Source organism: Streptomyces sp. NPDC030143 (assembly GCF_055573695.1).
In genome coordinates this window covers 1-55,888 of the sequence record NZ_JBVIAY010000017.1, presented here as the reverse complement: position 1 = coordinate 55,888, position 55,888 = coordinate 1, and the positions used below count along the sequence as shown (strand labels likewise).

Sequence of the window (55,888 nt, the reverse complement as noted above, 5' to 3'; positions counted from 1 at the left end):
CCGAGGCCGCCAGCTCCCGCAAGGACGCCTCTATCGTCGCCAGGTGCGCTTCGTGGGAGGGGTATTCGGCGCTCAGCGACGGGTAGGCGGCCACCAGTTCCGCCAGTTCTTCCGCCGGCCAGTGCAGGATCGCGACCGGGAACGGGCGGGACAGGGCCTCCCGGTACGTGCCCAGTTCGGCCCGCAGGCGGGAGATCTCCGCCTCCAGTTCCAGCGGGTTGTCCGAGCCCAGCAACCAGACCCGCTTGGGGTCGTGGAGTTCGTCGAGGGAGACCGGTGAGGAGTGCAGTGCGTCCGCGAGGGCGTCCCACTCGTCGTGCGCCGCGCCCAGCATCCTGCGCACCCGGTGCCGGCCGAACAGCAGCGGATGCGTGGAGTACGGCGGCTCCGCCACGTCCGTCAGCAGCAGCCGCACACCCTCCGTGAAGGTCTCCTGCGCCGCCTCCAGCTCGTCGTGGGACTCCAGGGCCTCCGCGACGATCACCCAGGGGGCCGGGTCGCGGGGGGCGGTGGCCCGGATGCCCTCGATGATCGCTCGGGCCTCCGCCTCGTGGCCGTACTCCCACAGGTTCGAGGCCTTGAGGGCCCGGACCAGGTGGGGGTTCTCCAGGCCGTCCGCGGAGGAGAGCAGGCGGTCGTAGAGGGTGGACGCGGCGGGGCGGTCGCCGGCCAGTTCCAGGTGGGCCGCGGCCTGGAGCAGCAGGGCCTCGGCGTCCTCGGGATACAGGCCGGCGGTCCGCTCCAGGCGTGCCGCTTCGGCGGTGTGGTCGACGTTCTCGGCAGGCGTGTCGGGGCGCATGCACGACACCGTACTGCCCGCCGGTGGCGAACGTGAGGGCTACACCGTCACCCCGTCCACCTGCAACGTCTGCACCGCCCCCGCCGCGAACGGCACGCTCACCGTCTTTCCGCTCAGGAAGCGGTCCGAGCGGGCGGTGTAGAGGTCGCCGGAGCCGTTCGTCACCGTGTTCCAGCGGGGGACCAGACCGCCCGAGCCGCCGGTCACCGTGGAGAAGCGGGACAGGTCGAACGTCAGCGTCTGGGCCGACGAGGACGTGTTCGCGGCCACGATCACCAGACGCCTCGCCGCGCGGTCCAGCGCCGCCACCGCGTAGCTCACGCCCGTGTCGAGGATCGTCATGCCGGGCCGGATGTGCCGGCTGAACTGGGCCATCACGTAGTACTTCGTGGTGACCGCGCCCGGCTGGAGGGTGTTCGCGTCGTAGGCGATCGTCGCCCAGCTCGCCGTCGGGTCCATGACCTGCCAGTACACCCAGGCCGTCGGGTGCAGCCAGCGGAAGTCGTAGAGCAGGTTGCTCGCCATGGACAGTCCGGTGCCGTCCTTGTCACCGGTCTCCGAGTTCCACAGCTTCTTGCCGGACGTCGTCACCACGTCCGTGTAGAGCAGGTCCCGGCGGCCGCCCGAGCCCTGGTAGCCGTGCACGTTGACCTGGTTCACCAGGGCCTTCGTCGAGGAGCCGAACGCCGCCCACGTCGAGCGGGCCGTGTCGTAGTTCGTCTCGTCGGAGGCCGCGATGCGGACGCCCGTCAGGCCCCGCTTGTCCAGCTCGCTCCTCATGTAGGGCAGGACGGCCGCCTGGACCGTCGCGTCCATGTGGCAGCCCTCCTGGGTGCCGGTCGCCGTCCACCAGGACGAGGAGGGCTCGTTGAACGGGTCGACCGTCGCGAAGTTCACACCCCAGTTGTTCTTCGCGTACAGGGCCACGGCGGCCAGGTGGGAGGCGTGCTGGCGGTAGTTCCAGGACTGGAGGTTGTTGCCGCCGTTCGCGGCGCCCGAGGGGTTGTGGTTCAGGCACATCCACCACATGGGGGAGTTGGCGAACAGTTCGGTCACCGCGCCCCGCTGCACCGCCTTCACCAGCATCGCGCGCTGGTTGGCGTCCGCGGACCAGTTCCAGGCCGAGGAGGCGGGGTCCTCGTTGTTCCAGTCCTGCCAGAAGCCCTCGATCTGCTTGAAGCGGGGAATGTTCGGCGAGGCGACCATCGTCTGGCCGCCCACGCTGTTCCAGCTGCACGCGCCGAGGTTGTAGCGGGCGATGTTCAGGCCGAGGCCGGGGAGCGTACGGCCGCCGTAGGACACCGACTTCGTCGTGAAGAAGATGTCGGCGAAGTCGTCCCGGGCGCCGAAGACGTTCGCCCACCAGGCGAGGGAGGTGCCCCAGCCCTCCCATGTGCCGTACGTCGTCGACGGGTTGACGGCGATCGTCGAGTCGGCGTGGGCCGTGCCGGAGGCCAGGCCGGTCCCGAGGAGCGCGCCGCCGGTGGCTGCCAGCAGTGTTCTGCGTCGGATCAAGAGAATCCCTCGCTTCGGTCGACTCGCCGGTCGTCCCAACCGGCTCGTGGCGACAGAGGCAGGGGCGGGGCCGCCGCTCGTCCGCGCCTCGCCATCCGCTGTCGGCTGGAAGCATCGGGGGCGGCGCACGGTGTTGTCGAGAGTTCTGACAGCCCTTTCTCAAACCTGTGGAGGAAGTGTTCGAGCGTCCGGACGCTGGAGACCTCGCGGCGCCGCCCGTATGGTGCGGGCGGTCGCAGGGAGGAGGGGTCCGCGTGCGGGTTCCCGTGGTGCACCACGGCGTCCGGCGGCGACGCGCCCGGCTCCGGCGAGCGCTGTGGTCCGGTGCCGAAGTCCTCGTCACCGCCGGGGTGTTGGTCCTGCTCCTCGTCGTCCACCAGCTGTGGTGGACGAACCGGGAGGCGCGGGCGGACGCCGAGCGGAGGGTGGAGGCGCTGGAACGGGAGTGGAGCCGGGGCGATCCGGACGGCGGTGGACCGGACGACTCCGCGGCACGCCCCGGCACCGAGAGGGGGCCGGGGGCCGGCCCCGAGGCGGGGACCGCATCCGGGGGCGCCCCGCCCCCCGGTACGGTCACCACCCCGCGCCCCGCCGTCCCCGCCCCCTCCCAGGCCTACGCCGTCCTCGTCGTCCCCCGCCTCCACCTCCGCGTTCCCGTCGCCGAGGGCACGAGCAAGCGGGACGTCCTCGACAAGGGCTACGCCGGTCACTACGCCGGCACGCAACAGCCCGGACAGCAGGGCAACTTCGCCCTCGCCGGGCACCGCAACACCCACGGCGAGCCCTTCCGCCACCTCGACCGCCTGCGCCCGAGGGACACGGTCGAGGTGCGGACGGCCGAGGCGACCTACACCTACGCCGTCGACGTCGTCCTGCCGCAGACCTCCCCCCGCGACACGGACGTCCTGCTGCCCGTGCCGCGCTCGGCGGTCCACCCCGCCCGCGGCTACGCCACCCCCGGCCGATACCTCACCCTCACCACCTGCACACCGCAGTACACCTCCCGGTACCGTCTGGTGGTGTGGGCGCGGCTGATCTCCACACAGCTCCGTCCCCACCGGGCCTGACCGTCCGGTATAACCGACGTAGAACGACAACAGAGCACAGACGGTCGAGAAGAGACGATCGAGCACAGGCGATCGAGCAGAGACGGTCGAGAAGAGACGCTCGGGCAGTTGCGAGCGGGCCGAGACGATGGGGCAGGGCGGCTGTTCGGCCGTGACGGACGTGCGAACGACGAGGGAGGTGTCGCCCGGTGATCCGTGACTGGTACGCCTCGCTGCGCCCCGCCGCCGTTCTCCTCCTCTTCCTCCTCGACGTCGCGCTCTTCGACGCCGGCGGGCTGTCCGCCACCGTCGCCCTGGCCGCGACCACCGCGGCCGGTGCCGCGCTCGCCGTGTGCGGCCTGGTCGCCGCGCGCTGCGCCCCCGCCGTGCCGCCCACCCGGGTGCGCACGGCCATCCGCGACCGGGACCGCCGTACGGCCTTCCTGCCGCAGCGCGATCCTGACGCCTCCGGGCGGCCCCGGCCGAGGGCGCCCGGGCGGGCCCTCCCGACGGCCGTCGCGTAGGGCACAGCTCGGCACCCAACCAAAGCCGTGACCCCGCGCGGGTCGTCATGCCGCCATGCCGTCATCGGCATTCCCGTCCCGGCACGACGAGACCCCCGGAGGGCTCCTCACCCATGTCCGTTCTCCTGTCCGCGTTCGTCCAGCTCGTCGAGCGGTTCGCCGACCTGCTCGCACCCGTCTTCCAGGCCTCGGCGGCCGCCGCCGCGATCGTCCTGTTCACCGCGCTCGTACGACTGCTCGTCCACCCCCTGTCCCGGGCCGCCGCGCGCGGGCAGAAGGCCCGGGCCGCGCTCCAGCCGAGGATCGCCGAGCTGCGCAGGAAGCACGCCCGCAACCCGGAGCAGCTCCAGCGGGCGGTGCTGGAACTGCACGCGCAGGAGAAGGTGTCGCCGCTGTCCGGCTGCCTGCCGAGCCTGCTCCAGGCGCCCGCGTTCCTCCTCCTCTACTACGTCTTCTCGCACACCACGGTCGGCGGCGAGACGAACGACCTGCTCACGCACCGGCTCCTCGACGCCCCGCTCGGCGACCGGTGGGCCGACGCCCTCGCCACCGGCGGCGTGTTCGGCGGGGCGGGGCTCGTCTACCTCGCGCTGTTCGCGCTCGTCGCGGCGGTCGCCACCTTCAGCTACCGCCTCTCGAAGAGGATGATGGCCACGAACGCGGCGCTGACCGCCGCCCCGGCCGGCGGCGAGGAGGTGCCCGGGATGGCCGCCGTGACCAGGGTCATGCCGTTCCTGTCCTTCTTCACCCTCGTCACCGTGGCCGTCGTGCCCCTGGCCGCCGCGCTGTACGTCGTCACCAGCACCGCGTGGAGCGCCGTCGAGCGGGCGGCGCTGTACCGGCCGTAGCGCGGAAGCCGCCGGGGCGGCCCGCGCGCGGCGGGCCGACGGGCGACACGGGCCCGCCGAAGCGCCGACGGTGACGGTCCAGTACGTGAACCGGGTATTGCGGAGTGGACGTCCAGCTCGGAGGATCGACCGGTCCTCCGATGGCTGCACCCGTCGGCGGGCGCCCCGCGATCGAGGGAGATTCTGACCATGAAGCTGCTGCGTGTCGGTACGGCGGGCGCGGAGCGCCCCGCGCTGCTCGATGCCGACGGAACGCTGCGTGACCTGTCGGGCGTCGTGGACGACATCGACGGCGCGCTGCTCGCCGACGACGCGGCGCTCGGCCGGGTCCGGGCCGCCGCGGACTCCGGCGGGCTGCCCGTGCTGGACCCGGCCGGGCTGCGCGTCGGGCCGCCGCTCGCCCGGATCGGCAAGATCGTGTGCATCGGCCTGAACTACCACGACCACGCCCGCGAGACCGGGGCCGAGCCGCCCGCCGAGCCCGTCATCTTCTTCAAGGCGGCGGACACGGTCATCGGACCCCACGACACCGTTCTGGTGCCGCGCGGCTCCACCAAGACCGACTGGGAGGTGGAGCTGGCGGTCGTGATCGGCCGTACGGCCCGTTACCTGGAGTCGGCCGAGGAGGGGCTCGCCCACGTCGCCGGGTACGCCGTCGCGCACGACGTGTCCGAGCGCGAGTTCCAGATCGAACGCGGCGGGACCTGGGACAAGGGCAAGAACTGCGAGACGTTCAACCCGCTGGGCCCGTGGCTGGTGACGGCGGACGAGGTCGGCGACCCGCAGGCGCTGTCCCTGAAGCTCTGGGTGAACGGGGACCTCAAGCAGGACGGGACGACCGCCGAGCAGATCTTCCCGGTGGGGGAGGTCGTGCGGTACGTCAGCCGGTTCATGACCCTGTACCCCGGTGACGTCATCAACACCGGCACCCCGGCGGGGGTGGCGCTGGGCGCGCCCGAGCCCAAGCCGTTCCTGCGGGCCGGGGACGTGGTGGAGCTGGAGATCTCCGGACTGGGCAGGCAGCGGCAGGAGTTCAAGGACGCCTAGCCGTACTGATCACGAGGCTGGTGGACACTCGCATCACCGACGACGGCGCGGGACCGACGACGGCGCGGGACCGACGGCGGCGCGGGTCCGACGAAGGCGCGGGCCGGCCGTACGCGGTCCCCGCGTCGGGCCGGCCGTACGCGGTCCCCGCGTCGGGCCGGCCGTACGCGGTCCCCGCGCCCCGCGCCCCTCGGACTGACCCCACAACGGCCCGCCCCCGGGGAGTCCCCGGGGGTACGCGCCGCGGCGGAGCCCCCGGAGGCCCGCGCCTGGGGAGTCACCTAGAGGTCCTTCTCCAGGAACCGTTCCAGTGCCTCCACGACGAAACGGTGGTCCTCCAGCTGGGGCAGGCCCGACACCGTCACCGCGCCGATCACGCCGACGCCCTCCACGTTGATCGGGAAGGAGCCGCCGTGGGCCGCGTACACGTCCGGATCCAGACGCGAGGACTCCTCGAACGTCGTGCCCTTCGCCCGGTGGCGTGAGCCCACCAGGTAGGAGGAGGCGCCGTAACGCTCCACCACCCGGCGCTTGCGGGCGATCCAGGCGTCGTTGTCGGGGGCGGAGCCGGGCAGCGCCGCGTGGAAGAGCTGCTGGCCCGCGCGGTGGATGTCGACGGCGACCGGGGCCTGGCGCTCGCGGGCCATCTCCACCAGGAGCGAGCCGAGGGCCCAGGCGTCGTCATGGGTGAACCGGCGGAAGACCAGCCGCCGTTCCTGTGCCTGGAGTTCCTCCAGGGTCGGGGTGATCTCCGGGGTGAACTTCGGGGTGATCTCGTGGGTCACAGCGTCACCGCCACTCCGTCTCGTGCCGAACGGCGGGCCGCCTCCAGGACGTCGAGCGCGGCGGCCGCCTCCAGGGCGGTCACCGGGGACGGGCCGCCGTCGATCAGTGCCTTGGCCACCGCAGCGTAATAGGCGGGGTAGTCGCCGGGGAGGGTCCGCACCGGGCGTCCGCCGCCGGTCAGCGGGGATTCGCCGGCACCGAGGCGGCCACACAGCTCCTCAGGCTCCTCGCCCCAGCCGGGGCCGGGCCGCGCCCCCTCGCGCAGCGCGGCCTCCTGCGGGTCCAGGCCGTACTTCACGTAGCCCGCGCGCGAGCCCAGCACCCGGAAGCGCGGGCCGAGCTGCGCGGTCGTCGCGGAGGCGTACAGGTGGGAGCGGACGCCGCCGGCGTGCGTGACGGCGATGAAGGTGTCGTCGTCGGTCCGCGCGCCGGGCCGGCGGACGTCGGCCTCGGCGTACACCGAGACGGCCGGGCCGAAGAGGACCAGCGCCTGGTCGACCAGGTGGCTGCCGAGGTCGTACAGCAGACCTCCGATCTCCGCGGGGTCGCCGGACTCCCGCCAGCCGCCCTTGAGCTGCGGCCGCCACCGCTCGAACCGCGACTCGAAGCGCCATACGTCACCCAGTTCGCCCTGCTCCAGCAGCGCCCGCAGGGTCAGGAAGTCGTTGTCCCAGCGGCGGTTCTGGAAGACGGACAGGAGCAGCCCGCGCTCGTCGGCGAGGGCGGCCAGCCCCCGCGCCTCGGCGGCGGTCCCGGCGACCGGCTTGTCGACCACGACGGGCAGGCCCGCCTTCAGCGCCGCCTCGGCGAGCGGGACGTGGGTCCGGTTCGGGGAGGCGATCACGACCAGGTCGAGGTCGTCGGCCCGGGCGAGGAGTTCGTCGGCGGTGGCGCTGACGCGTACGTCGGGGAACTCGGCGCGGGCCTGCTCCTGCCGCTCGGCGTTCGAGGTGACCACCGCGGTCAGGGCGAGGCCCTCGGTGGCGGCGATCAGCGGGGCGTGGAAGACGGAGCCCGCGAGGCCGTAGCCGATCAGGCCCACACGGCGGGGAGTACCAGTCGTACCAGTCATACACCCTACTTTCGCAACGCTGTTGCCAAAGTGCAAGCGCGGGGGAGAATGGGCGGGTGAACAGGACGAACGACGGCGCGGGCGGCACGGGCGTGGACGGCACGGGCGGAGACGGCCGGCCGGCCGCGCACCGCAGGGGCGTCGCCGACAGGCCCGGCGGGAACCTCGCCGTGCGCGGACGCACCTCGGGCGCGAACCTCCTCGCCGTCCGCAGTCACAACACCGCGCTCGTGCTGGACCTGCTGCGCGCGGCCGGCCCGGACGGCATCAGCCGGCTGGAGCTCGCCGAGCGGACCGGCCTCACCCCGCAGGCGGTCAGCAAGATCACCGGGCGGCTGCGGGCGGAGGGCCTCGCGGCGGAGGCGGGCCACCGCGCCTCCACGGGTGGCAAGCCCCGCACGGTCCTGCGGCTGGTCCCCGAGGCGGGGCACGCCGTCGGCGTCCATCTCGACCGCGACGAGCTGCGGGTGGTCCTGGCCGACCTGGACGGCAGTGTGGTGGGGGAGCGGCGCGTGCCGCTGGACCTGGGCGCGGGCGCCGAGGCGGTCGTGGGGGCGGTGGTCAGGGAGGCCGAGGAGGTCGTGGGCGCGACCCTCACGGACGGCGCGGCCACCCTCCTCGGGGTCGGCGTGGCCCTCCCCGGCCCCCTCGACCACGCGCACGGCGTCCTGCACCGCGTCACCGGCTTCCCCGAGTGGGACGGCTTCCCGTTGCGGGACGCGCTGGCGGGGCGGCTCGGGGTGCCGGTCGTCGTCGACAAGGACACCAACGCCGCCGCCCTCGGGCTCGCGGTCGGCGGCGAGCGCGGCTCCTTCGCCTACCTCCACCTCGGTACGGGGCTCGGCGCGGGCCTGGTGATCGGTGGGAGCGTGCACCGGGGGGCGCGTACGGGCGCGGGCGAGTTCGGCCACCAGGTCATCCAGCTGGACGGGCCGCCCTGCACCTGCGGGAACCGGGGGTGCGTCGAGGCGCTGTGCCTCGCGGCCATCGACCGGGGGGACGCGGCCGAGGCGGCCCGGGTCCTGGGCGCGGCCGCCGCCAACCTCGCGGGCCTGCTCGACATCGACCTCCTCCTGCTCGGCGGCCGCACGATCACCTCCGCGCCGGATCCCTTCCTCCACGGCGTGGCCACCGTCCTCGCCGCCCGCGCCCAGGCCCCGGACACCCCCGTGCCGGTGCGCCTGGCCCCCGGGGGCGCCCGGGGGGTGGCCGAGGGCGCGGCCCAACTGCTCCTGGCGCCGGTGTTCGGCCGGGCGGACGGGTGACGGGCGGACCGACGAGTAGACGAGTACGGACGCACGGACGCACGGACGCACGGACGCACGGACGGGCGCACGGATGCACGGATGCACGGACGCGGGGTGCGTCCCCCGCCCGGCGCAGGCGGCCCGGCCCACCGGCACCGGCCGCACCCCGGACCGGCCCCGGCGGCGCACACCCCCTGCCCTCCTGCTCCGATCGAGCGCACTCCGCACGGTCGTGCGGAGTGGCTGCCCGGGGGTGCCGGTTCCCTCCGGCAGGCTCACCTGTCCATGCGACTGTGCACGCCCGTATCCCTGTGTCTCGCCGTGGCCGCCGTGGTCCTGCCCGTGTCCCCGGCCGCGGTCGCGGCCGTGCGGGCACAGTCCGGGCCGACCTGCGTAGGGCGGAACGCCGACGAGTTCCCCCTCACCACGCGTCTGCACGGAGGGCCGAGCGCCTACCGGGCCGGTGGCGGGTTCGGCACCTGGTACCTCGACCTCACCAACACCACCCGCGGCCCCTGCGCCGGGGTCCACCCGGTCGTCGTCCTCGTCGACGCCGCGCGGGCGCTGAAGCCGTCGCAGCCCCGGCTGGAGTTCCATGCCGACGGCCGCCCGCACGCCGTCCGTTTCGAGAAGACCGACGCGGACGAACTCGTCGGTGTGCTCGCCGCCGAGTCCGCCCCGCCGGGTGACACCCCCGGGTCCGCCCCGCCCGGCGGCTCCACCGCCCCCTTCCGCGGCTTCACCGTCGCCCCGGGAGGGACCCTCACCGTCCGGCTCCGTCTCGCGTTCACCTCGGACGCCGTGGCCAACGAGGTCACCGCCAACGCCGCCGTCGTCCAGCGGCACGGGGACGACGGCGAGTGGGTGGGACAGTCGAACGACTACCGGTTCACCGTCGAGCCGACCAGCCACCGCACCGCCGCTCCCCGGCCGGAGCCGGGGACCGCGAGCGGGACCGCGTCCGACCGCGACGCCGGTTCCGGAACCGACCCGGGTTCCGACCCGTCCGTCTCCGTCTCCGCTCCCGCCCCCGGTCTGCCGTCCTTCGCCGAGGAGGCCGAGGAGCTCGCCCGCACCGGTCTGTCGTCTCCCACCGGGATCCTCATCGCCACCGGCTGCCTCGTCACCGCGGGCGCGGTGATGCTGTTCGCCCGTCGACGCCGCTGAAGGGGTCCCTGCGCTGTGAGCTCCGGACAAAAAGGGAGGGCGAGCCGGGCTCCCCTCTCGTTCGGAGCTCTGAAGCGGTGACGCGGGCGGTCCGCGCGCTGCCGGCGCGAACGCGGACGCGGTCCGGAGGGAGGCCGCCGACGCGGTCCGCGGTCCCGGGGCGATCCGGCCGTTCCCCATGATCGGGCCTGTGATTAGGCTGGGGCGCGCGCTGCACGCAGTACGCAGCACACAGGACGCAGCACCGCCTCGCGCGTACCGCAGGAACGGCAGGAGACCCCGCACATGGCAGACCGCAAGCCCATCGAGTCGTGGCTCACCGACATGGACGGTGTCCTCATCCACGAGGGCGTTCCGATCCCCGGCGCCGATTCCTTCCTGAAGAAGCTGCGTGAGTCCGGCAAGCCGTTCCTCGTGCTGACCAACAACTCGATCTACACCCCGCGCGACCTGCACGCCCGGCTGCGCCGCATGGGCCTGGACGTGCCGATCGAGAACATCTGGACCTCCGCGCTGGCGACCGCCAAGTTCCTGGACGACCAGCGGCCGAGCGGTTCGGCGTACGTCATCGGCGAGGCCGGGCTGACCACCGCGCTGCACGACATCGGGTACATCCTCACCGACCACGAGCCCGACTACGTCGTCCTGGGCGAGACGCGCACCTACTCCTTCGAGGCCATGACCAAGGCGGTCCGGCTGATCAACGACGGCGCCCGGTTCATCTGCACCAACCCGGACGAGACCGGCCCCTCCACCGAGGGCCCGCTGCCCGCGACCGGCGCGGTCGCCGCCCTGATCACCAAGGCGACGGGCAAGAATCCGTACTTCGCGGGCAAGCCGAACCCGCTGATGATGCGCACCGGGCTGAACGCGATCGGCGCCCACTCCGAGACCAGCGCGATGATCGGCGACCGCATGGACACCGACGTCCTCGCCGGCATGGAGGCCGGGATGCAGACGTTCCTGGTGCTCACGGGCCTGACCCGGCCGCAGGACGTGGACGGCTTCCCGTACCGCCCGTCGAAGGTCGTCGACTCGATCGCCGACCTCGTCGACCGCATCTGACCCCTGCCGGACAACCCCGGAACCCTGGACCGCCCGTACCTTCGACCGCCCGGCCGACCTTCGGGACCGCCCGGCCCGGAACCGCTCGGACGCCCGGAGCCGCTCGGCCCCGGACCGTCCGGGCCTCCGGGACCCGGCAGACCCCAGCGACCGGCGGGACCCGGACGCCCCCGGAAACCCCCGCGGCCCGCATCCGTCCCGACCTGCCCCGGCTCCGGCACCCGCATCGCCGCCCACCGACCATGACCCCCGCCCCGCCAGCGACCGTGACCCGTTCGGCCTAGCGGCCCCGCCCTGGGGGTGCGGTGGGACGTCCACGGGGGGAGCCTCCAGATAGCTGGAGGTTCACCATGAGTTCATTGAAGGCAACGCTCTGTGCGGCTGCCGCCGTCACCGCCACGGCCCTGATCCCGACGGCCCACGCGGCGCCCGGGGCCGCCGGCGGCCCCGCCGCCGAGGTCTCGCTGACCCCGACGACGCCGTCCGCGGGCGCCGAGGTCGCGCTGCGGGTCAGCGGCTGTGCCGGGGCGTCGGCCACCGCGGCCTCGGAGGCGTTCGTCTCCGACGCCCGGCTGGCCGGCGCGGACGGCACCCTCACCGGCGAGACCCGCATCCGCTCCTCGCTCGGCGCGGGCGCCTACGCCGTGACGATCGTCTGCGCCGACCTGCGCGTGAAAGGCACCGTCCGGGTGGTCGCCGCCCCGGCGCGCCCGGTCGCGCCCGCCTCCCCGGTCGCCCCCGTCCTGGCGGGCGGCGGCGGCTCGGCCCCGCTCGCCTCCGTCGAAGCCTCCGGCGTGGACGGCCCCGGTACCGCCCACGCGATCACCGGCCTCGTCCTGGCGGGCGCCGCCGCCGTCGCCGTGGCGATCCGGAGCATCCGCCGGAGCCGTGGAACGGACTGACCGTGTCCGCACACGAACGCTCCGCCGGGCGCCTCCTGACCGTCGTGGCCTGGGCGCTGCTGCTGCTCGGGCTGTGGCTGTGGGGACGCGAGGTGACGGACGTACGGCCCGGGACGCCGTCGACGGCGGGTGACGTGGCCGCGTTCGGGGGCCTGGACGGCGTCGCGCTGCCGCCCGCCGCGAAGCCGCTCGGCGCGGCGCTGCCGCAGCGCGTCGACATCCCCGAGCTGGGTGTCCAGGCGCCCGTGGTGGCCCGCGGTCTGGACGCCCGGGGCGCGATCGACCCGCCGCCCTACGACCAGGCGGGCGTCGTCGGATGGTACGCGGCCGGCGTGCGGCCCGGCGCCGTCGGCACCGCGCTGATGGTCGGGCACGTCGACACCGAGACCCGCCCCGCCGTCTTCTACAAGCTGAGCACCCTCGTGGCCGGCAGGACCGTCCGGGTCGTCCGCGACGACGGGAAGATCGCCGAGTTCACCGTCGACGACATCGACGTCGTCCCGCGTGACCGCTTCGACGCCCAGCGTGTGTACGGCACCCGCGAGCCGGGCCGCGCCGAGCTGCGGCTGATCACCTGCGGCGGCACCTTCGACCGGGCGAGCCGCAGCTACACGGCGAACGTGATCGTTTCGGCCTACCTGACCGGAACGGCGGCCTGACCCCCGCCCGGCATCAGCCCGGACAGCAGAAAGCCCCCCGCTCGCGCGAGGGGCTTTCCGGTCTGTGCGCCGCCAGGGACTCGAACCCCGGACCCGCTGATTAAGAGTCAGCTGCTCTAACCAACTGAGCTAGCGGCGCCTGCTGACGTCGACAACTCTACATGACGCCCGGGAGTGCTCCGCACCACCGGCGTCCGGCCCCCCGGTCCCGTCCCGCGCCCCCTCGGAGGACCCGCGTACATCATTCGGACCGTCAGCATGCGCGGACCCGGAGCGGTTGGGAAAGACTGGCGAACGTGCGCAATCGCGGACATTTTCATCTGGAGTGTGAGGGGAATCGCATGAAGGCTCCGGTTTTCGAGGAATTCGATCCCGCGAGCGACTGCGACTGCCCCGGATGCGTCCACCAGCAGCGGACCGGCGCGCGTTCCCGGTTCGGTGGGCTCGGTGGGCTCGGTGGGCTCGGTGGGTTCGGCGGCCGCCCGGCCGCCCGGCGTGCCGTCGTCGTCGCCGCGGCGGCCTCGGCGGCGCTCGGCGCCGGGCAGGCCGTACCCGCTCTCGCCGCCCCGCAGGCCCCCGGCCGGCCGGGTGTCCCCGCGGGCGACGAGCCCGGCACGCCCCAGGGCGGCAAGGCGCCGCTGCACGGTCCGGGCGGGCGGCCCGCGCACCCCGCGGAGAGCGCGGTGAAGGCGCCGCCGACCACCCGGTCGGAGATCATGCGGCGGGCCGGGATCTGGGTCGCGGCGCAGGTCCCGTACAGCATGAGCGCCTTCTGGGCCGACGGGTACCGGCAGGACTGCTCGGGCTACGTCTCGATGGCCTGGGGTCTGCCGGGCAACGAGTGGACGGGAAGCCTCGGGCAGGTCGCCACCAGGATCTCCAAGGAGGACCTGCTGCCCGGCGACATGCTGCTCTTCCACAACCCGGCCGACCCGGAGGACGGCTCGCACGTCGTCCTGTTCGGCGGCTGGACGGACTACACGCACACCGCCTACGTCGCCTACGAGCAGACCCGCCCGGTCACCCGCCGCCAGGTCACCCCCTACGCCTACTGGAGGGATTCCTACCGGTACGTCCCCTACCGCTACGACGGTGTGATCGACGAGACGGACGAGACGGACGGGGCGGACGGGGCGGACGAGCAGCCGAGGGTGTCGGACGGCTGGGACGGCGCCGATTCCGGCGCCACTTCCGGAAACGGCTCGGGGAACGGCTTTGGAAGCGGCTTCGACAACGGTTCCGGCCGGGGTTCCTGGGGCAGTCCGGGTGCCGGGGCTCCCGGTTCCGGCGGTGTGCCCCTCTACCCCGGGCGGGCCTACTTCGGGCCCGGCGCGCACAACCCGTACGTCACCCTGCTCGGGCGGCTCCTCGTCCAGCGCGGGGCCGGGCGGTACTACGCCTCGGGGCCCGGTCCGCGCTGGTCGGAGGCCGACCGGCGGGCCACCCAGGCGTTCCAGCTGGCCCAGGGCTGGCGCGGCCCGGCCGCCGACGGACTGCCGGGGCCGCTGACCTGGTCGCTGCTGGCGCGCGGCAAGGGCAGGAACGTCACGGCGGGGACGGCCGGTCCGCCCGCGGCCACTCCGGCCGGACCCAGGCCGCCCGCACCGGCCCCGGCCTGGCCCGCCCCCGCGCCGGGGGTCCCCGCCTACCCCGGCCGCGACGCGTTCCGGCCCGGGGCGAGCAGCGCCGACGTGACCCGGCTGGGGATGCAACTGGTCAGGAAGGGGTTCGGCAGGTACTACACGCACGGTCCCGGGCCGCTGTGGGGCGAGGCGGACCGGCGCGCCGTCGAGGCCTTCCAACGCGCCCAGGGCTGGCGCGGCGGCGCGGCCGACGGCTACCCGGGGCCGGAGACCTGGCGGCGGCTGTTCTCCTAGGCCCGCCCTCTCCCCGGTTCACTTCACTGTCATGGCGTATCTGGCGCGGAGGCTGGAGGCACGCATGAGCACGAACACGACCACTTCACCCACGCCCGACTCGGAGGGGCCCTTCCGGCCCGCCCGGCTGATCCAGAACGAGGCGACCACCGAGATCCCCGTCCACCTGCTGTTCCGCGACGAACCCGAGCCGCGGCCCGTGCCGCTCGCGCCCGCCGTGGTCGGCAGCCGTACGGGGACGGGGGAGCAGCCGCGGTTCCGGCGGCCCGCGCCGGCGAAGCCACGGCCCCTCGCGCAGGTCGATCCCGAGCTGGTGGAGCGTCCCGCCCGGGTGCTGCCCGGTGCGGCGGGGGTGGCCGCGGGTGCCTGCGGCGCGGCCGGCTGTCTGGCCGCCTCGTGGTGGGCCGGGGTGCTGCCGCCGCTCGTGGTCCAGGCGCTGGGGTTGCCCGCGTACGCCGGTGCCGGGCTCGGTCCGGCGCAGTGGGCGGCGTACGCGGGGGCGGGCGCGCTCGCACTGTTCGGGTTCGGCGGGCTGGCGCGGGGCCGGACCGGGCGGGCGTGGGTGCTCGACCTGTTCGGCCGCTACCGGGGCACGGTCCGGCGCACCGGCCTGCTGTGGGTGAATCCGCTGTTGCTGCGCCGGCGGGTCGACGTGCGGCTGCGGCACTGGCGCAGCGAGGCGATGCCGGCGGCCGACGGCAACGGGGTCGCGCTGCGGGTGGTGGCGCAGGTGGTGTGGCGGGTGCGGGACAGCGCGCGGGCCACGCTCGGGGTCGAGGACCACGAGGCGTATCTGCGCGAGTGCGTCGAGGCGGCCCTCGCGCGGATCCCGGTGGAGACGCCGGGCTCGGTGCGGGGCGGGGTGGAGGCGACGGGGGAGGCGCTGACCCGGCGGGTCGCGCGCGACGCGGGGGTGATCGGCCTGGAGGTGTACTCGGTGCTGCCGGTGCGGGTGGAGTACGCGCCCGAGGTGGCCGCCGCGATGCACCGCCGGCGTATCGCCGCGCTCGACGCCCAGCACCGGGCGTCCGTGCTGACGTCGGTGGTGGACTCGGTGGAGGACACGGTCACCCGGCTGACCATGCGCGGACTGGTGGAGCTGGACGACTACGAGCGCAAGGCGCTGGTGAAGGACCTGACGGTGGCGTTCTGCGCGGGCCGGGGCGAGCAGACGCCCTGACGGCCCCTCGAACACGGCCCGCGATCGGTATGGACATGTCCAACGGACGCCCATAATCTCGAACTTGGTCTAGACCTGCACGCACAGCTCACCGAACTCCCCACGTTCACCAGGAGCGGCAGCATGCGCACGAAGGCCAAGACGCAGAACAAGACGACGTGGTACGCCACCGCGCTCGGACTCACCACGGCGGGAGCCCTGGTGCTCTCCTCCGGCGGTGCGAGCGGCCACGGCTACACCGACCTTCCCGCCAGCCGGCAGAAGCTCTGCCAGAACGGCACGGTGACGGGCTGCGGCGACATCCAGTGGGAGCCGCAGAGCGTCGAGGGCGCCAAGGGCTTCCCGGCGGCCGGACCCGCCGACGGACGGATCTGTTCCGCCGGACACAGCCGGTTCGGCGCGCTCGACGCGCCCACCAGGCCGGGCGGCGGCGCCTGGCCCACGACCAGGGTGACGGGCGGCCAGAGCTACACGTTCCGCTGGCAGTTCACGGCCATGCACGCCACCACCGACTTCCGGTACTACCTCACCCGCCCGGGATGGAACCAGAACCACGCCCTGGCCCGCTCCGACCTCGACCTCACCCCGTTCTTCGCCGTCCCCTACAACGGCCAGCGCCCCCCGTCCACCCTCTCCCACACCGGCCGCCTCCCCACCGGCCTGAGCGGCCACCACGTCGTCCTCGCGGTCTGGACGGTCGCGGACACGGGCAACGCGTTCTACGCCTGCTCCGACGTCACGTTCTGAGCTCCGGACGCACCGGAGACTCAGAGCTTCCCTTGAGGCGGACGCACCGGCCGGCCGGGTACGTACCCTCCGTACCGGCCGACCGGGCCGGCGCTCGCGTTCGGGGGAACCACATGGACGTCCTCTTTCTCGTCGTGCCGTCGGTCGTGATCGCCGGCCTGCTCCTCGCCGCGTCCACGGTGATCCGCCGCTCCCGGCGGATCACCCGGGCCTGGGACGGCGGTCTCACCGCCGAGGCGCGCTGTCTGCGGGCGTACACGACGACCAGCGGGGGCGGCGGCAGGGTGCGTACCACCCTGCGCCACGTCTACGCGTTCACCACCCGCGAGGGCCGCCCCGTCCGCTTCGAGGAGACGAACGGCCCGGGCGCGATCGTCGAGGGCGACCTCGTCACCGTGCACTACCCGGCCCTCCGTCCCGAGCGGGCCACGGCGAGGCCCCCGGCGCGCGGCAGGCTCTTCGCGGAATCGGGATGCCTGCTGGCCTTCCTCGGTGCGGGCATCGCCTTCTGCGTCCTCTTCGCCGTCGCCTCGCAGGTGGTGCTCTCCGAGGCCGGCGCCCCTCTGCCGTAGGCATCCACATCTGACGATTCGTCAGCTACCGTGCCCGGTCATGAGGACCGCCGCCGGAACCGTCGCCGAACTCGTCTGCGCGCGCTGGGGGGACCACCGGGCGGGGCTGTGGTGCGGGGACGGTGTCCTCACACATCATCAGGTCGCCGCCGAAGCCGCGGCCCGTGCGGCGCTGCTCGAGGACCTGTTGCCGTCGGACGGGCCGCCGCACGTCGGGGTCCTGCTGGACAACACCCCCGAGTTCCCGCTGTGGCTGTCCGCCGCCGCGCTCGCCGGAGCCGCGGTCGCCGGGATCAACCCGACCCGCCGGGGCACCGAACTCGCCCGGGACGTCCTGCACACCGAATGCCGTCTGCTGGTCACCGAGCGGACCCACCTGCCGCTGCTGCGTGGCCTCGACCTGCCCGGTGTACGGCTGCTCGTCGTGGACGGCGAGGAGTACGCGGCCCTGCTCGCCCCCTACGCCGGCGCCCGCCCGGACCCCTCCCGTGCCACCCCCTCCGACCGGCTGCTGCTCTGCTTCACCTCCGGTTCGACCGGCGCCCCGAAGGCCGCGCTGTGCACCCAGGGCCGGCTGGCCGCGGCGGGTCGTTCCCTGGCCGGGGAGTTCGGCGTCACCCCGGACGACGTGCACTACGTCTGCATGCCGATGTTCCACGGCAACGCGGTGATCGCCGACTGGGCGCCCGCGCTGGCCGTCGGGGCGGGCGTGGCGCTGCGGCGCCGCTTCTCGGCGTCCGGTTTCCTCGCGGACGTGCGGCGCCACCGGGCGACGTACTTCACCTACGTGGGCCGCGCGATCCAGTACGTCCTGGCCACCGAGCCGTCCGCGCACGACCGCGACCACCGGCTGCGGCTGGGCTTCGGGACGGAGGCGGGCGCCGAGGACGCGGCGGCGTTCGAGCGGCGGTTCGGCGTCCGGCTGGTGGAGGGGTACGGCTCCTCGGAGGGCGGTGCGGCCGTCCGGTGGTCGCCGGGGACACCGGCCGGCGCCGTCGGCCGCGCGGGACCCGGGCTCGTCGTCCTGGACCCGCGGACCCGCGCCGAGTGCCCGCCGGCCGTGTTCGACGCGGCCGGCCGGCTGCTCAACGGCGACGAGGCGATCGGGGAGCTGGTGAACCGGGGCCCGAGCCCGTTCGAGGGGTACTGGCGCAACCCGCGGGCGGAGGCGGAGCGGCGCCGGGACGGCTGGTACTGGACGGGCGACCTGTTCTGCCGGGACGCCGAGGGCTTCCTCTACTTCGCGGGCCGCGCCGACGACCGCCTGCGCGTCGACGGGGAGAACCTGGCCGCCGCGATGATCGAGGCCGTCCTCGCCCGGTACGAGGGAGCCGTGGCCGTCGCCGTGTACGCGGTGCCGGACCCGGTGACCGGCGACCAGGTGATGGCGACGATCGTCGGGGACTTCGAGCCGGACTCCTTCGCCGCGTTCCTGCGCGCCCAGCCGGATCTGGGGACGAAGATGGCGCCCCGCTTCGTGCGGGTGGTGGAGCGGATGCCGGTCACCGCCACCCACAAGATCCACCGGGCGCTGCTCAGGAGTGAGGGCGTGCGCTGCGCGGACCCGGTGTGGTGGCGGCCGCCCGGGGAGGGGGCGTACCGGCTGCTGACCCGTGAGGACGCCGAAGGGCCCCTCGTGTCCACGAGGGGCCCTTCACTGGTGCGCCGCCAGGGACTCGAACCCCGGACCCGCTGATTAAGAGTCAGCTGCTCTAACCAACTGAGCTAGCGGCGCATGACTCTCGCCCTCCGCCTCTCGGCGGCCTGCGACGAAGAAAATAGTACCTGGTCCGCGCGGGTGCTCCCGACCACCGTCGACGGCGGCGGCGCGGCGGTCAGATCGCCAGGGACAGCAGGACCGGCGTCGCGTTCCGGTTCAGGGTGTCGGCCGCCTCGCGCAGGCGGTGGGCGTGTTCGACGGGCAGCGACAGGGCCAGGCAGCCCACCGAGGATCCGGCGGTGATCGGGACGGCCGCGCAGACCGTGCCGACGGCGTACTCCTGGAGGTCCAGCACCGGGACCGTGGGCGGCTGGGCCGCGAGCCGGGACAGCAGCAGCTTGTCGCTGGTAATGGTGCGCGAGGTGAGACGGGCCATCTTGTGCCGGGAGAGGTGGTCGCGGCGGCCGTTGTGGTCGAGCTGGGTCAGCAGGCTCTTGCCGATCGCGGTGGCGTGGGCCGAGCAGCGGAAGTCGACCCACTCGTTGACGACCGGCGTGGCCGGGCTGTCGGCGTACTGGTCGATCCTGATCTCGCCGTCGACGTACCGGCTGATGTAGACAGCGGCGCCGACGGAGTCGCGCAGCCGGTCCAGGGTGTGCTGGAGCTTGTCGCGCAGGGCCTGTGCGCGGTGGTGCGCGGAGCCCAGGCGGGCCAGGGTGGCCCCGGTGACGTAGGCCCCGTCGGTGATCTGCTCGACGTATCCCTCGCGGCGCAGCATCAGCAGGAGCGGGGTCAGTCGCTCCGGGCCGAAGCCGGTCTGGCGGGCGAGTTCGACGTCGGTGACGCCGGTGGCGTGCCCGGCCACCGTCTCCAGGACGCGCAGCGCGTCCTGGGCGGAGTGGTTGGGCGTGGTCGGCTCGAGCCTCATGACGGTCCCCCTCGTGTTGAAGTCCTGGGGTCGAGCAGCTGAGTATCACGACCACGATAACGGCCAGGGGGGCGGCGGGGAGGGCTTGTTGACGAGAATCCGGTGCGGGTCCGAGCCCGTCAACTGCGGCGCCGACCCGGAGGCATATGCCAAAGGCATTCCCCGCCGCCGCAACCTGCGGTGATCGTGTGATCACCTCACGTAGTCACAGGACCGCGCTGAGGAACTCCCGGGTGCGCTCCTGCTCGGGCGCGCTGAAGATCTTCTCCGGCGGACCCGACTCGATGACCCGCCCGGAGTCGAACATCAGTACCTGGTCGGAGATGTCCCGGGCGAAGTTCATCTCGTGGGTCACGCAGAGCATCGTGATGTCGGTGCTGCGGGCGATGTCCCTGAGGACGTCGAGGACGCCGGCGACGAGTTCGGGGTCCAGCGCCGAGGTCACCTCGTCCAGGAGCAGCACCTGGGGCCGCATCGCCAGTGCCCGCGCGATCGCGACCCGCTGCTGCTGGCCGCCGGAGAGCCGGGACGGCTTGGCGTCGCACTTGTCGGCGAGGCCCACCAGGTCGAGCAGCTCGCGGGCCCGTTCCTCCGCCTCGTCCTTGGACAGGCCGAGCACGGTCACGGGCGCCTCGGTGAGGTTCCTCAGCACGCTCATGTTCGGGAACAGGTTGAACTGCTGGAACACCATCCCGATCTTCTTGCGGACCTCGCGGACCTGCTTCTCCGGCGCCGGGAACAGCTGCTGCCCGTCGACGGTGATCGTGCCCTCGTCGGGCTTGGTCAGGGTCATCAGCAGCCGCAGGATCGTCGTCTTGCCGGAGCCGGACGGCCCGATGAGGGTGACGTGCTTGCCCGGCTCCACGCAGAAGTCCAGGTGGTCCAGGACGGTGTTGTCCCCGAACCGCTTGGTGACCTGGTCCAGGCGGATCAGCTCGGTGCCGGTGGGGACGGTGGCGGCGGGGATCTTGCTGGTGTCAACGGACAAGGCGTCGCTCCAGGGTGCGCAGGAGGAGGGAGGCGAGGTAGGAGACCACGATGAAGGCCACGCCGATCACCGTGACCGGTTCGGTGAACTGGAAGTGCTCCTGGGAGAAGAGCCGCGCGCGGCCCAGCATCTCCAGCACGGTGATCGTCATCAGCATCGGCGTGTCCTTGAGCATCGCGATGACGTAGTTGCCGAGCGCCGGCACGACCCGGCGGACCGCCTGCGGCAGGATCACCGCACGCCAGGTCCTCGTCCGCGGCAGGTTCAGCGCCGTCGCCGCCTCCCACTGGCCGACGGGCACGGCGTCGATGCCGGCCCGGTAGACCTGCATCGTGTACGTCGAGTAGTGCAGACCGATCGCGACGACACCGGTGACCATCGCGGACAGGGTGAAGCCCCACTCGGGCAGCACGTAGAAGAGGAAGAACAGCTGCACCAGCAGCGGGGTGTCGCGGACGAACTCCGTGACGACCCCGACCGGCCACTGCACCCAGCGGGTCGGCACCCGCATCAGCAGCGCCCACACCAGCCCCAGCGTGAACGAGATCAGCGAGCCGAGCACCAGTGCCTGCAGGGTGACCAGCAGCCCGTCGCGGAACATCGGCATGAAGTCGCCGACGGCACTCCAGTCCCAGTTCATCGCACACCTGCCTTCAGACGGTGCTCGAGCCCTCGCATCACCCGCGTCAGCAGGAAGGCGATCACGAAGTAGATGAGCAGGACGTACGTGTAGATCTCCGCGCTCTCCTGGAGCGCGAGGCGCACCAGGTTGCCGCTGAAGGCGAGGTCGCCCATGCCCATGACCGACACCAGCGCGGTGCCCTTCAGCAGTTCGATCAGCAGGTTGGAGAAGGGCGGGACCATCTCCGGCACCGCCTGCGGCAGCAGGATCTTGCGCATCCGCTGCCCGGGCGTGAAGCCGAGTGCGATGCCGCCCTCCCTCTGTGCGGGGTCGACGGCGTTCAGCGCGCCGCGCACGATCTCGGCGCCGTACGCGCCGTAGGTCAGGCCGAGGGCGAGCGTGCCCGCCCACATCGGCACCAGCTGCCAGCCGAAGGCGGGCGGCAGCACGAAGAACACCCAGAAGATCATGACCAGGGCCGACGTGCCGCGGAACACCTCGGTGTAGAAGCCCGCGAGGAAGCGGACGATCCACAGCCGGTGGGTGCGCGCGACACCGACGGCGAAGGACACGACGGCCGCCAGGGCCGCGCTGAACACGAGGAGTTGGACGGTCGTCCAGACCCCCTGGAGGACGAGTTCCCACAGTCCCGAGGTCATCCGCCGCAGAGCTCCTTCGCCGTGAGGTCGGTCATCTCGGCCTCGGTGAACCCGAAGGGCTTGAGGATGCGGAACAGCTCGCCGCTCTTCTTCAGCTTGCGCAGCTCGACGTTGAAGGCGTCCCGCAGCCTGGTCTCCGTCGGCCGGAACGCGAATGCGCCCCCGTCGACGTGCGGTCGGCCGCCGACGAGCGGGGCGAAGGGCCTGGTCGCCTCCGCCTTCCTCGACTTCTTCACCACCTCGCGGGTGGTCAGCGCCGTCCCCGCGAACACGTCGACGCGGCCCGCTTCCACGGCGTTCAGACCGGCGACCTGGTCGGGGACGATGAGGATGTCGCTCTCCTCGTAGCCGGCCTCGACGGCGTACTGGATCTCGGCGTATCCCGTGCCGGTCGCGAACCGCGCCTTCTTCTCCACGACATCCCGATAACTGTGAAGATCCTTGGGATTTCCCTTCCTGACGATGAAGGAATCCAGCATCTGATAGTCGGGATCGGCGAATATCACCTGCTCGCAGCGTTCCGGGTTGACGTACATCCCGGCGGCCACGACGTCGAACTGCTGGGAATTCAGTCCGGGAATCAGCGAACCGAACTCGGTGGGCACCGGCTGCACCCTGCCGACCCCGAGCCGCTTGAATATCACTTTCGCCAACTCGGGCGCCTCGCCGGTGAGATGCCCGTTCTTGTCGATGTAGCCGAACGGAATCTCACCGGCGATCCCGAGCCGTACGACGCCCTGGGCGCGCAGCCGGTCGAGCAGTTCCCCGCCGGGCGTGGACGAGGCGGTGGCCACGCGTGAGCAGCCCGTCGCGCCCACCGCGCCGAGCGCCGCCACCCCCGCGAGCAGCGACCGGCGTGTGGGCTTCGGTATGCGTGCGTTCTGTCTGACGTGCCTGTTCGGTGGAGCCATGGCGGCGCGGCTACCCGGGACCACAGGAGTTATGCACCATGGAACACATGGCTGATCGCTACATCGACGTGTCGTTGGACAGGCGGGAAATCCATTGCACGGCAAAACTGCTGGACGACCGCGCGCCGGTCACCTGCGCCGCCGTCTGGAACGCCCTGCCGCTCGCCGGTGACGTCTATCACGCGAAGTACGCCCGCAACGAGATCTACGCGCTTTTCCCGCCGTTCGCCGACCGGGAGCCGCCCCTGGAAAACCCGACGGTCACACCGATTCCAGGAGATCTCTGCTATTTCTCCTTCGCCGGAGCGGAGTTGGGAACCCGCGCCTACGGCTACGACCGCGAGGTCCGTGCCGGGACGACGGTCGTCGACCTGGCACTCTTCTACGAGCGCAACAACCTGCTGCTGAACGGGGACGTCGGCTGGGTCCCCGGCATCGTCTGGGGCGAGGTCGTCGAGGGCCTGGAGGCGATGGCCGAAGCCTGCAACGACCTGTGGCGCACGGGCGCGGCGGGGGAGACCCTGCGGTTCTCCCGGAGGGAGGCCCCGCCGGGGAACTGACCCACCGGAACAACCGGGAAGCGCGGGCCCGCACCGCCTCGGCCACCACCGGCCCCCGGAGCGCGGGTACCGCGGCGAGGCGACGGCTCAGGTGAGCCGTGACAGCTCGAGCGGTACGACGACCACTACGCCGACAGCCCGGTGTGGCAGGCCGGGCCGGCCCGCCCGGAGGTCTCGTCGAGGGCGTGCGCCGCGCGCAGCACCAGGTCGTCGCGGTGACGGGCGGCCACGATCTGCAGGCCCACCGGCAGACCGTCGTCGTCCGTGCCCACCGGGACGCTCGCCGCGGGCTGCTGGGTGAGGTTGAAGGGGTAGGTGAAGGGGGTCCAGCCCGTCCAGCGCCGGTGCCCCGAACCCCTCGGGACCTCGGCGCCCGCCTCGAACGCCGTGATCGGCAGGGTCGGGGTGAGGAGCAGGTCGTAGGTGTCGTGGAAGCGGCCCATCCGGCGCCCGAGGTCCATGCGGACGTCCACCGCGGCCAGGTAGTCCAGGGCGCTGGACCGGGCGCCCTGCGCGCTGATCTCCCGCAGCCCGGGATCGAGCACCTCCTGCGGCAGACGCCGGGTCACCCGGGCCGCCCCCGCGAACCACAGGGTGTGGAAGGCGTCCACCGGGTCGCTGAAGTCGGGGTCGGCCTCCTCGACGTAGGCGCCGAGCCCCGCCAGCCGCTCCACCGCCCGCCGCACCGCCGACGCCACGGCCGGACGTACCGCGACCTGGCCGCCCAGCGACGGCGAGTACGCCACCCGCAGGCCGCGCACACCCGCGCCGAGCGCCGCCGCGAACGACCCTCCGGCCGGGCCCAGCGCCGACCAGTCACGGGAGTCGGGCACCCCGATCACGTCCAGCAGCAGCGCCGCGTCCGCCGCGTCCCGCGTCATCGGCCCGACGTGGGCGAGCGTGCCGAAGGCACTGGCGGGGTAGAGCGGCACCCGCCCGTACGTCGGTTTCAGTCCGAAGATCCCGCAGAACGCTGCCGGGATGCGGACGCTGCCCCCGCCGTCGGTGCCCAGCGACAGCGGCCCGGCGCCGAGTGCCACGGCGGCCGCACTGCCGCCGCTGGAGCCGCCCGCCGTGCGGGCCGGGTCGCGGGGGTTGCGGGTGACGCCGGTGAGCGGGGAGTCGGTGACGGCCTTCCAGCCGTACTCGGGCGTCGTCGTCTTGCCGAGGAACACGGCGCCCGCCTCGCGCAGCCGCGCGACGGACGGGGCGTCCTCGTCCCACCGGCCGTGCGGATCGACCGCCCGGGAGCCGCGCAGCGTCGGATGACCCTTCAGCAGCAGGATGTCCTTCACCGTCACCGGCACACCGTCCAGCGGCCCGGCCGGCTCCCCGCGCCGCCACCGCTCCTGCGCGGCGTGCGCCTGCGCGAGCGCCTCCTCGGGCAGCAGCCGGACGAACGCGTTCACCTGCGGTTGGATCCGCTCGGCCCGCTCCAGGGCCGCGCGGGTCGCGTCGACGGGGCCGAACTCGCCCTTGCGGTAGCCGTCGAGGAGCCGGCCGGCGGTGAGGTCGGTGAGGTCCGTCATGCACCCTCCAGGGCGTCAGTGTCCGGGCACGTACCCGCGGGTCTTGTCGACCACGTTCGGCAACGGCCGGCCGGCCGCCCACCGTTCGAACAACTCGACGAACTGCGCGCCGAGTTCGTCCCGCCAGCCGACCGTGTCGCCGCTCATGTGCGGGGACACCAGCAGGCCCGGCACCCGCCACAACGGACTGTCCGCGGGGAGCGGTTCGGTCGTCAGGACGTCCAGCGCCGCGCCCGCGATCCACCGCTTCTCCAGCGCCTGCACCAGCGCGTCCTCGACGACGAGCTGTCCCCGGCCGACGTTCACGAAGCACGCGGAGGGCTGCATCACGCCGAAGCGGCGCAGGTCGAACATGCCGTGGGTCCGCTCGGTCAGCGGGGCGGCGGCGACCACCCAGTCGGCGCGGGCGAGAAGCCGGTCGAGGTCCTCCGGGCCGTGGATGCCGGTACGCGGGACGCGGCCGACGACGGCGGTGGTCACCCCGAGCGCCTTCAGCGTGCGGGCGATCGCCCGGCCGATCGGTCCCGACCCGACGACCACCGCGCGCGTCCCGGCCACCCGCCGGCCCTCCCGGTGGCGCCACTCGCCCTGCCGCTGGAGGTCCCAGGTGCGCGGCAGGTCCTTCGCCATCGCCAGGACCAGCGCGGCCACGTACTCGGCGATCGGCTCGTCGAAGACCCCCCGCGCGTTGGTCACCACCGTGTCCGAGGCGGCCAGCTCCGGACACATCAGATGGTCCACGCCCGCGCTCGCCGTGTGCACCCAGCCCGGCCGCGGCCCCTCGCCCGGCCAGGCGGCGCGCACCGCGTGCGAGGCGAAGTCCCACACCAGCAGCACGTCCGCCTCCGGCAGGCGGGCGGCGAGCGAGGCCTCGTCGGTGTGCACCACCCGCACCCGCCCGGTGAGCCTGCCGAGCCGCGGCGGGGGCTCGGCGTCGAGGACCAGGAGCGTGGGGACGGCGGACATCCGGATGCCCCTTCCTCGGGCGGACGCGCGGGACAGACGGGGTCGGGGCCGTCGTGCGCCGGCCGACGTCCGTGACCAAGCGTCTGACGTGCACGGATTGACCACGTTCGCACCCGAACCTACCGTCGTCAACACGGCAGTCGCCACGGTCCGTTGCCCCATCCCGTCTCCCGGTGAGGGCGGTGCCCGTCATGGACGTCACCTTTCTCGGCGGCCCCCGCGCCCAGCGCGGCCTCGGGGTCGTCGGCCCCTTCGACTTCGCCCTCGACCGCGAGCTGTGGCGCTGGACACCGGACGACGTCTGTCTGCACCTCACCCGCACGCCCTACGTGCCCGTCGAGGTGAGCCTGGACCTCGCGCGCCGGGTCAGCGAGCACGAGACGCTCGGCGACGCCGTCCGCACCCTGATCGCCGTCACCCCCGAGGCCGTCGCCTACGCCTGCGCCTGCGGCAGCTTCGTCGGCGGGCTCGCCGGGGAGAGGGCGATGTGCGAGGCGATGACCCGGGCCGGGGCGGTGCCGTCCGTGACCACGTCCGGCGCCCTCGTGGAGGCGCTGGCGGAGCTCGGTGTCCGCCGGGTGGCGCTGGTGACCCCGTACACCGAGTCGGTGACGCGGGCCCTGGCCGAGTACGTCGGGCAGGCGGGCGTCACGGTCGCCGGGTGCGCGTTCATGGGCCTGACCCGGCACATCTGGAAGGTGCCGTACCGGGCCGTCGCCGACCTGGCGCGGCGGGCGGTGCGCCGTCCCGCCGACGCCGACGCGCTGTTCATCTCCTGCACCAATCTGCCGACCTACGACGTGATCCCCCAACTGGAGGCAGAATTTCGCATACCGGTCATCTCGGCCAACCAGGTCACCATGTGGGCGGCCCTGCGCCGGTTGGGTACCCGGGCGGTAGGGCCGTATCAGGCTCTGCTGGACGAGGGGCGCGGCAGTGGCCCCCCGCACTGCCGGAAGAGCAGCAGGAAGGCTGGACATGACCGCACTCGGAATCCTCTACCCGGGCCACTCGGCCGAGGACGACTACCCCCGTATCGAGCAGCTCCTGGGCAGTGACATCCGGGTGGACCTGGTCCACACGGACATCGGCGAGGACGCGCACCGCGTCGAGGCGCTGCGGCAGATGGGCGCGCCCGAACGGCTGGCGGCGGGTGTGGAGCAACTGCGGCTGTCCGGCGCGGAGGCGATCGTGTGGGCCTGTACCAGCGGGGGCTTCGTGCACGGCTGGGACGGCGCCCAGGAGCAGGTGCGCTCCCTGGCCGTCAGCGCCGGGATGCCGGCCTCCTCGACCTCCTTCGCCTTCGTGCACGCCGCCCGGGAGATCGGCGCGGGCCGGGTCGCCGTCGGCGCCACCTACCCGGACGACGTGGCGCGGCTGTTCGCGGAGTTCCTGCGGGCCGGCGGGATCGAGGTCAGCGGGCTGCGCGGCTCCGGCGTCGTCACGGCGGCGGAGGTCGGCACCTGGGGCGAGGAGGAGGTGTTCGCGCTCGCGCGGGGCGCCGACACGCCCGACGCGCAGGCGGTCCTGCTGCCCGACACGGCCCTGCACACGGCCGCGTACCTGCCCGCCCTGGAGAAGGAGCTCGGCAAGCCGGTCCTCACCGCCAACCAGGTGACCGTCTGGGAGGCGCTGCGGCTGGCCGACCGCCGGGTGAACGCACCGGGCCTCGGCGCGCTGTTCACACGGGAGCCGATCGTGCAGGTGTGACACGGGGGCGCGCCGGGGGGACGGGCACCGGGGCGCGCGGCTGGTAGGTGCCGGTGCCGGTGCCGGTGCCGGGCACGTGGCTTGCTGGTGTGGGGTCCCGGGGGTGGGCGCCAGGCCGCTCTGTTCGCTCGCGCCGGTGTGCCGGGACCCGCGTTGCTGGGCTTGCTTCGGTGTGACCCGGGCCCGCGTTGCCTGCTCGCTCCGGTGCCACGCCGGACCGCTGCCCGCTCGCGTCGGCGCCGTCGTCGGCGTCGGGAATAAGCGGGGACTGCCTCCTGTTAGCGGTGCGAGGACATCGCACGCCGAGATCAGGAGGAACCGTGGCGCCAGACGAGCAGCCGGCAGACCGGAAGGCGGCAGACGGGGCGGCCGACCGGGCGGCGCCCGGGGCGAACCCGGCCGACGACGGGATACGAGGTGTCACACACGGCTCGGCCCCCGCCCCCCTCTCCGTGCTGGACCTGGTCACCGTCGGCTCCGGCCGTACCGCCACCGACGCGCTGCGCACCGGCGTCGACCTCGCCCGGCTGGCCGAGGCGCGCGGTTTCCACCGCTACTGGGTCGCCGAGCACCACTCGATGCCGGGCGTCGCCTCCTCCTCGCCCGCGGTGATCCTCGCCCACCTCGCCGCGCACACCGACCGCATCCGTCTCGGCTCCGGCGGCGTGATGCTGCCCAACCACGCCCCGCTCGTGATCGCCGAGCAGTTCGGCACCCTGGAGGCGCTCGCCCCCGGCCGGGTCGACCTCGGTCTCGGCCGCGCCCCCGGCACCGACGGCGCCACCGCCGCCGCCCTGCGCCGCACCGACCGGCCGGGCGAGGGCGCCGACGACTTCCCCGAGCAGCTCGCCGAGCTGACCCGTTTCCTGGACGACGACTTCCCCGACGGCCACCCCTACCGCCGTATCCACGCGGTGCCGGGCCCCGTCCAGTCGACGTCCCCCGGCGGCGTCCAGCCCCGCCACCGCCCGCCGATCTGGCTGCTCGGCTCCTCCGGCTTCAGCGCGCGCCTCGCCGCCCTGCTCGGACTGCCCTTCGCCTTCGCGCACCACTTCTCCGCGCAGAACACGATCCCCGCGCTCGACCTCTACCGGGAGCACTTCCGCCCCTCCGAGGTCCTCGCCGAGCCCTACGCCCTCATCGGCGTCTCGGTCCTCGCTGCCGACGACCCGCGCGAGGCCCGCCGCCAGGTCCTCGCCACGGGGCTGAACATGGTCCGTCTGCGCAGCGGCCGCCCCGGCCTGTTCCCCACCCCGGAGGAGGCGGAGGCCCACCGGTTCAGCCCGCTGGAACGCGAGTTCGTCGACTCCTGGACCGCCAACATCGTCCACGGCACCCCGGACGAGGTCCGCACCGGCCTCGACGACCTCCACAAGCGCACGGGCGCCGACGAGCTGATGCTCACCACCCACGCCCACCGGGGCGAGCTGCGCCTGCGCTCCTACGAACTGCTGGCCGACGCCTACGGGTTGCCGACCGCGTAGGACGCCGTCGTCCCCAGGAGTTCGGAGATGCGGTCCGGCGTCACCGGGCGGGAGTAGAGCCAGCCCTGGCCCGTGTCGCAGCCGATGCTGCGCAGCCGCGTGGCCTGGGCGGACGTCTCCACGCACTCGGCGGTGACGGTCAGGCCGAGCCGGTGGGCGAGGTCGATCATCGCCTCGACGACGACCTGGTCGGCCGGGTTCGGCGGCGCCCCGGCGCCCTCGTACTGGAAGCCCCGTACGAAGGAGCCGTCCAGCTTCAGGACCGAGACCGGAAGCCGGCTCAGGTAGGCGAGGTTGGAGTAACCCGTGCCGAAGTCGTCGATGGCGATGTTGACGCCCATGTCGCTGAGCGCCTGCAGGGCCTGGAGGGGACGTCCGGCCGAGCCCATCACCGCGGACTCGGTCAGCTCCAACTGGAGCAGTTGCGGGGCCAGCCCGGTCTCGGCGAGGATCTCCGCCACGTCCGCCACCAGGTCGGAGTCCCACACCTGACGCACCGCCACGTTCACGCTGACGAACAGCGGCGGCTCGTCGGGGTTCTCCACCTGCCAGTCGCGCGCCTGCCGGCAGGCGGTGGCCAGAACCCAGCGGCCGAGCGGCACGATCGAGCCGTCCTCCTCGGCCAGTGCGACGAACCGATTCGGCGGCAACGGCCCGAACCGCGGGTGGTCCCAGCGCACCAGCGCCTCCACACCCCGCAGCCGCCCGTCCGACATACCGACCAACGGCTGGTACTCCAGCCGGAACTCCCCGCGCTCGATGGCGGGCCGCAGCGTGGACGCCAGCGCCTGGCGGGTCATCAGATGGGCGTTGCGCTCCGGGTCGAACAAGGTCCAGCGGTCCTTGCCGTCCACCTTCGCCCAGTACAGCGTGGTGTCGGCGGCCTGCATCAGCCCCGTCGCGGTGGTGCCGGCCGCGAGCCGCTCGACGACCCCGATCGACGCCGACACGTTCAGCCGGTGCCCGGCGAGGTCGAACGGCGCCTGCACCGCCTTCAGCACCGACTCGGCGAGGTCGGCGAGCTGCTCGGTGCCCGTGGAGTCCTCCACCAGCAGCGCGAACTCGTCGCCGCCCAGCCGTGCCACCAGCGGCACGCTCGGCCGGGTCCGCCCGGCCTCCTGCGCACACACCGTCAGCCGCTCGGCGACGGCGGCCAGAAGCCGGTCGCCGACCCGGTGACCGAGCGTGTCGTTGACGGCCTTGAAGCCGTCGATGTCCAGGTAGCACAGCCCGATCCGGCCGGTCCCGCTCTCCTCGTACTCCTCCGCCTCCAGCGCGCCCGAGACCCGCTCGAAGAACAGGGTGCGGTTGGGCAGCCGGGTGACCGGGTCGTGCATCTGGAGGTGGCGCAGCCGGGCCTGAAGGTCGCGCTGGGCGCTGACGTCGGCCACCGACAGCAGGATGCCGCCCGGTTCTCCGGTCAGGGGGGCGACGGTGACCTGCGCCCACAGTGAGCGCCCGTCGGGCTGCTTCAGCCGCCGGGTACAGCGCAGTTTCGCCTGCCGGCCGCGCAGCACCTCACGGTAGGCGTGCCAGGTGCGCGCGTCGGACGCCAGGTCCAGCAGGTCGGCCGCGACCCGCCCGACCAGGCCCGCGGGCCCGCCGCCGAGCATCGCGCCGAGCGCGTCGTTGGCGTCGGTGACCAGGCCTCCGCGGTCCACGACGGCCATCGCGAGAGGCGCCGCCGCGAAGACGGAACGGTAGGCCGGCGGCCCGCTGTCAGTACCCCCTGCCGCGTCGACGGCACCCCACCCGTCCCTACGGGGTGGCGCCTGAATGTCACTCTCTGTGACGGCGGACCCGTCGAGGTCTGCCGCGGGCGTCGGCCCTTCGGACGTTCCGCTCACCGCTCGCTCCCGCAGTGCACTCGATCCCTGTCCGCGCAGCAAAGTGTGCCGATCATAGAGGCTGGCCCCGGACTTGCGCAGCCACTGCACAGTGTCCCGGAACGACCCACCCTTCTGACAGATCGTTTCTGCCCGCACGTGGCCCGGTTCTGCGGGTGGTCGACCACTTGTGACGTTCCGTGAGTATTCGGGGGTGTCGGAGGGGGTCAGGGGGTGTCGGCGGGTGTTGGGGGTTCCCACCAGTGATGCCCGGATTGGCCGTCCTCACTCATCTGGTGCAGATAAACAGGGCGTAGCGCGACAAACCCTCACAGGCTGGATGCGGTGTCCCGTGAACCGCTCCCGGAGGTCTCCGTGCCGCGACAGCTCCCGCGCCCCCGACTGCGCAGCACAGCGGCCGTGTCCACCGTCCTCTCGGCGCTCGCCGCGACCTCCCTGATCAGCGGCCCCTCGGTCGCGGAGCCCCTCACCACCGCGCCCTGCGCCCTCAAGCGCACCGACGCCCACCACTCCGAGGGCCTGGACACCTGGAACACCGCCTATCCGCGGCCCGCCCGCACCCTCGACGCCGTGATGGTCTTCCTGTCCTTCCCGGACTGGGAGCCGATGACCGCACCCGCCGAACTCGCCGCCGACCACTTCCCGGCCACCAGCACCTACTTCCGTCAGGCCTCCTACGGCAGGTTCACTCTGCGCGCGCATCCGCTGAACCACTGGATCCGCATGCCGAAGCCGTCCACCGCCTACGCCATACGGCGGGACTGGAACGCCGAGGACCGCGCCGCCTACCTGCGCGACGCGCTCGCCGTCGCCGACCGCCGGGTCGACTTCTCCCGCTACGACGTCGTCTACTTCGTCGCCGACCCGGACGCCCCCGGCGTCGACTCGGACGCCACCAAGGTCGTCAACCTGGAACGCCCGCTGCGCGCCGACGGCACCGCCATCCGCCGGGTCGTCACGGTCTTCGAGCAGCACCCGCCGGACCGCCTCGTCCTCGCCCACGAGACCGGCCACGTCTTCGACCTGCCCGACCTCTACCACCGGCCCACCGACGGCAAGGGCGACTGGGACACGCACGTCGGCGACTGGGACCTGATGGGCAGCCAGTTCGGGCTGGCCCCCGACCTGTTCGCCTGGCACAAGTGGAAGCTGGGCTGGCTGCAACCGCGCCAGGTGGTGTGCGTGCCCTCGGGGGCGCCGACCCGGCTGACGCTGGAGCCGCTGGCCGCCGGTCCGGGCGTGCCGACGACCCGCGTCTCGGGCGCGCCGGCCTTCGGGCTCGGCAACGGCGCCAAGCTCGCGGTGGTGCGCACCGGCGCCGGCAGCGCCCTCGCCTTCGAGGCGCGCGGCCCGGTCGGCAACGACCGCTCGGCCTGTCGCGCCGGGATCCTCGTCTACCGCGTCCGCAGCGGCGCGGAATCCGGCCGCGGCCCCGTCGAGGTGATCGACGCCCACCCCCGCACCGAGGCCTGCTGGGAGGACTCCGTCTACCCGCCCCTCGCGGACGCCCCGGTCGGCCTCGGCGAGAGCTTCACCGTGCCGGGGGAGGACGTACGGGTGGAGGTCGAGGGGCGGACGGCGGCGGGAGCGTGGACGGTGCGCATCACGCGATAGCGGGCCGGGTCCGCGCCCGGCCGGCCCTCTGTCCCGCGCACACGCGAAAGGCCCCTCGCTTCCGCGAGGAGCCTCTCCGTGTCGTGCGCCGCCAGGGACTCGAACCCCGGACCCGCTGATTAAGAGTCAGCTGCTCTAACCAACTGAGCTAGCGGCGCCTGCTGACGTCGTAGACCTTAGCACCCTGGTCGGCGGGGTGAGAAATCGATATCCGCACCGCCGTGCGGGCCGCTCGGACGGCCGCCCAGAGCAGGATGTCGGGGCCCGGCAGCCAGGGGTGGCGGGTGTCCGGGGCGACCATCCAGCGGGTGGCGGCACCCGTCGGCGCGGGGATGAGCGCGGGCACGGTCACGGCGTCCCCGTTGCCGTGGCACAGCAGCGGCGGGACGGTGCCGGTACGGCCGTCCGGGCGACCGCCGGCGCTCCACTCCTCCCACTCCAGCAGCGACGGCAGCCGCTGTGCCGTGCCCGGCGCGGCGAACAGCAGGGTCCGTCCGCGGAACGCGGCCACCGGCCCGGAGCCCGGCCCCTCGCTCCACAGCCGGTCCAGCATCAGCCGCCCGAACATCGCGGGCGCGCTCACGATGTCGAAGACGGAACCGCAGGGCAGGACGACCGGGGCGTGCGGCCGCTCCTCCCACAGGGCCAGCGTGCTGCGGGGGTAGGTCCTGGCCGAGGCCAGCCAGGCGGCACCGTCCGCGGTGACTCCGGCCGTGCCGGCGCCGCACCGTTCGGTGGAGGGGGCGTCCCATGCGCTGCTCATGCCGACCATGTCTACCCGTTGTGAGCGGGCGGTTCCGCAGGGTTGCCGGAAATCGTGACAGGAGGGACAGGGAAGAGGTATCTTGCCCACCCGGCATATGCCAGGGGGCGCATGCAGGGCTCGCGGCGGGCCTCACAGGGGGTCGGCGTGCCCCCGCCCCTCGACCTCCCCGCGCATCAGATCGCGGCCGAACTCGACCATCTTCTTCGCGTAGTCCTCGGTCCACTCGGCCCGCTCGGCGATGTCGGCCGGCGTCAGCCGGTCGAACCGGCGCGGGTCGGCGAGCTGGGCCGCCGCCACCGCCTGGAACTCCATCGCCCGGTCGGCCGCCGCCCGGAACGCCTGCGTCAGCTCCGTGGCACGCGTCAGCAGCGCCCGTGGGTCGTCGATCGACTCCAGATCGAAGAAGTGCTCCGGATCACCGGCCGCCTCGGCGGGCTCGAAGAGCAGGGGCGCGGGGCGTAGCCGCGGTTCGTTCCGACGCGGCGTGGGCTCCGCCATGTCGTCTCCTCCTCATGCACTCGGAATGGCACCACAGGTGAGCGGACCACCTTCCATTGTCCCCCGGCCCCGCAAGAGGGCCTGAACCCGCGCACCCGAACCTCCTCAAGGCCTCAGGGATCCTTGCACTGTGCCCGCCCGGGCGGCGCGGCCCGATCAGGCGCTCATGGTGCAAGGACCCCTCAGCGCGGTGCGATGTCCCCCGCCCGGGCCGTTCGGCCGGCCGCCTCCGGCGGTGTGCCGGACCCCGTCGGCCGGTGGGGTCGTGTGCGGGGGCGGCCGGTGTGCCGGCCGGGTCAGGGCTTCCAGTGCACGCGGTGTTCTCCCAGGTGGGCCAGGACCGCGTGGTTCGCCTCCCAGCCGTCCGGGAACTTCACGATCGTGCCGAGCTGGACCGGTTCGGTGGACGGGTAGTCGTCGAGCAGGTCGCTCACGCCGGCTCGGCACACCACGATGCAGGCGTGCCGGTGGCGGGAGGCGAGGACGCAGAGGCGGCCGGTCTCCAGGTGGAAGGCGGTGGCGTCGGGGCGGCCGGACAGCGGGTGCAGGATCACCGTGACGTCGTACTCCCGGCCCTGGAGCCGGTTCGCCGTGTCGACGGTGACGTCCGTCACGCCCAGCTCCGCCAGCGCCGCACGGACCGCCGCCGCCTGGTCGCGGTGGGCCGTGCCGACGGCGACCCGGTCGGCGGTGAGCGGGGCGGGATCGGGGGAGCGCTCGGAGGTGGCCGCGCCGCCCCGGTCCAGCAGACGCCGTACGACCGCGGCCACCGCCCCCACCGCCTCCGGGTCGGTGCGGGGCGTGTGCCGGGCGGGCAGCTCCAGCAGGCCCCAGCCGGACTCCGCCGCCTCGTCGATCACCCGGTCGAGGGCCGAGCCGTCCGACGGCACGCCGAAGACGAGCCGCCGGTCGCCGTGGCCGGTGCCGCTGCGGAACGGCGTGTACGGGTAGAAGGCGTCCGACACGAGCGGCGCCGCCGACGCCGGCAACCGCCAGGACACCGGCAGCCGGTGCTGGGGCAGCTCCGGGTTGTGTGCCAGCAGCGTCGACACCGCCGAGGCCGACGGGTCGTACGACAGGCCCGCCCACTGCTCGCTGCCCACGATCGCGAACGGGTCCAGCTGCCCCGGGTCACCCACGAACAGCGCCCGTTCGAACAGCCCGGCCACCGCCAGCAGCCCGTCCGACCGCATCTGGTACGCCTCGTCCACGATCGCGTGCCGCCACGGCTCGTCGACCTTCACGTGCGCCCACTTCGCCGCCGTGGAGATCACCACCGGCAGCCCGGCCAGGTCGGACGCCTTCGCCGACGTCCGCACCGCCGGCAGCCCGTCCAGAGCCTTGTCGTACGCGTCTGTGTCACTGCTGTGCAGGCGGCCCACCGGCAGCTCGGGGCTCTTCTCGGCGAGCCGCAGCACCAGGTCGTCGACCTGGGCGTTGGTCTGCGCGACCACCATCAACGGCCGCCCGGCCTCGGCCAGCTCCAGGGCCGCGCGGACGACGAGCGTGGACTTGCCGGCGCCCGGCGGGGAGTCGACGACGACACCCCGCGCGCCGCCGTGCAGCGTGTCGCGCAAGATCGCGTCGGTGGCGCGGCCGGCGGCCGTACCGGGATCGAGGGCGGCCTCGGCGGTCACAGGGTGTCCTCCTCGGTGAGGGGGTCGGCGGCTTCCAGGACCGGTTCGCCCGGCGGCCCGCCGTGCGTCCACGGGGTGTCCTCCGGGTCGGGCAGCTTGGCGCCGCCGCGCTGCTCGTGCTCGAAGAGCGTGAAGCAGACCCGGTCGCCCTTCTCCGGCACCGACCCCTCCTCGGGCTCCTTGCCGCGGCCCATCCTGTCGACGATCCGCAGCACCAGCAGGCCCTCCTCCTCCGCGCCCTCCCGCCCGACGAACTCCGCCGCCTGCGGTTTGCCGCCCAGCGACCGGAACACCCTCACCCGCTCCCCGAGATGCGGCCGGTCGTCGGTACGGACCGTGACCAGCGGGCGGGGACTCGGCCGCCTGCTCTCGCTGTACGCCATGACGACGTCGACGACCTCCCCCGCGAACGCCTCCCCGGCCAGCCGCCGCCCCGCCATCACCAGCGGGTCGTCCAACGCCTCCTGCGCCTCCAGGCGGGCCTGCTCACGCTCGCGCGTGGCGAGTTTGGTCGCGGCCGTCACCGCGTCGTCCCGGCGGGGCTGCGGGGGCTCGCCGGCCAGGACGCGGTCGCGGTGGCCGGTGAACGACCACCGGTCGCGCGTCCACCGCTCCTCGACGTGCGCGGCCTCCGGCAACGCCCGCAGCAGGTCCAGTCCGCGCCACACCGCGTCCCACGTGGGCCGGGTACGGCTGTCGACCAGGACGCGGATCTCCCGCTCGACCGCGGTCAGCGCCCCGAGCCGGTCGTCGGCCTCCAGGCCGTCCTCGGCGGCGGCCAGGGCGGTGCGCGCACGGTCGTAGCGCTCGACGGCCGGGGCGAGCAGCCTGTTGTCGAACGCCGGGTCGGTCGCCGGACCGGCCGGCGGGCACAGCAACTGCCCGTCGGCGTCCCGCGCCAGCTCGGCGTGGAGCGCCGCCTGCGCGCCGGTCGCACCCGCCGGCGGGTCGATCCACGCGAGAAGCGCCCCCAGGTGCTGGTCCTCCAGTTGGGACTGCCCGGTCGCCCAGTGCCGGCCCAGCACCTCCGTCAGCGCCAGCAGCAGCGACGAGCCGGGCACCCGGGCCCGCTCCCCGAAATGCGTCAGCCACCGCCCGAGCAGCGGCACACGCGGCGGCGCGGGGTACGGCGTCTGCGGGTCCTGCTCCGCCGTACGCCGAAAACGCATGGAGCGGCCCAGGAGGCGGACGAGTTCGACGCCCGCGCGGCTCGGCACGACCAGTTGGGGCGCGTCGGCGCACAGTTCGACCTCGACCTTGACCCGCTTGCCGGTCTCCGGGTCGGTCTCGGTGCGCTCGGCGGCCTCGACGGTCTCGGCGCAGGAGTCGATGTACGGCAGGACCACGTCGGCCAGTTCGGCCAGGAACGCGAACCGCTGGTCGCGGTCGCGCGGCTGCGGGACGACCAGCAGCCGGGGCTCGTCCCGGTCGGTGCCGACCAGCGCGCCCAGCGGGGCACCGGCCTCACCGGCGGTGGTCAGCGGCACGAACACCAGCGGCCGCTCCGACAGATGCCGGTGGCGGACGGTCGCGGCCGGCTGGGCGCGACCGGTGGCGACGGCCTCGAGGCGGGCGAGGGTGGCGATCAGCGACACGTCGCCCCCAGGGCCTCGTCGCGCAACCGTGCCGCCCGGCGCAGGGCCGCCACCGCCGGGTCGTCCGGATCGCCGGCCTGCCCGCGCGCGGCCGCCAGCACGTCCTCGACCGTCGCCAGCCCGCCCAGTTCGGCGCGGACCGGGCGGCCCAGGGTCGTCACCGCGCCGGCCGCGCGCGAGCGGTCGCGGCAGTGGAACGCCAGCTCGCACGCGGCCAGGCACTCGGGCGCGTACGTCGCCGGGACCGACTCGACGGCCGCCGTGAGCTGCTCGGCGGGCAGCTCGGGCGAGAAGCAGGTGCCCTCGGGGAGCGCGTCGGCGATGTCCTGGATCCGGGTGAGCCGGGCCAGCTGGCGGGCGGTGACCGCGCGCTGCTTGCGCACGTCCACGGCCGAGGCGGTGGGCAGGTTGGAGAAGTCCTTGGGGCACACCAGCAGCACGCGGTGGCGCACGCGCTGCTCCGCGCCGAGACGGGCGGCGACCTCCTCGAGGGCCAGCACGTACACCGCGGCCTGCCGGGCGGCGGCGCCGACCTTCGCCGGGTCCGCCGAGCCGTCCAGCATCGGGAACGACTTGATCTCCACGACCGTCCAGCGGCCGTCCGGGTGCACCACCACGGCGTCCGGCTCCAGGAAGGCGGGGGAGCCGGCGACGTCGAGCGCGAGCATCGGGTGGTCGAGCAGGGTCCAGGAACCGGCCGCGGCGGTGGCCTCGCGCAACGCCAGCGCGGTCCGCGCCGTACGCCCCTCGGGGCCGATCGCCGACAGGTCGGGGACGCTCGCCCCGGCAGGCGGTTCGGCGCGCGGGTCCAGTCTTTCGTGCACCAGGCGCAGCAGCTCCGCGCCGCCGTCCGCCTTCACCTTCGCCTCGAAGGCGTTGCCGCGCGTGAGGGCGAACTGCGACTGGCCGAAGGACGACGGCGAGCCCAGCGCGTCCGCCAGTGCCGCCTTGTCCACCCCGGCGCCGTCGAGGACGGCGCGGCGCCTGCACCCCGGGTTCGCGGCGAGCGCCGCGAGCGCACGGGCGTCCAGCGCCTTGGCCGGTACGTCGGGACCGCGCAGGTCAGCGAGCCGCTGCCGGAGCGCCGTCCCCCGCGTCCGAGGGGGAGGCACCCGGCTCGGCTCCGGCCCCGACCCGTGACTCGCGCTGCCGTGGAATTCGCTCACCCGTGGAAGTCTGGCATCCGTCACTGACAATCGGGGCCGGAGTGTCCCCGGCGGCGGCCGGGACGGCCGCGACGCGCGCCGCGTTCCACGCCCGGAGCCGGTCCGCCCGGCGCATCACCAGCGGCGCCAGCAGCAGGCCCACGCCCATCACGGCCGCGCCCGCGGCCGCGTCGAGGAAGTAGTGGTTGGCGGTGCCCATCACCACGATCGTCGTCACCAGCGGGTAGACGACGGCCGCCACCTTCGCCGCGCGGGTGCCGCCGTGGCGCCACAGCATCACGCCGCACCACAGCGCCCAGCCGACGTGCAGGCTCGGCATGGCCGCGTACTGGTTGGTCATGCCGCCGAGACCGCGCGGCGCGCTCGCCTCGCCGCCCCACCAGCCCCACGAGCTGTACTGGGCCATCGTGTCCACGAAACCGTGCTCCGCCGCCAGCAGCCGGGGCGGGCAGGTGGGCAGCAGGGTGAAGCCGATCAGACCGATGAAGGTCGACGTCATCAGCCAGGTGCGGGCCGCCCGGTAGTGGACGGCACGGGAGCGGAACAGCCAGACCAGGATGACCGGGGTCACGAGGTAGTGCAGCGACGCGTACCAGAAGTCGGCCGGCACGCCGATCCACGCCTCGTGCGTGAACAGGCGGTTCAGCGGGTGCTCGGCGTTGAGGTACAGGAACTTCTCGATCCGCAGGATCGCCAGGCCGTGGTCGACGGCGGTGTTGACGTCGCCCCGGGCGAGCAGCCGGCCCGCCGAGTAGCAGGCGTAGACCAGCAGGATCAGCGGCAGCTCCGTCCACCAGCGCAGCCGGGTCGGCGCCACCGCCTCGGTGTCCGGTGTCTCGGTCTGCGGCATCCGATCGCCTCCCCCTTCGTATTAGCTGCGGCGCCGATGGCACGGAGGTGCCACCTTACCGACGTTTGTTCGCCCCGTTTCCGACGCCCCGGCTCTCAAAGACGTCGGGAACGCCCGTCGGGTTGCCCCCGACCAGGGTGAGCGATGATGGAGGCGTTCCGCTTCGAATTCCCCGCGATCCCGGAAGGTCACTCATGGCACCGCGCATCCTGCTGGCCCGGCACGGACAGACCGAGTGGTCGCTGTCCGGCAAGCACACCGGCAGGACCGACGTGCCCCTGCTGGAGGAGGGCCGCCGCGGCGCCGAGCTGCTCGGCGAGCGGCTGCACCGGGCGCCGTTCGAGGGCCTGCCCGGCGTCGAGGTCCGCACCAGCCCGCTCTCCCGCGCGCGGGAGACGTGCGAACTGGCGGGCTTCGGCGAGCGGGCCACGTCGTGGGACACGCTCATGGAGTGGCACTACGGCGCCTACGAGGGCATGACCCCCGCCGACATCCAGGCCGTCCGCCCCGGCTGGCTCATCTGGCGCGACGGCGTGCCGGACGGCGAGAGCCTCGCCGAGGTCACCGCGCGCGCCGACGAGGTGGTCGCCTGGGCGCGGGCCGAGGACCGCGACGTCCTGGTCTTCGCCCACGGGCACATCCTCCGCTCCATCGGCGCCCGCTGGCTCGGCATGCCGCTGGACTTCGCGGCCCGCATACGCCTGAACCCGACGTCCCTGTCGGTCCTGGGCTGGGCGTACGGGGAGCCGGCGATCGAGACCTGGAACGACCTGGGGCACCTCGCCCAAGGGGTCCTTGCACTCTGAACGCCTGACCAGACACCACGCGGCCCGGGCGGGCACCGTGCAAGGACCCCTGAGACGCGGTCACCCCGTGTGCGGCGCCGCCGCGTGCCGCTCCAGGAACACCGAGACGCCCGAGGCCCGCCGATGCGGCAGCAGCACCCGCGCGGTCCCCGCCAGCATCGTCTGGATCCGCGACGACTGCACCTGCCCCAGCAGGTCGAGCACCCGCATCCCCGCCGCCGCGGCCTCGTCGGGCCGCCCCCCGCGCGCGAGGTCGTCCGCCAGCTCGGCGGTGTACAGCGCGATGTTCCGGGTGAAGTGAGGGTCCTGCAGCCGCGCCGCCCGCTGGGCGTGCCGGGCCGCGCGGGGCCAGTCGCCCAGCGTGGACCAGCACTGCGCCTCCAGCCCCTCCAGCTCGGCCTCGCCGTAGAAGCTCATCCACTCCGGGTCGGCCTGCGCGGGACCCCGCTCGTACAGGGCCTGGGCGCGGGCGAGGGCCTGCTGGCAGCCGGTGCGGTCGGCGAGCCCCGCCCAGCCGCCGGCCTCGCGCAGCGCGAGCAGCGACATCAGCCGGGGCGAGCCGAGCGGGCGGGCGACCCGCTGTGCGGCCTGCGCCGCCCGCACGGCCTCGCGCGGGCGGCCCGCGTCGCGCGCGAGGAAGGCGGTGTTGCAGAAGGCGTGCGCCTCCAGCGCCTGGTCGCCGTTGACCCGGGCGGTCGCGAGGGCCTCCGCGTAGTGCGAGCGGGCGTCGTCGAAGCGGCCCGAGTCGTGTGCCAGCCAGCCCACGGAGATGGCGAGTTCCCCGGCGCCCGAGTGGAGCCGGTCGGCGGTCGCCTGCCGGGTCGCGCCCGCGTCCAGCAGCGCGTAGGCGGCGCGCAGTGGTGTCGCCGCGCGCCGGTAGAGGCCGTCGGCGCCGTGCCGGTCGTCCAGCAGCCGGATCCTGCGGACCGCCTCTTCGAGGGCGCTCGCCTCGCCCGCCCCGACGCGGCGCACGGGACGTTCCGCCGCCGCTGCGTCCAGGGCGAGCCCCAAGGGTCCCAGCGAGGCGGCGGCCACGGCGGCGCCTCCTCCGGTCATGAATGCGCGACGCAGCACGTCGCTCTCCTCGTGGTTGTGGTGCGTGTCGTACGGGTCCTGCGTGTCATACGGCTCGTACACCCCGCGGCTCTCCTCCGCGCCCCGCGCCGCACCGGTGGTGCGCGCCGGGCTCGTGGAGTGCCCGCAGACCGCGTCCTCGGTGTCGCGCGCCCCTCGTCCGCGGACGGACGAGCGGGGCGCGAACCCCAGATCGGTGAGCGTGCGGCCGGGGAACATGTGCAGGAACACCCGCTCGTACGCGTAGTTGGGGCAGCGGATCTCCCCCGCCTCCACGCGGCCGATGTAGCGCGCGTCACAGCTGACCCGCTCGCCGATCTCCCGGGCCGCCCGCCGCACCAGAGCGGCGAACTCCGCCGGGGAACGCTGTCCGCGCAGCTGCCGGAAGGCGAGGTTGGGCCGTGGTGGTCGGTTGGGCGGGGGTGGGGTCACCGTTGACGACGCCATGGCCGGGTCCTCTCGTGCGAACCGTCGAACCATGCCGGATCCGGGGCGGACCACTCGGTGATGTGAGAGCGATCACCCTTGATTCCAGCGGGCAAGAACGTACCTGCTGTGACCGGGCCGCCACGCAGTGTTTGGCTGCAAACCGGATATCTCGTCCGGGATCTGCCATGAACTGCCATCCTTTGCGGCGGACTTCCGCCGTAGCCGTTGACAGCGTGCCGCGTTGAATCCCGTGGACTGCAAGAGGGCTGCGTGGTGGAGGCCGGGATGGAGACCAGCCGGAGCAACGATCCTGGCGCGGGCGCGCCGACGGTGCGGGCGTGCGACCTCGTGACGGTGCCGACCCGGCACGGGCTGGAGGTGGTCGACATCCTGCGCCGGGGAGCCGTGGACGCGGTGGGCCCCGTCCTCCACGACGACGGGGGAGACACCCTGTGCTTCCTCGTCCCGCCGGGCACCGCGGCCGCGTGGGACGTTCCGGGCAGCACCTGCACGCAGACCGACGGACGGGGACTGAGACTCGACCCCGAGCCCCCGGTCGAGGGCTCGGACTGGCTGGTCCCGCCCGGCGAGGCGGATCTCGCGACGGATCCCGCGGTGCTGCGACGGGCGTTGGGCGAGGCCGCCCGCACGATCGAGGCGGCGGACGGCTGCCGGTGAGCGTCCCGGCCGGCAGCGGTGAGGGAAACGCTCGGCCGCCGCTGGGCGGTCGGCAGCGGTGAGGCGGACGCTCGGCCGCCGTGAGGGCCCAGGGCCGCCGAGGACGGAACCGGTCGGCCGCGGTGAGGGAAGCGCCCGTCCGCCGGTCACGGAATCGCCCGGCCGCGTGAGGGAAACGCCCGGCCGCCGGCGGGGGGGGGGAAACGGCCGGTCGCCGTGGCGCAAGCGCCCGGCCGTCGGTTCCCGGACCGCCCGGCCGCCGGTGCGGGGAACGGCCGGTCGGGGCGGTCGGCCCGGCGTGGGACAGGTATTCGCCCACCGGTCGGCGTCAGGAGGGCGCCGCCTGCGAAAATGCCCGCATGGGAAAGTCCGGGAAGGCCCGCCGCGATCGGGACGCCGACGCCGCGGTCGTCGAGACCGTCGACGGCGGGCTCGCGCAGCTTCTGCCCGACCGGGACCGGGCGCGGGCCTGGACACTGCTCATCGACGGCGCGCCGCAGTCGCACGTGGACCTCGACGACCCGTCGTACCTCTCCTTCGAGTACCAGCGGCGACTCGGTCACGTCATCGACCTCGCCGCGCCGCCCGGCAGACCCCTGCACGTCGTCCACCTCGGCGGCGGTGCCCTCACGCTGGCCCGGTACGTCGCCGCGACCCGCCCCCGCTCTACCCAGCAGGTCGTCGAACGGGACGCGAGCCTCGTCCAACTCGTCCGCCGGGAGCTGCCGTTGGACCCCGGGGCGCGGATCAGGGTCCGGTCCGTCGACGCCCGGGAGGGGCTCGGCAAGGTGCCGGACGGCTGGGCGGACCTCGTCATCGCCGACGTGTTCAGCGGGGCCAGGACACCCGCGCACCTGACCTCCACCGAGTTCCTCGACGAGGTCCGCAGGGCCCTGCGGACCGGCGGGTGCTACGCCGCCAACGTCGCCGACGGCCCGCCGCTCGCCCATCTGCGCGCCCAGATCGCCACCGCCGCGGCCCGATTCCCGGAACTCGCCCTGGTCTCCGACCCGACCGTGCTGCGGGGCAGACGATTCGGCAACGCGGTCCTCGTCGCCTCCGACCTGCCTCTGCCGGTCGCCGAACTGACCCGCAGGGCCGCGAGCGACCCGCACCCCGGGCGCGTCGAACACGGCCGCGCGCTCCTGGACTTCACCGGCGGGGCCGCGCCGGTCGCGGACGTGTCGGCGGTGGCGTCACCGGCTCCACCCCCGACCGCCTTCCGCTGACCCACCGGCCTCGGGCGGTGCCGACCGGACAGCGCACCGGCCTCCACGGGTGCCGACCCCATCGCGCGCCCACCCCGGCGGGTGCCGGCCCCATCGCGGCGTGAGGCCGTCTCCCGAGGTGCCGATCTCCACCAGCGGCGGCCTGCCCGGCTCGGTCGCGTGCCGAACCCCGTCCGCGGCGGCCCGTCTCAGTACGTGCCGATCTCCACCCGCGGCGGCCCGTCGTGCCAGGTGCAGAACACCGACACCCGGTCCGCGCCCGAGGCGAACTCCACCCGGATCCACGTCGGCGTCTTCCACACCTGCATCGACCAGCCCGTGCCCGGCGTGGCCGACACGAGCGTCGCGGAGGTCCGGCCGAGGTCGAAGACGACCCGGCCGCCGTCGGTGTCGTAACTGCGGACCTGCCCGGCGGTGTCGGGGGAGACCGGTGCGCGGGAGGGCGACGGTGACGCCTCGGGCGACCGGCTCGGGCGGCGCGGGGACGGGGTGGCCGACGGCGACGGCGACGGGGCGGGGGTGGGGTCGGCGGCGGACGCCGAGGGCCGTGGCGGCGACTCCCGCGGGGCCGCGTCACCCGCGGTCAGCGGCAGGGCGCGCGGCGGGTCGTACGCGGTGCCCGCCATGACCGTGTGGACCCCCCACCACGAGAGCGTGACCGCCGCGCCCGTGGCGAGCGACCAGGCCAGTACGTGTACGAGTCCGCTGCGCATCGCGGGCCATCTTGCCCCACGTGCCTCACCCGTGGCGCACCCAAGCCTCACCGGTCGTCCACGGGCGCCGAGTTGTCCACAGGCCCGTAGGGGGCTCGATGACATGGCGTACGGTGCGGCGCATGGCAAGTGTGCTCGTGGTCGAGGACGACCAGTTCGTGCGTTCGGCGCTCATCCGGCACCTGACCGACGCGTCGCACACCGTGCGCAGTGTCGGTACGGCGCTGGAGGCGCTGCGCGAGGTCGCCCACTTCCGCTTCGACGTGGTCGTCCTCGACCTGGGGCTGCCCGACCTGGACGGCTCCGAGGCCCTGAAGATGCTGCGCGGCCTCACGGACGTGCCGGTCATCATCGCCACCGCCCGCGACGACGAGGCGGAGATCGTCCGGCTGCTGAACGCGGGCGCGGACGACTACCTGACCAAGCCGTTCTCGGTCGAGCACCTGTCGGCCCGCATGGCGGCCGTGCTGCGCCGCTCGCGCGGCGGCGCGGGGGACGGCCCGGTGTCCACGGTCCTGCGCGTCGGCGGGCTGACCGTCGACCCGCTGCGCCGCCGGGCCGAGCTGGACGGCGTCCGACTCGACCTCACCCGGCGCGAGTTCGACCTGCTGGCCTTCCTCGCCGGCCGGCCCGGGGTCGTCGTGGCGCGGCGGGAACTGCTCGCCGAGGTCTGGCAGCAGTCCTACGGCGACGACCAGACCATCGACGTGCACCTGTCCTGGCTGCGTCGCAAACTGGGCGAGACGGCGGCCAGTCCGCGCTATCTGCACACGCTGCGCGGCGTCGGCGTGACGCTCGAACCGCCCGCGGAGTCCCCGGGAGCGGGAGGGCCGCCGCGATGAGGTGGGCGCTGGTCAAGGTCTGCCTGGCCGTCACCACCATGGTCGTGGTGGCGTTCGCGGTCCCGCTGGGGCTGGTCGTCGAGGAACTGGCCCGTGACCGCGCGTTCTCCAACGCCGAGCGGGAGGCCGCCGTCGTGGTGCCCGCGCTGTCCATCACCACCGACCGCGAACAGCTGGAGCGGGTCGTCGCCTCCGCGGGTTCGGACGACGGGATGGCCGTGCACCTGCCGGCGGGCGAGGGCCGGGCCGCCGTCGACCTCGGCCGGCAACGCGCCGCCGACGGCGACATCGCGGCCGTCCGCGACCTCGGCCGGGCCTCCACCGCCGAGGTGCCCGGTGGATCGGCGCTGCTCCAGCCGGTCGCGCTGAGCCTCGGGACCGCGGTGATCGAGGTGTACGTCCCCGAGTCCGAGGTGAGCAACGGAGTGGGCACGGCCTGGGCGGTGCTCGCCGCGGTCGGCTTCGCGCTGGTCGTGGGGTCGGTCGCGGTCGCCGACCGGCTCGGCGTGCGGATGGTGCGGCCCGCCCGGCGCCTGGCGGAGGGGGCGCACGAACTGGGGGAGGGCAGGCTCGGCGCCCGCGTCCCGGAGGAGGGGCCGACGGAACTGCGGCTGGCGGCGGTCGCGTTCAACTCCATGGCCGACCAGGTCGTGCAGCTGCTGGCGAACGAACGGGAGCTGGCCGCCGACCTGTCGCACCGGCTGCGGACGCCGCTGACCGTGCTGCGGCTCAACGCGGCCTCGCTCGGCGACTCCCCGGCCGCCGAGCAGACCCGGGCCGCGGTCGCCCGGTTGGAGGGCGAGGTCGACACCATCATCCGCACCGCCCGGGAGGCCAGGCCGCAGGCGGCGGCCCCCGGGCCCGGCGCCGGGTGCGACGCGGCGGAGGTCGTGCGGGAACGGATGGCGTTCTGGTCGGCGCTCGCGGAGGACGAGGGCCGCAGGGTGCGGGTGGCCGGGGTCGCCCGGCCGGTGCGCATCCCCGTCGCCCGCGCCGACCTGGCCGCCGCGCTGGACGCCCTGCTGGGCAACGTCTTCCGGCACACCCCCGAGGGGACGGCCTTCGCGGTCGACGTGCACAACGGCGAGGACGCGGTGATCGTCCTCGTGTCGGACGCGGGGCCCGGCATACCCGACCCCGGGGCGGCGATGGCGCGCGGGCGGGGGTCCGGCAGCGCCGGGTCGACCGGGCTCGGGCTGGACATCGTGCGCCGGCTGGCGGAGTCGACGGGCGGGGACGTGCGGATCGGGTCGTCGGTGCTGGGCGGTGCCGAGGTGCGGATATGGATCCAGCTCGACGGGGGGGACGCGCGGGAGTCGGTGCGCAGGGGGCACCGGGGGGCGGTGCGGCGGCGCCGATCGGGCCGCAGGGGCGCGGTCTTCAACCGCTCCCGATCCCTTCCCTGAGCGCGCCCCAAGATCCCCCACTGCCCCCGGGCGGTGCGGTGGTGGCCCGGGAGCCGCACCCGTCGGCGGCGGATCGCTGACACCCCGGCGCACCGGGGCGTGTTGCGAACGTCCCGTCCCGCCCGCGACGCCTGGCACGGCGCCTCGCCGCGTTGTCGGGATACCCGGTACGCGTGTCACCCACGTCCCGGGACAGCACACCCAGGGCGCGGCACGCCCCCACGACGTGCCGCGCCCTTCTCCCCTCCCCGGGTCAGGTGGTCTCGAGGGCCGGCAGGGTGCCCGACTTCGCCGCCCTGGCGTACCAGAGGGCGCTCGACTTCGGGGTGCGGGCCAGGGTGGCGTAGTCGACGTAGACCGCGCCGAACCGCTTGTCGTAGCCGTACGCCCACTCGAAGTTGTCCAGCAGGGACCACAGGAAGTAGCCGCGGACGTCCGCGCCCTCGGCGATCGCGCGGCGGACCGCCCTGAGGTGACCGTGCAGGTAGGCGATGCGCTCGGGGTCGTGGACGCGGCCGTCGGAGTCGGGCTTGTCGTCGTAGGCCGCGCCGTTCTCGGTGATGTAGAGGGGCAGACCCGGGGCCAGCTTCGCGTAGCGCATGATCAGGTCGTGCAGGCCGGTCGGGTCGACCGTCCAGCCCATCTCCGTGCGGTCGCCCGGGGTCTGGTGGAAGGCGACGTCGTCCGCGCCCGGCCAGGGGGTGTGGTCGCTGGAGCCGTGGCCGTCGGCGCGCGGGGCCCTCGGGTCGGCGTCCGCCGCCGAGACGAGGGTCGGCGTGTAGTAGTTCAGGCCCAGCGCGTCCAGCGGCTGGTTGATGGTGCGCAGGTCGCCGTCGAGGACGTACGACCAGTCCGTGAGCGTGGAGGTCGCCGACAGCAGCGTCTCCGGGTAGGCGCCGCGCAGGATCGGGCCGTGGAAGACGCCGTTGGCCAGGTCGTCGATCTTCTGGACCGCCGCCAGGTCGCCGGGCGTCTGCGAGAGCGGCCGCACCACCGAGGAGTTGAGGCTGATCGCCACCGAGTTGCGGGCCGGCATCACCGAGCGCAGCGCCGTCGCGCCCAGGCCGTGCGCCAGGTTGAGGTGGTGCGCGGCGCGCAGGGATGCCACCGGGTCCGTACGGCCGGGCGCGTGCACGCCGGACGCGTAGCCGAGGAACGCGCTGCACCACGGCTCGTTCAGCGTGATCCAGTGCTCCACCCGGTCGCCGAGCGCCTCCCCGACGATCTGCGCGTACTCGGCGAACCGGTACGCCGTGTCGCGCTCCGGCCAGCCGCCCGCGTCCTCCAGCTCCTGCGGGAGGTCCCAGTGGTAGAGGGTGACCGCCGGCTTGATGCCCTTGGAGAGCAGCTCGTCGACCAGACGGCGGTAGAAGTCCAGGCCCACCTGGACCGCCGGCCCCCGTCCGGTCGGCTGGACCCGCGACCAGGAGACGGAGAAGCGGTACGCCGACAGGCCCAGCTCCGCCATCAGCGCGACGTCCTCGCGGTAGCGGTGGTAGTGGTCGACAGCGATGTCACCGGTCTCGCCGCCGACCGTCTTGCCCGGCGTATGGCTGAAGGTGTCCCAGATCGACGGGGTGCGGCCGTCCTCCCGCACCGCCCCCTCGATCTGGTACGCGGACGTCGCGGCGCCCCAGAGGAAGGCGGGGGGGAAGGTGACCGGGGTGGCCGACTGTGCGGACTCGGACATGGAAGCGCTCCCGTGGGTGGTCGTCGAGGTCGTCGAGACCGACGAGGTTGGGGGGAAGTAGTGCGAGAAGGGGGCCGGGGCGGCGGTGACCCGACCCCCTGGAGAACTGCGTCACGGGGACGGCGGCGGGCCTCAGCCCTTCACCGCGCCCTGCATGATGCCGCCCACGATCTGCTTGCCGAAGATCGCGAAGACCAGCAGCAGCGGCAGCGTGCCCAGCAGCGCGCCGGCCATGATCAGGGACTGGTCGGGCGTGTACCCGCGGCCGAGACCCGCGACCGCCACCTGCACGGTCGGGTTGCCGGTCTGGCTCAGCACCAGGAACGGCCACAGGAAGTCGTTCCACGTCTGGACGAACATCAGCATGCCGAGCACCGCCATCGCGGGCCGCGCCGCGGGGAACACCACGTGCCACACCACGCGCCAGCTGCTCGCGCCGTCGACCCGGGCCGCCTCGATGATCTCGTCCGGCAGCGCCTGGATCAGGTACTGCCGCATGAAGAACACCCCGAACGCGCTCACCAGCGACGGCAGGATCACCGCCTGGAGCTGGTCGGTCCACTCCAGCTTGGCGACCATCATGTACAGCGGGATCACGCTCAGCTGCGGCGGCACCATCATCGTCCCGATGACGATCAGCATCATCGCGCCCCGGCCCTTGAACCGCAGCTTGGCGAAGGCGAACCCGGCGATCGTGGAGAGGAGGACGATCGTCGCGGCCGACGTCCCGGCCACGATCGTCGTGTTCACGAACGCGGTGCCCAGGTTGGCGTCGTTCCAGGCCACGTCCAGGTTGTGGAAGAGGTTCGAGCCGAACCAGAACGGCGGCGGCGTCTGCGCCAGCCGGCTGTTGTCGCGGGACGCGGCGATCGCCGTCCACACCAGCGGGAACAGCGAGCCGATGGTGAACAGGGCCAGGATCACGTAGGCGACCGGCCCGGCGTGCAGTGTGCCGCCGGCCCGGGCCGACTTGGGCCGCCGGACGGAACCGGGCTTCTTCACGGTCGTATCCGGCGGAGTCGTTGTCGTCGTCACGGCCGTACTCCTTAACTACTGGCGCGCAGCCGGCGCGAGATGACGTAGTTGACGATGCCGATCACGATCAGGATCAGGAACATCGTCCAGGCGATCGCGGAGGCCCGGCCCAGGTGCTGGTTCACCCAGCCCTGCTCGTACAGGTACAGGCCCAGGGTCTGGAACTGGTGCTCCGCACCGCCCGAGGCGCCCTTGTTCGCGTCGAACAGCAGCGGCTCGCCGAACACCTGGCTCGCGCCGATCGTCGAGACGACCACCGTGAACAGGATCGTGGGCCGCAGCGACGGCAGTGTCACGTGGAGGAACTGCTGCCAGCGGCTCGCGCCGTCCAGCGCCGCCGACTCGTACAGGTCCTGCGGGATCGCCTGCATCGCCGCCAGGTAGATCAGCGCGTTGTAGCCGGTCCACCGCCAGACGATGATGGAGGACACCGCGATCTGCGACGGCCACTTGTCGTTCTGCCAGTCGACCGGGTCGATGCCGACCATGTCGAGCACCCAGTTGATCATGCCGTAGTCGCGCCCGAACAACAGCACGAACACCAGCGAGGCGGCCGCGATGGACGTCGCGTACGGCGCGAGCATCACGACCCGGTAGAAGGTCGAGGCGCGCAGCTTGTAGTTGAGGATGTGGGCGAGACCCATCGCCATCAGCAGCTGCGGCACGGTCGAGATGATCCCGATCGTCAGCGTGTTCCTCGCCGCGTTCCAGAAGAAGTCGTCGTCGAAGATCCGGGTGTAGTTGCGCAGCCCCACCCAGTTCATGTCGGTGGGGGCGGTCATCTCCACCTGGTGCAGCGACGCCCAGCCCGTGTAGACCAGCGGGAACAGGCCGAAGGCGAGGAACAGCAGGAAGAACGGCGAGACGAAGGCGTACGGGCTCCAGCGGAGGTCGCGCTGCCAGCGGCGGGAGAGCCGGGTCCGGCGCCGCTGCTCCGCCTCCGTGAGGGCGGGCCGGCGGCCCGGGGCCGCGCCCCCCTCCTTCACGGGGGGCGCGGCGGTGTCATGGCGGGTGGCCATACGGGTCACTTGTCCAGGTTGTTGTCGATGGTCTTGGTCGCCGTCTTCCAGGCCTCCCCCGGCGACTTGCCCTTCGTCACGAGGATGACGCCGTTGTCCGACAGGCCCTGCTGGATGATCTGGTCCTTCGGGCCGATCACCTGGACCGGGGCGGACTTCGCGGCCTCGGCGAAGATCGTGCCGATGTTGGCGTCACCGGTCATCTCGTTCTTCGCGCCGGTGACTTCGGGCATCGTGTACGCGCTCGGCGCGCTCGGGAAGGAGCCCTGCACCTTGAACAGCTTGGCCTGCTGCTCGGGCGCCGTCAGCCAGGCGACCAGCTTCTCGGCCTCCTTCACGTTCTTGCCGCTGGAGGGCACGGAGAGGAAGGAACCGCCCCAGTTGCCGGACTTCGGCGCCACCGCGACGGCCCACTTGCCGAAGGCCTCCGGCTTGGACTTGCCCTTCAGGGTGCCGAGCATCCACGGCGGGCACGCGATGGTGGCGAACTTGTTGTTCGAGATCGTCTGGTCCCAGGACGGCTGGAACTGCGTCTGCGCCTGGACCAGGCCCTTCTGGGCGGCCTCCGCGGTCAGGTCGAAGGCGGCCTTGACGGCCGGGTTCGACTTGTAGATGACCTCGCCGGAGGAGTTGTAGAACTTCTCCTTCTCACTGCTGAGGATCGCGTTGATCAGGCCGCCGGGGGAGTCCATGAAGAAGGTGCCCTGGGGGGCCTTCGCCTTGTACTGCTCGCCGACCGAGACGAACTTCTTCCAGTCGCCCGCCCACAGCTTGCCCACCTCGGCGGGGTCGGTGGGAAGACCGGCCTGCTGGAAGAGGTCCGTGCGGTAGCACAGCGCCATCGGGCCGACGTCGGTGCCGAGACCGATCGTCTTGCCGTCCTTCGTCGTGGCCTGCGCCCACTTCCAGTCCAGCCAGTTGCTCTTGTTCACGCCCGAAACCTTGGACATGTCCTGGAGCTTGGCGCTCTGGGTGGCGGTGACCTCGGCGATGTTGGCGACTTCGACGGCCTGGACGTCCTGCAGACCGCTGTTGGTGGTCAGGTGGTTGACGAGCGCCGGGTAGTAGTTCTCGTTCCGCTCGATGACGGTCTCGGCGATCTTGATGGTCGGGTTGAGCTTCTCGTACTCGGCGTAGAGGCCGGCCTCCTTGAAGCCCATCGTGCCGAAAAGGCCCAGCGTGATCGTGGTCTTGCCCTTGGCGTCGCCGGACGACGATCCGCCGGACCCCTCCTTGCCTCCGTCGTCGGCACAGCCGGCCAGCAGCCCGGCGCCCAGTGTTGCGACGGTCGCCAGGACCACCACCCGACGGGAGGTTCGGGTACGTGCTCGCATTGCGTCCTCCTGTTGCCCTGACGTGCCGACCCCCCGGCCAACTGCATGGTTGGGCCCGTTAGTTTCTCGCTGCGGCTCGGGCGGGGAACGTGCGGGATGTGTATGTGTCAGGTACCGTGGGAGCGCTCCCACAAGTGATGTGTTGAAGAGTCGTCGGTTCGGGCGGGGGTGTCAAGGGTGGGAGCGCGGAGAGATGCGTTCAGTTATCTGCCCGTTAACTAACTCCGGGACCGGCCCTTTTCGGCCGCCCGGCGGGGGCGCAGATTCCGCTCGGGGGCGCGTCGGTCCGCGATGTCGGACGGCATGCCGGTCGGGGCTGCGGCCGGTGCTCCGGCGGGAGTCCGGTCCGAGGTGCCGGCCGGTGCGTCCGGCGGTGCTTCGGTGCAGTGTGCATGCGGTGCCCCCTGGATGTCCCCGGACCGGAGTCCCACAGCCGCCCCGGTGACGGTCATCAGAACAGGCGGGACTGTTAGATTCCAGGCCAGCGTGATGACGACGTCGGGAAGGCGGAGCCCATGGCAAGCCACGGAGCGCGGGGCCGGAGCGGTGGCCGGCCCACCCTCGAGGAAGTGGCCGCACGCGCCGGTGTCGGCCGGGGCACGGTCTCGCGGGTCATCAACGGCTCGCCCCGGGTCAGCGACGCGACCCGCGCGGCGGTGGAGGCGGCCGTCGCCGAACTCGGGTACGTCCCCAACACCGCGGCCCGCGCCCTCGCCGCCAACCGCACGGACGCGATCGCCCTAGTCGTCCCCGAGCCGGAGACGCGGTTCTTCTCGGAACCGTACTTCTCGGACATGCTGCGCGGTGTCGGCGCCGAACTCTCCGACACCGAGATGCAGTTGCTGCTGATCTTCGCGGGCAGCGACCGCGAACGGCAGCGGCTCGCGCAGTACCTGGCGGCCCACCGGGTGGACGGCGTCCTGCTGGTCTCCGTCCACGCGGACGACCCCCTGCCCGACCTGCTGGTCCAGCTGGAGATCCCGGCGGTGATCAGCGGCCCTCGCTCGGCCGCCGAGACGCTGCCCTCCGTCGACTCCGACAACTACGGCGGTGCCCGCTCGGCCGTCGAGCACCTGCTCGCGCGCGGCCGCGGGCGCATCGCCCACATCACCGGCCGCCTCGACGTCTACGGCGCCCAGCGCCGCGTCGACGGCTACCGCGACGCGCTGCGCGACGCCGGGTACGCGGTGGACGAGGCCCTGATCGAGCCCGGTGACTTCACCGAGGAGGGCGGCCGCCGCGCGATGCACGACCTCCTCGCCCGCGACCCCTCCCTCGACGCGGTGTTCGCCGGCTCCGACGTCATGGCGGCCGGTGCCCGCCAGGCGCTCCGCGAGGCGGGCCGCCGCATCCCGGACGACGTGGCGCTGGTCGGCTACGACGACTCGGCCATCGCCCGCCACATGGACCCGCCCCTCACCAGCGTCCGCCAGCCCATCGAGGAGATGGGCCGCCGCATGCTGGACCTCCTGCTCACCGAGATCGCGGACCGTCGTCCGGCGGTGTCCCGGGGGCTGGAGCGCAGGCAGGTGGTGCTGGCGACGGAGCTGGCGGAGCGGGCGTCGTCGTAGGGGTGGTCACGGCCGGGCGCGCGCCGTCGCGCACGTCGGGCGGACGCCGGTGCCGGGCGGACGCCGGTGCCGGCCGTGCCGCGACCGGCGGCCGGTGACGCACCGGACGACGCCGGCTCGTCGCCTTCGTCCCGGTCCCGTCCGCGGTGACACCCCGGCCCTCCGCGCGAACGGCACCGCACCCGCGCCGACGGCCGTCCTCACCCGCTTGGCGAAGCGCCCCTGCCGCGACCGGACACGGTCGTCCGCCACCGCACCTCCCCGTCCTGTTCCTCCTCCGTCGGTGACAGTCCCGCCGAGCGGGCCACGGCGGCCGAGGCGTGGTGGGCGGGGTGGATGTGGGCGACGATCTCGTGGACGGGGTGGGTCCGCAGCCACGCGACGAGGGCGCGGGCCGCTTCGCAGGCGTAGCCGTGGCCCTGCCAGGGAGTGCCGACGACCCAGGCGATCTCGGCCGTGGCGCCCTCGACGACGGTCGCCTGGACGGTGCCGATGAGCCGGGGGTCGGCGCGCGGGCGCAGAACCCAGTTGCACCAGGAGACGGACGGGTCGGGGGAGCCGGCGACGAGGCGGGTGTAGCGGGCGCGCAGCGCCTCGGGGCCGTCGGGCGTGCCGCCGACGAAGGTGTGCAGGGCCGGGTCGGACAGGACGACGGCCATCTCCTCCGCGTGGTCGACGCGCAGGGGGAGGAGGTCGAGTCGGGGGGTGCGGATCGGCTCGGGCCGCAGAGGGTGAGGGATGGCGGTCTCCCCGGGTCGGCGTGCGCGGGCCCGGCCGCGCGGGTGCGGGCCGGACCGGGCCGGAGGGCGGATCGTGGACGAGGGGTCAGCAGGTCTCTTCGAACTTGACCGCCGTGAAGGTCACGGGCTGCCCGTCGAGCTCGGCACCGGCCGCGGGATTCTGGGTGCAGACCTTCCAGTTGGACTCGACGATGACGAGACGGTCGTCTCCGGAGGCGTCGTCGACGGTGATGCCGGTGCTGCCGTCGAGGGTCTGACGGGCGACCTTGACGGACTTGCCCACGAAGTCGGGCATCGTCGCGCCGGCCTCCTCGACGGTGCCCGCGTCCTTGGCCGGGCAGGTCTCCTCCAGCTTGACCGCGCCGAAGTCCACTTCGGTGTCGGTGGGGTGCTCGCCCGTCGCCGGGGTCTGCGAACAGACCTTCCAGTTGCGGTCGAGTGCCTGCATGCGGCCGCGACCGAGCGCGTCGTGCGAGGTCAGGTGGTAGAACCCGGCGGCCTGGGCCTGGTCCTGGGCGGACTGCAGGCCCTTGCCCCTCATGTCGGGCAGGCTCGCGCTCTCGGTCTTCTCGGCCTTCGGCGTGGCCGGCCGGGTGTCCTCCGGGGTGGCGGCTTCCGGGGTCGCGGGAGCGCTGCTCCCGGCGGCGACGCTCGTGTCGGCGCCGTTCGCGGAGGTGCCCTTGCCGTCGTCGTCCGTGTCGCCGACGGCGGCGCCGATGATCGTGACGGCGACGAACAGGGCGAAGACGCCCAGGCAGCCGAAGCCGACGATCTTTCCGGGGGAGGTCTTCTTCGGCGCGGGCGGCGGGCCCCACAGCGGCTGGTGGGGCGTTCCGTTCCCGGGTCGGTGGTGCTGGCTCATGGTCTCCCCGAGGCGTTGACGGTGATGTGCGCCTTTACGACTCGTGGAGAGGTTGTGTGGTTGCGGCATTCGGCGGGATTCACCTGAACGTGATCTTCTTGGCGGCCGCTGCCGGAGGGGCACAAGCAATCAGGGGCTGACCCGCTTTCACGGATCAGCCCCTGATCGACAAGGGTGAGTGACGGGACTCGAACCCGCGGCATCCTGGACCACAACCAGGTGCTCTACCAGCTGAGCTACACCCACCATGACCGGCGGCTGGGAACTTTTGCTTTCCCTGACCGGCCGAGAAAAAGTGTACAGGGTCCGAAGGGGTGCTCGCGCACGGCTTTCACGGCGCCCCTTCGCGGGCCCCTCTCACACGCCCTGAGCAGGCAGCACGTGCTTGGCGGCGATCGTCTTCGCCGTGTCGGAGTCCGGCCCGGGCTGGGGGACGAAGATGGCCTCGCGGTAGTAGCGCAGTTCGGCGATGGACTCGCGGATGTCGGCGAGGGCGCGGTGGTTGCCGTTCTTCTCGGGGCTGTTGAAGTACGCCCGCGGGTACCAGCGTCGGGCCAGTTCCTTGACCGAGGAGACGTCGACGATGCGGTAGTGGAGGTAGTCCTCCAGGGCTGGCATGTCCCGCACCAGGAAGCCGCGGTCCGTGCCGACGGAGTTGCCGCACAGGGGAGCCTTGCCGGGTTCCTTGACGTGCTCGCGCACGTAGGCCAGGACCTGCGCCTCGGCGTCGGCCAGGGTCGTGCCGTCGGCGAGTTCGTCGAGCAGGCCGGACGCGGTGTGCATCTGACGCACCACCTCCGGCATCGTCTCCAGCGCGGATTCCGGCGGCCGGATGACGATGTCCACACCCTCGCCCAGCACGTTCAGCTCGGAGTCCGTGACGAGGGCGGCCACCTCGATGAGCGCGTCGTCCGACAGCGAGAGGCCGGTCATCTCGCAGTCGATCCACACCATGCGATCGTTCATGCGTCCAACCCTACGGGGAGGCGGCGCCGGCTGAGCCGGGTGTGCCGTGAGGATGTTCACGGGGGGTCGTGTGCGTCCGCGCCGGCCGTACCGCGACTCGCCGCCCCGGCCCCCCGCTGACGGTCCTGAACGGGTCTCGCCTCCGAGCACCGCGGGACGACCCCACATGCCGCGGACCGGTGTCGGCAGGCCGGGGGAGCGGGCCTCTTGAGGCGGACCGGTGTCGGCAGGCCGGGGGAGGCTTGAGGCGGAGACCGGTGTCGGAGGGCCGGGGGCGGGCCGCACGACACGGGCCGGTGTCGGCGGGCGGCGCGGGGCGGCTCGCCCGCCGACGGCGAAGGGGGGGGGGGGGGGGGGGTTGGGCTCCCCCCCCCCCCCCCCCATTCCCCTGGATCACACCCCACCACACTCCCCCCGCAGGCGCTCCCCCTGAACCACATCAACCCTGCCT

The 55,888-nt window shown here is 73.4% G+C and carries 51 protein-coding genes, 4 tRNA genes and 1 pseudogene (1 of these 56 cut by a window edge); 25 read left to right on the top strand and 31 right to left on the bottom strand.

All coding sequences use genetic code 11. The annotated features are described in order from the left end of the window. Positions 1-799: the 5' portion of an SEC-C domain-containing protein gene (locus ACZ4YY_RS26460; protein ID WP_468295025.1), read on the bottom strand. The gene continues 218 nt to the left of window position 1, outside the view; 799 of the gene's 1,017 nt are visible here — the first part of the coding sequence; its start codon is at positions 797-799; its stop codon lies off the left edge, out of view. 39 nt (positions 800-838) lie between these two features. Beyond that, on the bottom strand, positions 839-2,314 hold the full coding sequence (locus ACZ4YY_RS26455) for a glycoside hydrolase (RefSeq protein ID WP_468295020.1): 1,476 nt from the start codon (positions 2,312-2,314) through the stop codon (positions 839-841). A gap of 254 nt (positions 2,315-2,568) precedes the next feature. Between ACZ4YY_RS26455 and ACZ4YY_RS26450 the strand changes: the two genes are divergently transcribed. From ACZ4YY_RS26450 to ACZ4YY_RS26435, 4 genes are all read left to right on the top strand, one after another. Continuing rightward, on the top strand, positions 2,569-3,381 hold the full coding sequence (locus ACZ4YY_RS26450) for a class E sortase (protein ID WP_468295016.1): 813 nt from the start codon (positions 2,569-2,571) through the stop codon (positions 3,379-3,381). Positions 3,382-3,569: 188 nt separating this feature from the next. Continuing rightward, entirely contained in the window at positions 3,570-3,884 is a 315-nt protein-coding gene (locus ACZ4YY_RS26445) for a DUF6412 domain-containing protein (protein WP_468295014.1), read from the top strand. Between the two features lie 125 nt (positions 3,885-4,009). Further along, on the top strand, positions 4,010-4,732 hold the full coding sequence (locus ACZ4YY_RS26440) for a YidC/Oxa1 family membrane protein insertase (protein ID WP_468295496.1): 723 nt from the start codon (positions 4,010-4,012) through the stop codon (positions 4,730-4,732). Positions 4,733-4,921: 189 nt separating this feature from the next. Further along, complete coding sequence (locus ACZ4YY_RS26435) at positions 4,922-5,779, top strand: fumarylacetoacetate hydrolase family protein (protein WP_468295010.1); 858 nt, start codon at positions 4,922-4,924, stop codon at positions 5,777-5,779. A 281-nt stretch (positions 5,780-6,060) separates the two neighbouring features. On the opposite strand, the gene ACZ4YY_RS26430 is transcribed toward ACZ4YY_RS26435, so the two are convergent. Continuing rightward, a complete protein-coding gene (locus ACZ4YY_RS26430) occupies positions 6,061-6,564 on the bottom strand; it encodes a heme-degrading domain-containing protein (RefSeq protein ID WP_468295005.1) in 504 nt (167 codons plus the stop codon). Beyond that, positions 6,561-7,637, bottom strand: a complete 1,077-nt coding sequence (locus ACZ4YY_RS26425) for a Gfo/Idh/MocA family protein (protein WP_468295000.1) — start codon at positions 7,635-7,637, stop codon at positions 6,561-6,563. The genes ACZ4YY_RS26430 and ACZ4YY_RS26425 overlap by 4 nt, the downstream gene beginning before the upstream one ends. A gap of 56 nt (positions 7,638-7,693) precedes the next feature. On the opposite strand from ACZ4YY_RS26425, the gene ACZ4YY_RS26420 reads away from it, so the two are divergent. The 5 genes from ACZ4YY_RS26420 (at position 7,694) to ACZ4YY_RS26400 (ending at position 12,677) form a co-directional block, all read left to right on the top strand. Next, positions 7,694-8,902 (top strand): ROK family transcriptional regulator, encoded by a 1,209-nt coding sequence (locus tag ACZ4YY_RS26420; protein WP_468294994.1) that lies wholly within the window; start codon positions 7,694-7,696, stop codon positions 8,900-8,902. A gap of 267 nt (positions 8,903-9,169) precedes the next feature. Beyond that, entirely contained in the window at positions 9,170-10,051 is an 882-nt protein-coding gene (locus ACZ4YY_RS26415) for a hypothetical protein (RefSeq protein WP_468294990.1), read from the top strand. 285 nt (positions 10,052-10,336) lie between these two features. Next, positions 10,337-11,116 carry an HAD-IIA family hydrolase gene (locus ACZ4YY_RS26410; protein WP_468294986.1) on the top strand — a complete coding sequence of 260 codons (780 nt, stop codon included), beginning with the start codon at positions 10,337-10,339 and terminating at the stop codon, positions 11,114-11,116. 350 nt (positions 11,117-11,466) lie between these two features. Continuing rightward, entirely contained in the window at positions 11,467-12,018 is a 552-nt protein-coding gene (locus ACZ4YY_RS26405) for a hypothetical protein (protein ID WP_468294982.1), read from the top strand. 2 nt (positions 12,019-12,020) lie between these two features. Next, positions 12,021-12,677, top strand: coding sequence for a class F sortase (locus ACZ4YY_RS26400; RefSeq protein WP_468294978.1), 657 nt, complete (start codon positions 12,021-12,023; stop codon positions 12,675-12,677). Positions 12,678-12,742: 65 nt separating this feature from the next. On the opposite strand, the gene ACZ4YY_RS26395 is transcribed toward ACZ4YY_RS26400, so the two are convergent. Continuing rightward, positions 12,743-12,816 (bottom strand) — tRNA-Lys (locus ACZ4YY_RS26395). 202 nt (positions 12,817-13,018) lie between these two features. Here ACZ4YY_RS26395 and ACZ4YY_RS26390 point away from each other — a divergent pair. The 5 genes from ACZ4YY_RS26390 to ACZ4YY_RS26370 all read left to right on the top strand — a co-directional run bounded on the left by ACZ4YY_RS26390 (position 13,019) and on the right by ACZ4YY_RS26370 (position 18,749). After that, the gene (locus ACZ4YY_RS26390; protein ID WP_468294974.1) at positions 13,019-14,554 is read left to right on the top strand and encodes a peptidoglycan-binding protein; all 1,536 of its coding nucleotides are present in this window, start codon (positions 13,019-13,021) and stop codon (positions 14,552-14,554) included. A 64-nt stretch (positions 14,555-14,618) separates the two neighbouring features. Then, a complete protein-coding gene (locus ACZ4YY_RS26385) occupies positions 14,619-15,734 on the top strand; it encodes an SPFH domain-containing protein (protein WP_468294972.1) in 1,116 nt (371 codons plus the stop codon). A gap of 123 nt (positions 15,735-15,857) precedes the next feature. Then, positions 15,858-16,481, top strand: coding sequence for a lytic polysaccharide monooxygenase auxiliary activity family 9 protein (locus ACZ4YY_RS26380; protein WP_468294969.1), 624 nt, complete (start codon positions 15,858-15,860; stop codon positions 16,479-16,481). 113 nt (positions 16,482-16,594) lie between these two features. After that, complete coding sequence (locus tag ACZ4YY_RS26375) at positions 16,595-17,053, top strand: hypothetical protein (protein ID WP_468294967.1); 459 nt, start codon at positions 16,595-16,597, stop codon at positions 17,051-17,053. A gap of 40 nt (positions 17,054-17,093) precedes the next feature. Continuing rightward, positions 17,094-18,749 (top strand): AMP-binding protein, encoded by a 1,656-nt coding sequence (locus ACZ4YY_RS26370; protein WP_468294964.1) that lies wholly within the window; start codon positions 17,094-17,096, stop codon positions 18,747-18,749. On the opposite strand, the gene ACZ4YY_RS26365 is transcribed toward ACZ4YY_RS26370, so the two are convergent. From ACZ4YY_RS26365 to ehuB, 6 genes are all read right to left on the bottom strand, one after another. After that, a tRNA-Lys gene (locus ACZ4YY_RS26365) sits at positions 18,712-18,788 on the bottom strand. The genes ACZ4YY_RS26370 and ACZ4YY_RS26365 overlap by 38 nt on opposite strands. 100 nt (positions 18,789-18,888) lie before the next feature. Next, positions 18,889-19,641, bottom strand: coding sequence for an IclR family transcriptional regulator (locus ACZ4YY_RS26360; RefSeq protein ID WP_468294960.1), 753 nt, complete (start codon positions 19,639-19,641; stop codon positions 18,889-18,891). 205 nt (positions 19,642-19,846) lie between these two features. After that, complete coding sequence (gene ehuA / locus ACZ4YY_RS26355) at positions 19,847-20,629, bottom strand: ectoine/hydroxyectoine ABC transporter ATP-binding protein EhuA (protein WP_468294957.1); 783 nt, start codon at positions 20,627-20,629, stop codon at positions 19,847-19,849. Continuing rightward, positions 20,619-21,269 (bottom strand): ectoine/hydroxyectoine ABC transporter permease subunit EhuD, encoded by a 651-nt coding sequence (gene ehuD, locus ACZ4YY_RS26350; RefSeq protein ID WP_468294954.1) that lies wholly within the window; start codon positions 21,267-21,269, stop codon positions 20,619-20,621. Before ehuD ends, ehuA begins: the two co-directional genes overlap by 11 nt. Further along, the gene (ehuC, locus tag ACZ4YY_RS26345) at positions 21,266-21,910 is read right to left on the bottom strand and encodes an ectoine/hydroxyectoine ABC transporter permease subunit EhuC (protein ID WP_468294951.1); all 645 of its coding nucleotides are present in this window, start codon (positions 21,908-21,910) and stop codon (positions 21,266-21,268) included. Before ehuC ends, ehuD begins: the two co-directional genes overlap by 4 nt. Beyond that, positions 21,907-22,821, bottom strand: a complete 915-nt coding sequence (ehuB, locus tag ACZ4YY_RS26340) for an ectoine/hydroxyectoine ABC transporter substrate-binding protein EhuB (protein ID WP_468294948.1) — start codon at positions 22,819-22,821, stop codon at positions 21,907-21,909. Before ehuB ends, ehuC begins: the two co-directional genes overlap by 4 nt. A gap of 47 nt (positions 22,822-22,868) precedes the next feature. Here ehuB and ACZ4YY_RS26335 point away from each other — a divergent pair, with 47 nt between their 5' ends. Then, entirely contained in the window at positions 22,869-23,381 is a 513-nt protein-coding gene (locus tag ACZ4YY_RS26335) for a DUF3830 family protein (protein ID WP_468294944.1), read from the top strand. Between the two features lie 125 nt (positions 23,382-23,506). Here the strand turns inward: ACZ4YY_RS26335 and ACZ4YY_RS26330 are convergent, their stop codons facing one another. Both ACZ4YY_RS26330 and ACZ4YY_RS26325 read right to left on the bottom strand, forming a co-directional pair. Further along, a complete protein-coding gene (locus tag ACZ4YY_RS26330) occupies positions 23,507-24,910 on the bottom strand; it encodes an amidase (protein ID WP_468294941.1) in 1,404 nt (467 codons plus the stop codon). Positions 24,911-24,925: 15 nt separating this feature from the next. Beyond that, positions 24,926-25,876 carry a D-2-hydroxyacid dehydrogenase gene (locus ACZ4YY_RS26325; RefSeq protein ID WP_468294938.1) on the bottom strand — a complete coding sequence of 317 codons (951 nt, stop codon included), beginning with the start codon at positions 25,874-25,876 and terminating at the stop codon, positions 24,926-24,928. 191 nt (positions 25,877-26,067) lie between these two features. On the opposite strand from ACZ4YY_RS26325, the pseudogene ACZ4YY_RS26320 reads away from it, so the two are divergent. The 3 genes and pseudogenes from ACZ4YY_RS26320 (at position 26,068) to ACZ4YY_RS26310 (ending at position 29,070) form a co-directional block, all read left to right on the top strand. Next, positions 26,068-26,858: pseudogene (locus ACZ4YY_RS26320) on the top strand (maleate cis-trans isomerase family protein). Then, positions 26,855-27,586: a maleate cis-trans isomerase family protein gene (locus ACZ4YY_RS26315; protein WP_468294935.1), complete on the top strand. Its 732-nt coding sequence runs from the start codon at positions 26,855-26,857 to the stop codon at positions 27,584-27,586. Before ACZ4YY_RS26320 ends, ACZ4YY_RS26315 begins: the two are co-directional and overlap by 4 nt. Before the next feature lie 410 nt (positions 27,587-27,996). Then, positions 27,997-29,070, top strand: coding sequence for an LLM class flavin-dependent oxidoreductase (locus tag ACZ4YY_RS26310; protein ID WP_468295492.1), 1,074 nt, complete (start codon positions 27,997-27,999; stop codon positions 29,068-29,070). Here the strand turns inward: ACZ4YY_RS26310 and ACZ4YY_RS26305 are convergent. Further along, positions 29,049-30,917, bottom strand: a complete 1,869-nt coding sequence (locus tag ACZ4YY_RS26305) for a putative bifunctional diguanylate cyclase/phosphodiesterase (protein WP_468294932.1) — start codon at positions 30,915-30,917, stop codon at positions 29,049-29,051. The genes ACZ4YY_RS26310 and ACZ4YY_RS26305 overlap by 22 nt on opposite strands. 324 nt (positions 30,918-31,241) lie before the next feature. Here ACZ4YY_RS26305 and ACZ4YY_RS26300 point away from each other — a divergent pair, with 324 nt between their 5' ends. Further along, complete coding sequence (locus tag ACZ4YY_RS26300) at positions 31,242-32,531, top strand: M6 family metalloprotease domain-containing protein (RefSeq protein WP_468294929.1); 1,290 nt, start codon at positions 31,242-31,244, stop codon at positions 32,529-32,531. An 84-nt stretch (positions 32,532-32,615) separates the two neighbouring features. Here ACZ4YY_RS26300 and ACZ4YY_RS26295 read toward each other — a convergent pair. The 7 genes from ACZ4YY_RS26295 to ACZ4YY_RS26265 all read right to left on the bottom strand — a co-directional run bounded on the left by ACZ4YY_RS26295 (position 32,616) and on the right by ACZ4YY_RS26265 (position 39,043). Continuing rightward, positions 32,616-32,689, bottom strand: a tRNA-Lys gene (locus ACZ4YY_RS26295). Beyond that, the gene (locus ACZ4YY_RS26290; RefSeq protein WP_468294926.1) at positions 32,680-33,294 is read right to left on the bottom strand and encodes a bifunctional DNA primase/polymerase; all 615 of its coding nucleotides are present in this window, start codon (positions 33,292-33,294) and stop codon (positions 32,680-32,682) included. Before ACZ4YY_RS26290 ends, ACZ4YY_RS26295 begins: the two co-directional genes overlap by 10 nt. A gap of 132 nt (positions 33,295-33,426) precedes the next feature. Further along, positions 33,427-33,795 carry a hypothetical protein gene (locus tag ACZ4YY_RS26285; protein WP_468294924.1) on the bottom strand — a complete coding sequence of 123 codons (369 nt, stop codon included), beginning with the start codon at positions 33,793-33,795 and terminating at the stop codon, positions 33,427-33,429. A 296-nt stretch (positions 33,796-34,091) separates the two neighbouring features. Beyond that, positions 34,092-35,432 carry an AAA family ATPase gene (locus ACZ4YY_RS26280; protein ID WP_468294921.1) on the bottom strand — a complete coding sequence of 447 codons (1,341 nt, stop codon included), beginning with the start codon at positions 35,430-35,432 and terminating at the stop codon, positions 34,092-34,094. Next, positions 35,429-37,027, bottom strand: a complete 1,599-nt coding sequence (locus ACZ4YY_RS26275) for a hypothetical protein (RefSeq protein ID WP_468294918.1) — start codon at positions 37,025-37,027, stop codon at positions 35,429-35,431. Before ACZ4YY_RS26275 ends, ACZ4YY_RS26280 begins: the two co-directional genes overlap by 4 nt. After that, positions 37,018-38,139: a hypothetical protein gene (locus ACZ4YY_RS26270; RefSeq protein ID WP_468294914.1), complete on the bottom strand. Its 1,122-nt coding sequence runs from the start codon at positions 38,137-38,139 to the stop codon at positions 37,018-37,020. The genes ACZ4YY_RS26275 and ACZ4YY_RS26270 overlap by 10 nt, the downstream gene beginning before the upstream one ends. Continuing rightward, on the bottom strand, positions 38,090-39,043 hold the full coding sequence (locus ACZ4YY_RS26265; protein WP_468294911.1) for a phosphatase PAP2 family protein: 954 nt from the start codon (positions 39,041-39,043) through the stop codon (positions 38,090-38,092). Before ACZ4YY_RS26265 ends, ACZ4YY_RS26270 begins: the two co-directional genes overlap by 50 nt. A 194-nt stretch (positions 39,044-39,237) precedes the next feature. Between ACZ4YY_RS26265 and ACZ4YY_RS26260 the strand changes: the two genes are divergently transcribed. Beyond that, positions 39,238-39,849: a histidine phosphatase family protein gene (locus ACZ4YY_RS26260; RefSeq protein ID WP_468294908.1), complete on the top strand. Its 612-nt coding sequence runs from the start codon at positions 39,238-39,240 to the stop codon at positions 39,847-39,849. Between the two features lie 60 nt (positions 39,850-39,909). On the opposite strand, the gene ACZ4YY_RS26255 is transcribed toward ACZ4YY_RS26260, so the two are convergent. Next, complete coding sequence (locus ACZ4YY_RS26255; RefSeq protein ID WP_468294905.1) at positions 39,910-41,370, bottom strand: hypothetical protein; 1,461 nt, start codon at positions 41,368-41,370, stop codon at positions 39,910-39,912. Positions 41,371-41,637: 267 nt separating this feature from the next. On the opposite strand from ACZ4YY_RS26255, the gene ACZ4YY_RS26250 reads away from it, so the two are divergent. Then, positions 41,638-42,030, top strand: coding sequence for a hypothetical protein (locus ACZ4YY_RS26250; RefSeq protein WP_468294902.1), 393 nt, complete (start codon positions 41,638-41,640; stop codon positions 42,028-42,030). Positions 42,031-42,389: 359 nt separating this feature from the next. Further along, positions 42,390-43,259 carry a spermidine synthase gene (locus ACZ4YY_RS26245; protein ID WP_468294900.1) on the top strand — a complete coding sequence of 290 codons (870 nt, stop codon included), beginning with the start codon at positions 42,390-42,392 and terminating at the stop codon, positions 43,257-43,259. Positions 43,260-43,447: 188 nt separating this feature from the next. On the opposite strand, the gene ACZ4YY_RS26240 is transcribed toward ACZ4YY_RS26245, so the two are convergent. After that, positions 43,448-43,972, bottom strand: a complete 525-nt coding sequence (locus tag ACZ4YY_RS26240) for a hypothetical protein (RefSeq protein ID WP_468294897.1) — start codon at positions 43,970-43,972, stop codon at positions 43,448-43,450. A gap of 122 nt (positions 43,973-44,094) precedes the next feature. Between ACZ4YY_RS26240 and ACZ4YY_RS26235 the strand changes: the two genes are divergently transcribed. Beyond that, positions 44,095-44,814, top strand: coding sequence for a response regulator transcription factor (locus ACZ4YY_RS26235; protein ID WP_468294894.1), 720 nt, complete (start codon positions 44,095-44,097; stop codon positions 44,812-44,814). Next, positions 44,811-46,220 (top strand): HAMP domain-containing sensor histidine kinase, encoded by a 1,410-nt coding sequence (locus ACZ4YY_RS26230; protein ID WP_468294891.1) that lies wholly within the window; start codon positions 44,811-44,813, stop codon positions 46,218-46,220. The genes ACZ4YY_RS26235 and ACZ4YY_RS26230 overlap by 4 nt, the downstream gene beginning before the upstream one ends. A gap of 253 nt (positions 46,221-46,473) precedes the next feature. Here ACZ4YY_RS26230 and ACZ4YY_RS26225 read toward each other — a convergent pair whose 3' ends face one another. The 4 genes from ACZ4YY_RS26225 to ACZ4YY_RS26210 all read right to left on the bottom strand — a co-directional run bounded on the left by ACZ4YY_RS26225 (position 46,474) and on the right by ACZ4YY_RS26210 (position 51,298). Then, positions 46,474-47,910 (bottom strand): GH1 family beta-glucosidase, encoded by a 1,437-nt coding sequence (locus ACZ4YY_RS26225; protein WP_468294888.1) that lies wholly within the window; start codon positions 47,908-47,910, stop codon positions 46,474-46,476. A gap of 132 nt (positions 47,911-48,042) precedes the next feature. Further along, positions 48,043-48,945, bottom strand: coding sequence for a carbohydrate ABC transporter permease (locus ACZ4YY_RS26220; protein WP_468294885.1), 903 nt, complete (start codon positions 48,943-48,945; stop codon positions 48,043-48,045). A gap of 11 nt (positions 48,946-48,956) precedes the next feature. After that, positions 48,957-49,964 carry a carbohydrate ABC transporter permease gene (locus ACZ4YY_RS26215; RefSeq protein ID WP_468295489.1) on the bottom strand — a complete coding sequence of 336 codons (1,008 nt, stop codon included), beginning with the start codon at positions 49,962-49,964 and terminating at the stop codon, positions 48,957-48,959. A 5-nt stretch (positions 49,965-49,969) separates the two neighbouring features. Continuing rightward, positions 49,970-51,298: an ABC transporter substrate-binding protein gene (locus tag ACZ4YY_RS26210; RefSeq protein ID WP_468294882.1), complete on the bottom strand. Its 1,329-nt coding sequence runs from the start codon at positions 51,296-51,298 to the stop codon at positions 49,970-49,972. A 515-nt stretch (positions 51,299-51,813) separates the two neighbouring features. Between ACZ4YY_RS26210 and ACZ4YY_RS26205 the strand changes: the two genes are divergently transcribed. Continuing rightward, positions 51,814-52,869, top strand: coding sequence for a LacI family DNA-binding transcriptional regulator (locus ACZ4YY_RS26205; RefSeq protein ID WP_468294879.1), 1,056 nt, complete (start codon positions 51,814-51,816; stop codon positions 52,867-52,869). A gap of 200 nt (positions 52,870-53,069) precedes the next feature. Here the strand turns inward: ACZ4YY_RS26205 and ACZ4YY_RS26200 are convergent, their stop codons facing one another. From ACZ4YY_RS26200 to orn, 4 genes are all read right to left on the bottom strand, one after another. Further along, a complete protein-coding gene (locus tag ACZ4YY_RS26200) occupies positions 53,070-53,609 on the bottom strand; it encodes a GNAT family N-acetyltransferase (RefSeq protein WP_468295485.1) in 540 nt (179 codons plus the stop codon). Positions 53,610-53,694: 85 nt separating this feature from the next. Beyond that, positions 53,695-54,471: a PASTA domain-containing protein gene (locus tag ACZ4YY_RS26195; RefSeq protein WP_468294875.1), complete on the bottom strand. Its 777-nt coding sequence runs from the start codon at positions 54,469-54,471 to the stop codon at positions 53,695-53,697. 173 nt (positions 54,472-54,644) lie between these two features. Then, a tRNA-His gene (locus ACZ4YY_RS26190) sits at positions 54,645-54,717 on the bottom strand. Between the two features lie 111 nt (positions 54,718-54,828). Then, positions 54,829-55,437 carry an oligoribonuclease gene (gene orn / locus ACZ4YY_RS26185; RefSeq protein WP_468294872.1) on the bottom strand — a complete coding sequence of 203 codons (609 nt, stop codon included), beginning with the start codon at positions 55,435-55,437 and terminating at the stop codon, positions 54,829-54,831. Positions 55,438-55,888 lie beyond the last annotated feature (451 nt).

Coding starts and splice junctions, on each gene's coding strand:
- ACZ4YY_RS26435 (WP_468295010.1), top strand. CDS start 4,922: ATGAAGCTGCTGCGTGTCGGTACGGCGGGCGCGGAGCGCCCCGCGCTG.
- ACZ4YY_RS26425 (WP_468295000.1), bottom strand. CDS start 7,637: ATGACTGGTACGACTGGTACTCCCCGCCGTGTGGGCCTGATCGGCTAC.
- ACZ4YY_RS26415 (WP_468294990.1), top strand. CDS start 9,170: ATGCGACTGTGCACGCCCGTATCCCTGTGTCTCGCCGTGGCCGCCGTG.
- ACZ4YY_RS26410 (WP_468294986.1), top strand. CDS start 10,337: ATGGCAGACCGCAAGCCCATCGAGTCGTGGCTCACCGACATGGACGGT.
- ACZ4YY_RS26405 (WP_468294982.1), top strand. CDS start 11,467: ATGAGTTCATTGAAGGCAACGCTCTGTGCGGCTGCCGCCGTCACCGCC.
- ACZ4YY_RS26390 (WP_468294974.1), top strand. CDS start 13,019: ATGAAGGCTCCGGTTTTCGAGGAATTCGATCCCGCGAGCGACTGCGAC.
- ACZ4YY_RS26385 (WP_468294972.1), top strand. CDS start 14,619: ATGAGCACGAACACGACCACTTCACCCACGCCCGACTCGGAGGGGCCC.
- ACZ4YY_RS26380 (WP_468294969.1), top strand. CDS start 15,858: ATGCGCACGAAGGCCAAGACGCAGAACAAGACGACGTGGTACGCCACC.
- ACZ4YY_RS26375 (WP_468294967.1), top strand. CDS start 16,595: ATGGACGTCCTCTTTCTCGTCGTGCCGTCGGTCGTGATCGCCGGCCTG.
- ACZ4YY_RS26370 (WP_468294964.1), top strand. CDS start 17,094: ATGAGGACCGCCGCCGGAACCGTCGCCGAACTCGTCTGCGCGCGCTGG.
- ACZ4YY_RS26360 (WP_468294960.1), bottom strand. CDS start 19,641: ATGAGGCTCGAGCCGACCACGCCCAACCACTCCGCCCAGGACGCGCTG.
- ehuD (WP_468294954.1), bottom strand. CDS start 21,269: ATGAACTGGGACTGGAGTGCCGTCGGCGACTTCATGCCGATGTTCCGC.
- ehuC (WP_468294951.1), bottom strand. CDS start 21,910: ATGACCTCGGGACTGTGGGAACTCGTCCTCCAGGGGGTCTGGACGACC.
- ehuB (WP_468294948.1), bottom strand. CDS start 22,821: ATGGCTCCACCGAACAGGCACGTCAGACAGAACGCACGCATACCGAAG.
- ACZ4YY_RS26335 (WP_468294944.1), top strand. CDS start 22,869: ATGGCTGATCGCTACATCGACGTGTCGTTGGACAGGCGGGAAATCCAT.
- ACZ4YY_RS26330 (WP_468294941.1), bottom strand. CDS start 24,910: ATGACGGACCTCACCGACCTCACCGCCGGCCGGCTCCTCGACGGCTAC.
- ACZ4YY_RS26325 (WP_468294938.1), bottom strand. CDS start 25,876: ATGTCCGCCGTCCCCACGCTCCTGGTCCTCGACGCCGAGCCCCCGCCG.
- ACZ4YY_RS26315 (WP_468294935.1), top strand. CDS start 26,855: ATGACCGCACTCGGAATCCTCTACCCGGGCCACTCGGCCGAGGACGAC.
- ACZ4YY_RS26290 (WP_468294926.1), bottom strand. CDS start 33,294: ATGAGCAGCGCATGGGACGCCCCCTCCACCGAACGGTGCGGCGCCGGC.
- ACZ4YY_RS26285 (WP_468294924.1), bottom strand. CDS start 33,795: ATGGCGGAGCCCACGCCGCGTCGGAACGAACCGCGGCTACGCCCCGCG.
- ACZ4YY_RS26265 (WP_468294911.1), bottom strand. CDS start 39,043: ATGCCGCAGACCGAGACACCGGACACCGAGGCGGTGGCGCCGACCCGG.
- ACZ4YY_RS26260 (WP_468294908.1), top strand. CDS start 39,238: ATGGCACCGCGCATCCTGCTGGCCCGGCACGGACAGACCGAGTGGTCG.
- ACZ4YY_RS26255 (WP_468294905.1), bottom strand. CDS start 41,370: ATGGCGTCGTCAACGGTGACCCCACCCCCGCCCAACCGACCACCACGG.
- ACZ4YY_RS26250 (WP_468294902.1), top strand. CDS start 41,638: ATGGAGACCAGCCGGAGCAACGATCCTGGCGCGGGCGCGCCGACGGTG.
- ACZ4YY_RS26245 (WP_468294900.1), top strand. CDS start 42,390: ATGGGAAAGTCCGGGAAGGCCCGCCGCGATCGGGACGCCGACGCCGCG.
- ACZ4YY_RS26240 (WP_468294897.1), bottom strand. CDS start 43,972: ATGCGCAGCGGACTCGTACACGTACTGGCCTGGTCGCTCGCCACGGGC.
- ACZ4YY_RS26235 (WP_468294894.1), top strand. CDS start 44,095: ATGGCAAGTGTGCTCGTGGTCGAGGACGACCAGTTCGTGCGTTCGGCG.
- ACZ4YY_RS26230 (WP_468294891.1), top strand. CDS start 44,811: ATGAGGTGGGCGCTGGTCAAGGTCTGCCTGGCCGTCACCACCATGGTC.
- ACZ4YY_RS26225 (WP_468294888.1), bottom strand. CDS start 47,910: ATGTCCGAGTCCGCACAGTCGGCCACCCCGGTCACCTTCCCCCCCGCC.
- ACZ4YY_RS26215 (WP_468295489.1), bottom strand. CDS start 49,964: ATGGCCACCCGCCATGACACCGCCGCGCCCCCCGTGAAGGAGGGGGGC.
- ACZ4YY_RS26210 (WP_468294882.1), bottom strand. CDS start 51,298: ATGCGAGCACGTACCCGAACCTCCCGTCGGGTGGTGGTCCTGGCGACC.
- ACZ4YY_RS26205 (WP_468294879.1), top strand. CDS start 51,814: ATGGCAAGCCACGGAGCGCGGGGCCGGAGCGGTGGCCGGCCCACCCTC.
- ACZ4YY_RS26195 (WP_468294875.1), bottom strand. CDS start 54,471: ATGAGCCAGCACCACCGACCCGGGAACGGAACGCCCCACCAGCCGCTG.
- orn (WP_468294872.1), bottom strand. CDS start 55,437: ATGAACGATCGCATGGTGTGGATCGACTGCGAGATGACCGGCCTCTCG.